Below are 57671 nucleotides of genomic sequence, written 5' to 3'. Positions count from 1 at the left end.
TGGACAAGCCGGCCCTGGGGTGCGGTAAAACCCGCCTTTTTGGCCATTTTGAGGCTCCATTAGAAGAGAGGGGTGGAATATCCCCTTTATGGGCAGATGATAACAATGAGCATATCGGAAATGTACTGAGAACACAAACAGGTATTAACCCTGTGTTTGTTTCTGTAGGGCATAAGATCTCTTTAACAACAGCAAGTGATATCGTTTTAAAAATGTGTGCAGAATTCAGATTACCGGAAACCACAAGAAAGGCTGATCAATATGCGAGAGAGGCATTGTTGAATTACAAAAATTTAAACGAATAAATGAAGCACTTTCTATGAATAATATTTAACGATCTTTAGATCTGATACAGGCTTAATTATTTTCCCTACCATTTATGAGATATGTTTCCACTTTTATTGAGAACTAAACATGGATAGCGCTGCAACACAAGATATATTATTAGCAAAAGTGGCTGCTGGTGATGAAGGAGCTTTCCGGGAACTGTTCGACAGGCACCGTAATAAACTCTATGCTTATATGCTTCGTTTATCAAATGAACGTGTTGTGGCAGAAGACATTGTGCAGGAGGTTTTTCTTAAAATCTGGATAGGAAGGGAGCAACTGGCAGGCATCAGGAATTTCGATGCTTATCTCTTTACTATCGCCCGTAACCATGCATTTAATCTGTCTAAACAAATTATTTACCGCAAAGCATTACTCTGCGAAATCACTTCCGGACAACCACAATCTGATATTTCCACTGAAAACGACGTAGACTACAAGAACCTGCAATCACTCCTGGCCAGAGAACTTAGCAAACTTCCTCCCCAGCAAAGAAAGATTTTTACACTCAGCCGCTTCGAAGGCCTCTCTAATGAGGATATCGCCCGCGAACAGTCCATTGCTGTGGGTACAGTCAAAAAACATCTTAGCCTGGCTACACAGACCTTAAAAGCCGCTCTGAAAGACAATATGCAAACAATGGTCATCCTTGGTATTATGGTAAGGAATATATGGCAGTAATTTTTTTTAACCTGACTACTCCAATTTACCCGGCTGTTTGTCATTATAATAAATAAGGTAAGGTAAACATGTCTACATCCACATTAAAGACACTCTTGGAGAAGTATTTTAATGGAACTGTAACAGCGGAAGAAAAGACCGTATTACAGGATCTACTGGCACAGTCAGCACATAATGCTGACCTGGACGCCGCATTAAAAGACCTCTGGGATAACTTTACACCGGATACCAGTATATTACCTGAAAGAGCAGATGAACTGTTTGCTACTATAGTAGAAAAGAAATCCGTACCAATGCGACAGCGCGTATGGTGGCCGGCTGCTGCAATCATCACTATTCTATTAATGGCAGGTGGCGCAAAACTATTATTTCAGAAGTCCGGCCCCTCAATCGAAACTGCCACTTATAAAAACGACGTTCCCCCGGGTGGTAATCATGCAGTACTCACCCTTGCAGATGGTAAAAAGATCACCCTGGACAGCGCAGGGAATGGTGCTCTGGGAAAACAGGGTAATACTGTTATACTAAAACTGAATAATGGACAACTGGCTTACCAGGCAGAAAGGGATGCTCCAAAACAGATGTCCTATAATATGATCAGTACTCCACGCGGTGGACAGTTCCAGGTTGTATTGCCAGACGGTACCAAAGTATGGATGAATGCAGCATCCTCACTACGCTTCCCTACAGCATTCATTGGTAATAACCGCCAGGTGGAACTATCCGGCGAAGCCTATTTTGAAGTAACAAAAGATGAAACGAAACCATTTATTGTAAATGTAAACCGGATGAAAGTCGCGGTGCTGGGCACACACTTTAATATCATGAGTTACCCGGATGAGAAGAATATTGAAACCACGTTACTGGAAGGTGCTGTAAATGTATCCGGAAATGGATACTCCCAACAACTTAAACCAGGACAGCAAACACAATTATCCCCCAATGGAAATCTTAAACTGTTAACAGACCCGGATATCGAAAGTGCACTCGCATGGAAGAACGGTTATTTTCAGTTTAATAAAGCCGATTTACAAAGCGTAATGCGGCAACTGGCACGCTGGTATGATGTTGAAGTCATATATAAAGATCAGGTGCCTGATTTTATGTTTGTGGGCCAGTTAGATAAGAACGAGAACCTATCCGTAATACTTCGGATTCTGGAACGCAGTCAGGTACATTTTAACATAGACGGAAAAAAGATTACCGTAATGCCATAACACGTATGTAAAACTATTTAACCAAAATCTATACACAATGATCAGAATCTGCTTAACAGGTTAAGGCCGCTTTAGTATTGCCTGTACCTATGCATTTAACGAGAAACGACAACAAAATCGTAAACACCACTATTTAATTACCCAAAAACTCATTAGAAGTATGAACATACCCATGCACGGTAAGATCATGCGGTTTACTGCTGTTTTATTGCTTGTTTGCAGCCTGCAGATTAATGCAAGAAGCTACTCGCAGAACATCACCTACACCGGTAAACATGTATCTCTCGAAAAAGTATTTGCCGCTATTAAACAACAAACAGGATACCTGTTCTGGTACGACTACAAACTCCTTAAAAATGTACAGCCGGTTGATATTGCTGTAAAAGATGCAACCATTGATCAGGTAATGAGCCTGTGCTTGAAAGATCAGTTACTCACTTATGCGATAGAGGGTAAAACCATTATCGTAAGTGCTAAACCTGCAACAGAACCCGTACAGATGAGAGCAACTACTCCCCAGGAAAAAGTATCAGGTATTGTACGGGATGAAAATGGAAATGCCCTCCCCGGTGTTTCTGTACGTGTAAAAGGTGCCCTAAAAGGAACTTCCACCGCGGGAGACGGATCTTTTTCACTGGATGCTCCTGTTGGTGCAATACTTGTATTCACCTTTGTAGGTATGGAAGCTAAAGAAGTACCGGCAACCGCTACCTCCATGAATATACGATTACAATCCAAAGCTGGTGCATTATCCGAAGTAGTGGTAACAGGTTTCGGTGAAAGCCGCAAATCACGTACCCTGGGATATGCTGTGACACAGGTTTCCGGTACAGATATTAAACGTGCCAACCCTATCAATCCTATTGCTGCATTGCAGGGTATGGTGCCAGGGTTGCAGGTACAGTCCGGCGTTGGCGGTCCGCAGGCAAGTGCTCGTTTCCTGATTCGTGGTAGCTCCTCCCTGGACCCTTATGGTAACCAGCCCCTGATAGTACTGGATGATATCGTTATGGACCAGAATGTAGTTACGCCCAACAAAGCGAGCGATCAGGACTTTGGTAATATCCTGAAAGATATCAATCCCGATGATATAGAATCTATCAGCGTATTGAAAGGTGGTGCGGTTACGGCATTATATGGTAGTCGTGCATCCAATGGCGTTATCCTTATAAAAACTAAAAAAGGATATAGTCAGAAAGGTCTCGGCGTTAATTTCTCGGCCGACATATTATCTTCCAATCCTTACAAAACAGTGGATCTGCAGAACCAGTATGGCGCTGGTTTCGGATTGACTGACTTTATAAAGGATGCAGATGGTAATCTATCCATAAATCCTAGTACTTACCCCTATAATTTCGGTCCTGAAATGACAGGACAGAAAGTAACTGATATTACAGGCAAGGTAATAGAAAATAATCCACGTCCGAAAAATATGCTGGATGCTTTCCGTAATGGTGTCACAAGGAATTATAACGTAGCACTTTCCGGAGCCACTGAACGGGGTACTTACCGTCTTGCTTATTCAAATCTTTACTCACAGGGAGTTACTCCCAATAATGACCTGAAAAGAAATAACCTTACTTTCCGAGCCACACAACGGCTTGCCAATGTATTGTTGGTAGATGCGAATGCAACTTATGTACAGAGTAATGCCTTAAACCCTGCTAATGTAGGCGGGAATGGTACCATGAGAAACTTTGTGTACGGAGGTGCAAGAAACTATGATACCAAATACTGGATGTCTCACTATATAAATGAATCAGCAGGTGGTGTGAATACAAGTGACCCTTCCGAATTGACATATGTATTCTTCAATCTTTTCCAGAACAATAACAGGCAGATAGAAAACAACTTCAGAGGTAGTGTGGATCTGAAAGCAACATTGCTGAAAGGACTTGACTGGCAGGGTAATGTAAGTGTAAATTACATTGGCATTAATTGGGAAAATAAAAAAAGAGGAAAGGATGCCGGTTTTAACAGCCCTGGTTATGAAACAAGTACATCTAATACAAGAGTAGAACGTTATAGAACTAACCTGAATTATAATACAGTCTTTAATAAAGACTTCTCCATGTTATTACAGGCCGGTGGTGAAATCGTAACAGGTATTTCAAAAGGTAACTACGCTTCTATGGCCGGATTTGTATTACCTGATATCTATCGTTTATCCAATTCATCCGGAGTGCCAGTAGTAAGAGAGAATTCTCCCAACCAGTCACAATCATCTTCTGCATTTGGTCAGGGTAGCGTTACTTTCCGGGATTATCTCACATTAAACCTCTATGCCAGGAATGATTGGAATTCTACACTTATATATAATGATGGTCACGGTGACTATTCATATTTTTATCCTGGAGCAGATATTGCCTTTGTATTTACCGATGCCTTCAAAATGCCTAAAGCATTTGACTACGGTAAACTGCGTTTATCCTATGCCAGCGTAGGTGGTGGTACTAGTACCTATACTGCCAATACTGGTGCTTATACTGCCAATAGCCCTTACAATAGTCCTGCCGGAGGCAATGGTGTTGTAAACTATCAGTATAACTCCCGTACATTACCTAATCAGTCACTCTCTCCAACCAGTACCACCAAACTGGAAGCTGGTCTCGAAATGAAATGGTTTGGAAACAGATTAGGTGCCGATATCACATACTACTCACAAGACAGCAAAAGTCAGATTATCAAATTTTCTGTTCCTATCGAATCCGGCGTAGAAGCCACATTGATCAATGGCGGTAAAGTACGCAACCAGGGTTGGGAAATCCGTTTGACTGCGACTCCAATTAAAACAAAAGACTTTAGTTGGGATACTTACTTTAACTACACACGTAACAGGAACAAAGTATTATCACTTCCTTACAACCTCAATTTCGTAGAATTAGGCAGCGGAGACGGTTATCAGGTAATCGCTGAGAAAGGTGGTAACTATGGTACTGTAACTGCTACTTATGGCTATGCATATTACAAAAGCACAGACGGAACTCATCCTGAATCTAATGGTAAGCGTGTACTGAATATTACAAATGCAAAAGGATCTTCTGTGTATGTAAGAGCACAGAATTATACACAAGGTGTATCTCAGCAGCCGGTTGTAGGACAGATCGCCCCCGACTTTCTGGGTAACTGGCGCAATAATTTCACTTATAAAAACTGGCAACTGGGTATTGTGATGGATAGCAAGTTTGGAGGTATGGTATATTCTACTACCCATGATCTGGGTTCCTGGTTGGGTAGCATAAAAAGCACCTTGCCTTACAGAACAAATCAGACTGGGGGGCTTAATTATACAAACAGTGCAGGTGTTGCACAACAAAATGGTGTAATCATGGATGGTGTATACAAACAGGGAACTGTGATCATGGGATTGGATGGTAACACACACGATCTTTCCGGTATAAGTATGAAAGAAGCATATGATAATGGTTGGATTAATCCTACCAGTGCTTACTCTATGTATCAGAATACACATAGCTGGGCTAATGGTATCAGAGAATCCTCTATGTTCACCTCTTCATGGATCTCTTTACAACAGGTAACACTCACATATGATCTGTCATCTAAAGTAGCCAACAAGTTCAAACTAAATGGTCTGAGAGTATCACTGGTAGGTAATAACCTGACGTATCTGTACAATAGTGCAAAAGATCATATCAATCCGGAAAACCTGAACAGTACAGGATCTGATGCAATGACGGAAGGGTCTGCAATGCCATACATCCGCAGCTTTGGATTTTCCATCAATGGCAGTTTCTAGTGTACACCTTTAAAAACAAAAATTATGCGCATTGTTGATCGCTTTAAATATATAACCGTAATACTGCTGCTGGCCGTATTATATACTTCATGCAGCCGTGATAAATTTGCGGAAATGAATACCAATCCGGATGATGTACTCGCTATCAAACCGGAATATGAGTTCACCGCCGGCTTACTGGATATCAATGGTAATGCCCGCGAATACTATTATGATTACAACAGGGCCATGTACTACTGGACACAAAGTTATACTACACGCACAGGTAACTCTGCAATGGTATATAACGGTTCCGGAAACCTGAATCAGCGCTACGGTACTTTCTACAATAATGTAGGTGCGAAACTGATAGATGTACAGCACATGATAGATGTCCTGCCGGAGGCTGAAAAACAGAAATACGTTTATTTACGTGCTATCACCGGCATCCCACTGGCATACTATGCATTTTATGTGTCCGATGTACAGGGAAGTATTGCTTATACCGAAGCTTTCAAAGCAAGGTATACCGGACTGCTTACACCCACCTATAATACACAGTCTGCTTTATATGATACACTGGAAAATCAGTTATCGGCTATTGTAGCTGTGTTGAAAACAACGCCGGCTGTAGGGCAGACAAATATCTCTTCTGCCGATATCTTTTATGCAGGTAAAGTTGAAAACTGGATAAAAGCTGCCAACAGTCTACGCTTAAGAATCGCTATGAGATTGCTGAAAAGAGATCCTGAAAAGATGAAAACACTGGCAATAAAAATCCTGGCGGATGATGGTGGTCTGATCAGTACTATTGATGAAGACTGGAAGATGGTGGGTGGCGCTAAGTATGGCTCAAATGGTGATTACAATCCACAAAGTAACAGCGAGGTATCCGGTGCAAAGAACCTGGTGGATTTTATGTGGAATACCGGAGATCCCCGCATCAGAACTTTATTTCAGAAGGCATCTATGACCAGGGATATGTTCGACTCTGCAAAAGCACAGCACATGCTCCCTGCTACACTCGCATGGGACGGACAATTGTATCGTGGACAGTTTGCTAATCCGGGTGCATCATCAGATTCTGCTAATGCTTACTATTTCAGAGATATTACTTTCAGTTATAAAGGTATTGATACAACACTAAGATATCCTTCCTTTATTCAGCTTAATATGTATTATAACCCGGATCTCAAAAACATGATCACTTATCCCATTATTACATATGCGGATGTGTGTTTCATGAGGGCAGAACTGGCTGCCAGAGGTGTTACCACTGAAAGTGCAGAAACATGGTATTACAATGGAATAGATGCCTCTCTGGCCATCTATGATAAGATGGGGGCACTGGCCAATGTGGTAGATTATACGCCTTTAACTGCAACGGAAGTAGCTAACTATAAAACACAACCAGGTGTTGTATACAACGCTGCCACAGCACTTGAACAGATTAGTGTACAGGCATATCTTAACAGTTACAAAAATCAGAACGAAGCCTGGGCTACTATTAAAAGAACGGGCTTCCCTTCTGTAGATGGTACAATTCTTAAACTGGAAAAAGTAGAAGTAGATAATGTGGAATCAACTATGCCGCGTCGCTTTATAGTAAGTTATCCATCTATCACTAGTTTGAATTACCAGAATGTACTGGATGCCATTACGGAAATGCAAAAGGATCCCGGGTTTAAAACACCCGACGATATCACTGGTAGAGTATGGTGGGATAAACTCGAAAACTAAAAATGAATTACCTTGCAATAAACAGAAAGCTCCATAAGGGGCTTTCTGTTTATTATAATAACATGATATGAGAACATGTTTTCTGCTGATATTTTTAATCTTCTTTGTACATATTTCATTTGGGCAGACCTATGCCGAAGTACAACCCATCATCACCGCTAAATGTGTAACCTGCCATCGTAATGGAGGAGATGCTCCCTTTTCACTGGAAACATACCTGAGCCTGAAGAAAAGAACTTCTTTCATTAAACAGGTGATTGAAACCAACTATATGCCCCCTTGGAGAGCCGATTCACACTACAGGGATTTTGCTAATAACAGATCATTGACCACGCAGGAAAAAGAAACTATATTAAGCTGGATAGCGAATAATGCCCCCGAAGGAAAACCTGCAAAGAAGATAAATAACGAGATATTTAGCCGTACACCAGATCTCATACTGAAAATAAACGCTCCTTTTCAGGTGAAAGGAATGAATGAAGAAAAGTTTGTGGTGTTTAAGATCCCATTTGAAATAGCAGATACACAGAACATTGAAGGAATAGAATTATACGCCAATAACAAAAAAATCATTCATCATTTAAATTATGGCTTTTATGCAGTACCGGATAAAACTGTGGATCTTAAAAGCGGTCCTGCAGTAATTGATACCGATATAGATACTGCTGGTCTGGAAGCCAGATACTACGGCCCATTCAAAAAATCAATGATATACTATTCCGGTTGGATTCCAGGTACTACAAATGAATTCTATCCTAAACAATTCGGATGGGTATTGCCAAAGAGGGGAGTACTCATTATGACCGTACATTATTCTGCCATCGGGGCTCCTGAAGAATCAATGTTAGGTGTAAAGTTGTTTTTCAAGAAACAAGCTGTTGAAAGGAATGTACGTATCATCAGTCTGGGTTCCGGCGGGATAGGAGAACGGGATATCACTCCTAAGTTTCTCATCTTTCCAAAACAGCTCAGTACTTTCAGACTGAAAGTGAAAACACAGGAAACACAGTCCATCATGTGCGTATGGCCACATATGCATTATCTGGGAAAAGAGTTTTATGCATATGCGGTAACTCCGGATAATGATACCATCAATCTCGTTCATATCCCTGAATGGGATTTCAGATGGCAGGAGCTATACCGGATGAAAAAACTGATTAGAATTCCAGCAGGATCTGTTATCAATATGATTGGGGTATATGATAATACAGCCGATAATCCCTCCAATCCTAATAATCCTCCCAAAATAGTATTCTCTACGGGGAATATGCGTGCTTCAGATGAAATGTTCACATTACTGATGATCTATTTGCCTTATCAGGAAGGGGATGAAAATATTAGTCTAAATTAATGGCACTTCTCATTGCAATGATAGATATATTCAGGGGCTGAGTAAGAAAAAAACAGGGGTTATAAGTAAGAGAGAAATCAGGGGTTATGAATAAGAAAAATTACGGGTATTAAATACTTTACCTTCAGTTCTTTTTAGGTAAGTTTACAGAAGCCCGTCTAAAAGGAACCCATTCTTCGATTCTTTCAATGCTATCTTCTATAGATTCCAGACGGGTATCAATAACAACTAACTTGTTATTAACCACGAAGAAACTCTGGTCTATAGATTCAAATCTATGGTCGTTCTGCTGCTCCATGGCAACGAACTTCATGTCCATAGCATCAAATCTCCGATCCATAGCATCAAATCTCCGATCCATAGCATCAAACCTTTGATCCATAGCATCAAACCTCAGGTCCATAGCATCAAGCCTCTGGTCGATAGCATCGAATCTCCGATCCATAGCATCAAGCCTCTCGTCAATAGCATCGAATCTCCGATCCATAGCATCAAGCCTCTCGTCAATAGCATCGAATCTCCGATCCATAGCATCAAGCCTCTGGTCGATAGCATCAAACCTCCGATCCATAGCATCAAGCCTCTCATCAATTGCATCGAACCTTCGATCTATAGCATCAAACCTCTCATCAATGGAATCAAACTTCAGTAAAATTTGCCTTCCAAAAGATTCAAAATTTCGTTCGAAGGACTCGAACATTGTTAAAACTTGTCTCAATTCATTACTCATAAAAAATGTTTGTTTTCTCTAAAATAAAGAGAATTTTAGTAATGATAAAATTTTTCTCCTGATGATTTTGTTGAATAATTCAGCCAGTTAAAGTTTTTAACGGGATTGGTTAAAATGAGTACCAGCTTACTTCTCAAAAGGATTAAATGACAATCAAATATTGAAATATCTGGCTGGACCCGGAGTGACTCTGAATAAATAGTCGCCGGCTGAAGTACTCATAAATTTGGGCGCCTGAGATTTAAGGACGCAAAAGAGCAGAATAATTATCAGGATAATCTGTCTTCGATGGAGAATTAATTTGTATTTTTATCTGGCTATGAAAAAATTATTGCAATATATCCCTCTGACCATTCTATTGCTCATAAGTATATTAAGTATTTTTTTAGCGGCAATGGACTATGCTGTTTTACATAATACGCACTACTTTGGATTTGCTCTTGTATTGGCAAGCTTGATAGCCGTATTAATAAACGCAAAATTAGGGAGAATTGTAACCCTGATTACATTGTTCTTAGGGACACTGAATTTAGTTCGATTTAATACAAATTATTATATAACAGAATCTTTCATTTTTGAGAATCAGACCTTTTCTTTTTATGTTGAGTTTCAGATTCAGATCTTTTCTTTTTGTTTACTCGTAATATTTTTAATTATAAACAGGAAGGCGGTAGGAAGAGTGCTGCTTGAAATATTCAGGGTAAAAGATACCCCAACCTGAAAATTTCATAAAAACGGTTATCTTTGTACCCTTAATTAAAATTGCAAACCTTGCGCCATGTAATATCACAGGCATATTAATCTTTCTCAACGCCACCCGCATCTGTGGGTATGGCCTGTGATTCTTTTGTTTTAATTATAACAACATGGCTATTTCAGAAAAGTATAGCCGCACGTATCACTATCCATTCTCTCCCGGTACAACAAGTGACGACCGTATTCAACATGAATACTGGAAATGCCTGTCTGCTATTCCGCAGCTTGTACACACGGAAAAACTGGATGGAGAAAATAACTGCTTGTCAAAGTACGGTGTGTTTGCGCGCTCTCATGTAGCGCCCACTACATCTCCCTGGACAGAAAGTATACGGCGGTATTGGCAAAGTATAAAACACGATCTCGGCAACCTGGAAATATTCCTGGAGAACTTATATGCTGTGCATTCAATCGCTTACAGTAACCTGGAGCATCATTTCTATGTATTTGCAATACGTGAGAATGACCGATGGCTCAGTTGGGAAGAAACCTGTTTCTATGCAGCAATGCTGGATCTTCCCGTGGTCCCACAAATAAAGTTTTTTGATACGCCACTGGTACAGGCAGATTTTGAAAAAGAAGTATTAAGCATAGTAAAGGGAACTGGTGCTTTGAACGCGCACGATGCAGCAACAGGAGAACAGGTGACAATGGAAGGCATTGTTACCAGGAATGCAGAGGGGTTTCCAGTGGATACATTTGCAAAGAATGTATTCAAATATGTAAGAAAGGGGCACGTAAAGACCAGTGAACATTGGACAAAACAATGGAAACGTGCCCGGTTAAAAAATGAAGGAGGTAAATATGTGGACTATTAGTAAAAATAAAACATGGGAGCAGTTGGAAACTGACTTCGAATGGGTCCGGGTGATGAAGGATGTTCCGCAGGATGCAAAACATCATGCAGAAGGTAACGTGGCAGTGCATACGCAGATGGTGCTTGCTGCACTGGAACAATTACCAGCCTGGAATGAACTGAATCCGGAAGATAAAGAAATTCTCTGGGCAGCAGCACTGTTGCATGATGTGGAGAAATACAGTACTACTGTTATAGAGCCGGACGGAAGTATTACCTCCGCTGGGCATGCCCGCAAAGGAGAGATGAAGGCAAGGCAGATCCTGTATATGGATCTGGCGGTGCCATTTTACATTCGGGAGCAAATCGCGAAACTAGTGCGGTTTCATGGATTACCATTGTGGTTGTTTGAACGGACGGACCCTTTACGAACCCTGGCGGTAGCTAGTTTACAGGTCAATACACAGCACCTTGCCCTGCTTGCCAGGGCAGATATGCTTGGACGTATTTGTGAGGATCAGGCGGAAATGCTGTATAAGATAGATTGTTTTGAAGAATTTTGCCGCGAACAGGAATGCTGGGGTATTCCAAAGTCGTTTGCTACCGCGAATGCACGTATGAATTATTTGCAGAAGGAGGGAATCATGCCTGACTATATTCCTTATTCACAACCTGAAACAGCCGTAGTGATAATGAGTGGGCTACCAGGTGCCGGTAAGGATACCTATGTGCGCCGCAAGTATGCCGACTGGCGAATAATTTCCCTGGATGATATCCGTGTGGCAATGAAAATCAGTGCTTCAGATAAGAGTGGTAATGGTCGTGTAATTCAGGCTGCCAAAGAACAGGCAAGGGGATATCTGCGGAATAAGCAGCCTTTTGTATGGAATGCAACTAACATTACCCGCCAGATGAGGGAACAACTGATTGCACTTTGTTTACAATACAAAGCACATGTTACAGTCGTATATGTAGAAGTTCCCGGCAGGGAATTATTTCGGCAAAACGTTGCCCGGGAGGCTATAGTACCCGCAGCTGTGATGCACCGGCTCATTAATAAGCTGGAAATTCCTGATCTGACAGAAGCACATGAAGTGATCTATCATGTCTGATTAAAGAAGGTGAGCGCAGAAAAAAAATCCACACTGCCTCTACAAACAGCATAATTCCCCTGCAAAATACCAGCAGTGTAATAAATATAAAAAAATACACTATTTCTTTATATTTTTATTTAAACACTATCTGACTTGATGTTATTCGAGGGGGACCGGCAGTTGTTGCGGGCCAGGACCTGGACAACTGCCATTATTTTAAAACATTGCCATAACAGTTAGGGTAACTCAACCAAAATTCATGAAGCAAAGACTCCTGTCACTTGATTTTTTTCGTGGTCTTACCGTTGCCGGTATGATCCTGGTGAATAACCCCGGCGATTGGGGGCATGTCTATTCACCACTGGAACATTCCAAATGGAACGGTTGTACACCTACAGACCTGGTATTCCCGTTTTTCCTGTTCATGGTAGGGGTATCCGTTACCTTTGCGCTCAGTAGCAGGATAGCAGATACTTCCGGGCACAAAAAACTGATCGTCCATATTATAAGACGTGCATTAATCATTTTTGTTATTGGGATGCTATTTCGCCTCATTCCTCACTTCGACTTCTATAATGTCAGGATTCCCGGGGTGCTTCCCCGTATAGCGGTGGTTTACCTGGTAATCTCTCTCTTGTATCTTAAAACAGGGCCTAAAACACGCACCTGGCTATGTTTTGGTTTTCTAATAGCCTATTATCTTTTGCTGACGTTTGTACCTGTGCCTGGTATCGGACCTGCTAATCTTGAGCCGGAAACTAATCTTGGAGCGTGGTTAGATCGTACCCTCTTGGGAGAGCGCCATTTATGGAGCCATGCTAAAACATGGGATCCTGAAGGGATTTTAAGCACCCTGCCTGCATTTTCTACAGGATTGCTGGGTATTATGGTGGGCGACTGGATCCGGCGTAAAGACAAGCAGGATGCCGAAAAGGTAGCCTGGATGTTTGTTGCAGGATTCCTTTCAGTACTGGTGGGGCTGATCTGGGATAGTTTTTTCCCTATTAATAAGTCATTGTGGACCAGCTCTTTTGTGTTATATACCGCCGGACTGGCATCTATGGGGCTCGCGCTTTGTTATTGGCTCATAGATGTACAGGGATATAAAAGCTGGACACCTCCCTTTGTTGCATTCGGAAGGAACGCTATTACAGCATATGTGCTTTCCGGAGTGATACCGCAAATGTTCCCGCATCTGTTTGGAGGAGGGGCTTTATCTTCACTTTTTATATCTTTCCTTTCGCCGTTAAATGTTTCACTGGCAGCAGCCATTACACTGGTATTGCTGATGTTCATTCCAGTATGGATTATGTATAAAAGGAATATCATTGTCAAAATCTGATTATCTGTTCTCATTATCAGTAATCTTAATGAAAAGCAACAATTTACAGGCCGTTCCCGTAAATACTGCTTTACTATAAGATATACAGCCCCTTAACATCCTGAGTGTCAGATCATGGCCCCGGCAGACATCTGCTGTTGGGCTTTTGTGCGTCTGATTTCCCCAAAAATGTTACAATAACACGTAATTTTTTTGTATTATTATCAATCGTCTTCCAAAACTAATTGCCAATGCAATCTGAGAGTCACGTGTTATGGTGGAATGCGTTTAAACAGGGAGATTGGGATGCGTTTACCGCGCTTTATGGAGAGTTTTACGAACTGTTGAACAATTATGGCCGCAAATTTACAAGAGATGCCGATCTGATCCAGGATGTTGTGCATGATCTCTTCGTAAGGTTGTGGACTACACGCACGAGGCTGGGCAATCCGCCTTCAGTAAAGAATTACTTGTACAAAGCAATGCGTTCTACGCTTTTTAGAAAAATACAGTCCTTATCTAAATTTGTTGAACTGGATAATGAAGGTGGATTTGAAGTCAACTTCATCCCCGATGCCTCCTTCAGGCAGGAAGAACAGGAATTACGTAAACAAGTCATCGCATTGGTAAACACACTGCCCGCAAGGCAGCAGGAGATTATCTTTCTCCGTTTTTATGAAGGAATGTCCTACGAAGAGATTGCCGTTATTATGGACATTAATATGAGCTCCACTTATAAATTACTTTATAAAGCTCTCGATAATTTGCAAAAGGTATCAGATAAACGCTTTTTAACCATCTTTTGCTGCATTTTCCTCCTTTTTAAAAATTTACCAAAAAATAATCTGGTTTCGGAGGGATAATTTAGGTACTGTCATGTCTAATAGGATTAAATAGGGGATAAGGTGATGAATAATGACAAATATTTACAATACTCACTACAAGATTTCCTGGAGGATGATGCCTTCATAAAATGGGTATCAGGGAAAGAACAGGATGTTGCTACTGCACAATTCTGGAGTGACTTCTCATCATTATATCCGTCTGCAGCTACTAATTTTGATTTTGCTGTTAATGTAATTCGTACTTATCGCGCACAGGAGTTTTGGGACAATAAAAATAATAAAGCACATCTTCTTGAAAGGATCTCTGCTACTATAGAAGAGAAAAACAGCCATCAGCCGGTACGTTTGCGCTGGTTAAATTCCTGGCTGAAAGCGGCTGTTATTGCATTACTGATAACAGTAGGTGGATACTATCTCATTAACCAGTTTGCAAAGTCTGCACAGGAAATTGTAGCTACTGGTTATGGAGAAAAAAGAACGATCACATTGCCAGATCATTCAGTAGTAACTTTAAATGCGGCATCTTCTGTTACATATAACAGAGAATGGAACACAACAGAACCAAGGGAAGTATGGGTAGAAGGAGAAGCGCTCTTTGATGTAAAACATCTGAATAAAGATACCAGTCATATCACTGCCGGACAAAAATTTATTGTACATACTAATGGTATCACTGTCGAGGTGCTGGGTACCACTTTTAATATAAGAAGCCGTCACGGAAAAACGAATGTAGGACTGATCACAGGTAAGATCAAAGTTGGCTACAATGAAGGTGCCGCTGCGAAACCACACACTGTGGTAATGTTACCTGGTGATTATATTGAATACGCAGATAACCAGTTGCTGCTTACAAAAAAACTGGACAAGCCGGAAAAAATAAAACGCTGGACACAAACACAGCTGGCTTTCACAGATGCTACACTTGAAGAGATAATAGAAACATTGCAGGACAATTATGGCTATGTTATCAAAGTAAAGGAACAATCACTAAGGAAGTTAAAGATAGAGGGTGATATAAACGTAACCAACGTAGAGGAACTATTGACTGTCATTACCACGACGCTTAACGTTAAAATTAATCAACCTTCAGACAAGGAGTTGGTCATCTCTTCTGTAAAGTAACAATAGCGGGAAAACGCGGAATCGCGGAAAAACTAGGACACGTAAAAAAAAACTATGAACATTTTCAACCAAAATCTCGTTTTGGGGCTGCTCTCTTGTGCCCTGATCCCTGGTGCAACTATGCCGTCAAGCGCACAATCGCCTGTCATGTATGCTATGCGGCAATCAGAAACGATCCCTGTAAAACATGCGTACGCAACCATCGGGCTAAAAGAAGCACTGCTGAGACTGAAAAAGTTTCAGAATGTTCGTATCGCCTATAAAGAAGGCTTGCTGGATGGAAAAACAATCCCGGCTAACCTACTCGATAAAGCAGAAAATATGGAAACAGAAGCTGCTTTAAAACTTTTGCTGTCCGATTTTGGCCTTGCTTACATGCGTATCAATAAAACACAATATTCAATATATAATGCACAGGCGAATGCTGGTTTGTTTAATTCAAACAGCATCCTGGTAGATAAACTGAAAGGTAAGGTTGTTGGACCAGACGGTACTCCTGTTCCAGGAGCTACTGTATCAGTTAAAGGCAGCGCGACTATAGCTACTGTGGCTGGTGGCGACGGTGCATTTGAATTAGATCTGAAAGGTGCTACAACACCGATAGTCCTGGTTATTACCTCCGTAGGATTCGAGAGACTGGAAGTAGCAGTTAGCGATCCTTCCGCTCCACTCAATGTGAAACTGGAAGAATCTAACAAATCACTGACCGAAGTAGTAGTAACAGCACTGGGTGTAAAGAAAGAAAAGAAAGCGCTGGTATACGGTGTTACGGAAGTGAAAGGAAGCGACTTTACTCAGGCTCGTGAAGTAAACATTGCAAACTCCCTGAGTGGTAAAGTGGCCGGTGTGAATGCTACCAGTCTTGCCAGCGGACCAGGCGGTTCCAGCCGTGTGATAATCCGTGGTAATACTTCCCTGGCAGGCGATAACCAGCCTCTCTATGTAGTGAACGGAATGCCTATCGATAATACCACACCAGGTGGAAGTCCTACTACCGGTGGTGGCGGACAAAATGTAGATAGAGGTGATGGTATCGGTGGTATTAACCCTGATGATATTGAAACCCTCACGGTGCTTAAAGGAGGTACCGCTGCTGCATTATATGGTTCCCGTGCAGCCAATGGTGTTATCCTGATCACTACCAAGAAGGGACGCGCCCGCAAAGGTATTGGTATAGACTATAACACCACTTTCACTGCAGAAACACCCGCAGTACACCCGGATTATCAATATGTGTACGGACAGGGTGACCTGGCCAGAAAACCACTCACTAAGGACGAGGCCGTTTCCTGGGGCCGTCGCTCATGGGGTGTAAAGATGGATGGGTTACCTTATATCCAGTTTGACGGAAAGGAACATCCTTATTCTCCTCAGAAAAATAACATCAAAAATTTCTACCGTACAGGTTCTACCTATACAAACACCGTAGCATTTAACGGTGGTTCTGAAGCACTGAATTTCCGCTTCTCGCTCTCTAATACCAGCAGTAAAAGCATCGTTCCTAATTCCGAGTTCAATAAAAAGATCGCGAACCTGAACCTGAATGCTAAACTGGGTAAGAGAACATCAATAGAAGCTGTAGCGCAATACAATGTCGAGAATGCCAACAATCGCTCCAGTTCAGGGGATGCTCCCGGCAACCCTAACTGGGGCGTTTATATGGTTGCAAACACAGTGGACATCCGCTCTCTGAATCCAGGTTATGATGCAACAGGCCGTGAAACGCAATGGAATGAAACTCCATATGCTTCAAATCCTTATTTTGTAATCAACAGATTCAAAAATAATGATACCAAGAACCGTTTCATTGGTCAGGCAAGTGTGAAGTATGATCTGTTAAAGAACCTGTATGTAAAAGGAACCGTAAGCCGTGACTTCTTTAACTACGATTACGTAGGTATCATTCCTACAGGAACTGTATATACAACAGGTGGAACGGGTGAGTATTCCTCTATTAAAACTTATGTAGCAGAAACAAACTCCATGATCACGGCTAATTATAATACGAAGCTGTGGACTAACATAGGACTGAATGTATTTGCAGGTACCAATGCACGCAGATACAAATCAAATTTAACAACTGTAACAGGTACACAGTTCATTATACCTTTCTTCTATAGTTTAACGAACCTTACAACATCAGCAACAACACCTACAAGGAATAATGTTGCTACTAATTCAATCTTCGGATCAGTAGATCTGGATTATAAATCTATCGTGTTCCTGACTTTCACCAGTCGCCAGGAATGGTTCTCTACACTGAGCCCTAAGAATAATAACATTCTTTATCCTGCAGTAGGTACCAGTGTGATACTGTCAGATGCCTTCAGGCTGCCTAAAGCATTTAGTTTTGCAAAGGTACGTGCTTCATGGGCACAGGTAGGTGGGGCTACTCCTGATCCCTATATCCTGAACCAGACTTATAGTATTGTACAAGGTGGTAACATGGGTACACCTGTACAGGAAGTTACACAAGTACAACCAGATAAAATAAACCTGGTTACCAATTCAAATCTGAAACCACTTACTGCCACTACTTTCGAAGTAGGTGCGGAAGCTCAGTTCTTTAATAACCGCCTGGGTTTTGACGTGACTTACTATAGCAAACAAACTACAAACGATATTGTGAAAACAGCAGTTTCTACCGCTTCCGGTTATAATCAGGCGTTGCTGAACGTTGGTAAAGTATCGAATAAAGGTATAGAAGTATTATTAACAGGCACACCAATAAAATCTAAAAACTTCACCTGGAATGTTAGCTATAACGTAGCTTATAACAAAAGCGAAATAATCCAGCTGGCTGCAGGTCTGAATACTTTACAGATGGCAACAAGTGTGGGTAGCTGGGCCTTTATTCACAATACTGTAGGACAATCTTATGGTACTATAAAAGGTTATGTTGCAGTGAAAGATGCTAAAGGACAAAATGTATATAATTCCTCTACTGGTTACGAACAGAAAAGTGATCTGATGGATCTGGGACGTGGTGTACCTCCGCTTACAATGGGTCTCACCAATACCTTTAACTACAAACGCTTTTCACTGGATGTTCTTGTAGATGGTAAGTTTGGTAATAAAGTGTTCTCTGGTTCTGATGTATATGCTACACGTTTTGGTTTGCATAAGAAAACACTGGTAGGCAGAGAGAATGGTATCGAACTGAAAGGAGTGGATCAAACAGGTGCTGCTTTTGACAAAACTATTCCTACCACAGGACTACGGTTGTATTATGACAATACTAAAAACTATACTGACCACTTTCTGTTCGATGGTAGCTTCGTGAAATTACGTCAGGTAGTATTAGGGTATCAGATCCCTGTAAAGGGCCAGAATGTAATCCAGAGTGCTTCTGTCTCTTTTGTAGCACGTAACCTGTTCATACTGTATAAGAAAACAGACAACTTTGATCCTGAATCAAGTTACACGAATGGTAATGCTCAGGGCTTTGAAGCTTTCGGTATTCCTCGTACAAGAAGTTTTGGAGTAAACCTGATGGTGAAATTCTAATCAGTGGTGATCTAAATTGTTCATGCTAACACACTTTATTATGAAAATGCGATTAAATTATCTGATATATACGGCTGTCACTGCAATGCTTGCTTTTCAGTCCTGCGATAAGGGGTTTGAAGAAATGAATGTAAACCCGGACGCGTCAGCAACTGCTACCCCCGAATATGTATTCAGTAAAGCATTGCTGGATGTATGGGATAATAGCTACTTTGGCACACAAACGCTGGCTTGTGGTGGTTCTATGCAGCATTATGCTACCTATAAGGATGTACCGGGTATTGGTGATAAATATTATTTCCAGCAGGGAACCTATCCATATGATTATTTTACTACAGGATATCCTAAAGCAATAAATGAGATCGCTACAGTCATCAATGCTGTGGACAGCTCAGTAAATAAACTTTCTATCACCCGTATCTTACGTGCATATGCAATGTCCCGTATGACAGATCTGTATGGTGATATACCTTACTCAGAAGCAGCTAAGGGATATACAACCAATAACTTCACTCCCAAATATGACGCACAGGCTGATATATATGCTGATCTGTTAAAAGAACTGGATGAGTCTGCACAGGCACTCGATGCTGCTAAGCCAACTTTTGGTGTAGGTGATTATATCTATGGCGGGGATGTGACTAAATGGAAAAAATTTGCCTACTCTCTGATGTTACGCTTAGGCATGCGTTTAACAAAAGTAGATGCTACGATGGCACAAACATGGGTAACTAAAGCTATTGCTGGTGGCGTAATCACCACAGATGCTGATATTGCAACCATGAAATATACTGGTACTGCTACCACCAACAGGAATCCTGCTGCTGATGAAATGTTATCGAACGATTATGCAGTGGCAGATGGTGTTAGTAATACAGAAGGAGGAAAATTAGCAAAAACATTCATCGACACACTCAGAGCCTATAATGACCCCCGTCTGAACGTAATTGCCGTGGTATGGAATGGCGGTAAAGCAGATACAACTACTGCCCTGCAGAAAGGTATGCCTAATGGTCTGCTGCTTAAGCCATCTGATTTTGCTACTTATTCAGAGCCTAATCCGATTATCCTGCAATACACTGCACCTTTAATAGTGATGAGTGCTGCGGAAACCAACCTGTTGCTGGCAGAAGCTGCTGTGAGAGGCTGGTATGCAGGAGATGCTGCTGCTACCTTCTCCAGTGCAATTACTTCTTCTATGCATAACTGGGCATTGTTTGGTAGTGCAGGAGTGATCGCAGAAAACAGGATCACTCAATATGTAGCTGAAAATCCACTTTCAGGTACTACAGATGAAAAACTGGAGCAGATAGGTACACAGATGTGGATCGCTTTGTATCTGGATGAGCAGGAAATACATGCTAACTGGCGCCGTACGGGTTACCCGAAACTTACTCCGGTGAACATCACCGGTAACATTACCGGCGGTACTATTCCCCGCCGCCTGCTCTATCCACCTTCTGAAGAAAGTGTGAACAGTGCAAGTCTGCAGGAAGCTGTAAACAGGCAGGGACCGAACGTAATGACTACCCATGTATGGTGGGATAAATAAATATTGCTGTAAACAGGACGTTCCCGATAGAACGGATCATACAGATCTTCCATCAGCTACGTCCTGTTTATAACAAAAAATGTTATATTACATAGGTAAGCTCCATTAGCAACATCCTGTTTATAACAAGAATAATATGTTACATAAGGGCTCCATCAGGGGCCATCTCTTTGTAGCAAAATGTATCCTGATATTTTATTCAACTCCATCCGGAGTTTCCTGTTAAATTTTTAACCCATAATTATAAACATTCTCAATCATGCAAAATCAAAGAAGATCCGTACTGAAAAAAATGATGGCTGCTGTAGCAGGTATTACAGGTATTAACGCAGTAGCAAAAGCTGCCGGTGCCCACCTGCCAGAAACAACCGTGAAGGGAAATGTGATATATGAACAGGATGTGCCGTTATTTTCCAGCTTTAAGATCCACGGTAATACGGTATACATTGCCGGTATAGGTGCGCACGTTGAAGGTGATATAAAATCACATACAGAGATTGTGCTTAAAGAAATGGAAGTACAGTTGAAGAAGGCAGGTTCTTCTATGGATAAAGTACTTAAAGTAAGTGTATTCCTGCACGATCTGAATGATTACAAAGGAATGAATGAAGTATATAAAGGTCGTTTCGGCAGTAATCCTCCGGTGCGCACAACTGTTGCCGTATACGGTGGCGTACCGGGAAATTCACTGGTAGAGATGGATTGCATTGCAGCTTTGTAATGACCAATTTTATTTACGATTTACACTTTTATTATGAATCGCAGAGACTTATTAAAGAATATGTCTGCATTACCCGTACTGGGTGCATTTGCAGGTACAGCTAAGCTATTGCCTTTATCTGAAGAATCTGATAAAGCTCCACTCGCAGGAAAAGATCTTTTTAAAGATCTGGGTGTCCGCACCTTTATCAATGCTGCCGGTACTTACACCTTTATGACCGGCTCGCTGATGCTTCCGGAAGTTTTGAGTGCTATCCAGTATGCTTCCAAAGAATACGTGATGCTTGATGAATTGCAGGATAAGGTAGGACAGCGCATTGCTGACCTGTTGCATTGTGAATATGCAACGGTTACCTCAGGTGCTGCATCTGCAATCACATTGGCTTCTGCGGGAATACTGACAGGTATGGATGAAAAGAAAGTGTCGCAGTTACCCTTCCTTGAAAGTAATGGTATGAAAACGGAAGCGATCATGCAGAACGCTCACCGTATCGATTATGCTCATGCTATCCAGAACACCGGTCTTAAAATTATATACATCGATACAAAAGAGGAACTGGAAAATGCAATCAGCGAAAAAACAGCCCTGATGTATTTTTTGAATGCAAATAATTTCGATGGAAAGATCCAGGTAGAAGAATTCCAGCAGATAGCGAAGAAACATAACATTCCCACTATCATCGATTGTGCAGCAGATGTTCCTCCTGTAGACAATCTGTTCAGATACACAAAGATGGGTTATGACATCGTATGTTTTTCTGGTGGTAAAGGATTGCGCGGACCACAAAGCGCAGGTCTCATGCTTGGTAATAAAAAGATCATTCAGGCTGCAAGATTAAGTGCTCCGCCAAGAGGTAACACCATTGGAAGGGGATACAAAGTAAACAAAGAAGAAGTACTGGGAATGTTGGTAGCGCTGGAAATTTATCTGAACGCAGACCACGATAAAGAATGGAAAGCCTGGGAAGCGCAGATCAAACTGATAGGTGATGCGGCCAAGTCTGTAAGTGGTGTTGTAACGGAAGTAAAAGTACCGGCTATCGCTAACCATATTCCTACATTACACATTTCGTGGGATCCTAAAAAGATTCCGGCAACAGCAGCCGATGTAAAAGAAAAATTACGGAGCGGTACGCCGTCTATTGAAGTAGCTGGTGGCTCTAATGAACATGAAATCAGCATAACTACCTGGATGCTGGTACCGGGACAGGAAAAGATTGTGGCCACACAATTAAAAAAGGTCCTGACAGAAAAAGCATTATCCGAATCGCATGGTTGATATATGGTGTGTTTATGCACAACCAGCAGGGCTTAACAGGGCTGGCAGTGGGATGAAGCTGCCGGTCCCTTCCTGTTATTTCTAAGTATTTCCCGCTTCCACCAGCATACGAAGACCGCAGGTATATAGCTCTATTTGTGTGTTTTCCGTATCCCGCCTGCTGGCGGGAGCGGGAGTCCTTGAATTTCATTGCAATTTATATAGGTCTCAATTAAAAATATCAGTAATGAGAAAGATTTTTAAGTGTGTGTTATTTCTCATAGCGTTTATACATCTTGCATGCATCATTTCAAAAGCACAACAATATAGTTTACTCATAAAAGGTGGTCACGTAATAGATTCGAAAAATAATATTGATGCGGTAATGGATGTTGCAGTAGCTGGTGATAGTATTGCTAAAGTGGATGAGAATATCGACCCAGCTACAGCTTTGAGAGTGATTAATGCTACCGGTTTGTATGTCACTCCGGGGTTAATAGACATTCATACACATAATTTTATTGGTACTATTCCAAACCGTTATCTTAACAATAGTTATGATGCTGTGGCGCCAGATGGTTTCACCTTTCGTTGTGGCGTGACAACGGTAGTAGATGCAGGAAGTTCCGGCTGGCGTAATTTTGAAACGTTCATGAATCAGACAATCCAACATTCTAAAACAAGAGTGCTGGCGTTCATTAATATTGTAGGTGGTGGTATGCGTGGGGGGGCTTATGAACAGGACATCAATGATATGGATTCAAAGATGACAGCCCTCACAGTAAATCAGTACAGGAATCTGATTGTAGGTATTAAAGTGGCACATTACGAAGGTGCTGAGTGGGCGCCGGTGGATCGTGCTGTTGCTGCCGGTAAACTGACAGACAAGCCAGTAATGGTTGATTTTGGTGGCAGTAATCCGCCGCTGTCACTGGAAGAGTTGTTCATGAATCATCTTCGCCCTGGCGATATCTACACCCACGCGTATGCACAGATAAAAAGAAGAATGGGTATTGTTGATGAGAATGGCAAACTGCGTCCTTTTATAATGGATGCACGCAAAAAGGGGATCTTGTTTGATGTAGGCCATGGAGGTACCAGCTTTAGCTATACACAGGCTATACCAGCCTTAAAAGCAGGTTTCTTTCCTAATACAATCAGTACTGATATCCATACAGGTAGTATGAATGGTGCCATGAAAGACCAGCTTAATGTAATGTCTAAATTTCTGAATATGGGAATGAGTATACCGGCATTAATTAAAGCAACAACTTCAGAAGCAGCATTTGCTATCAAACATGAAGAGTTGGGTAATCTGTCTGTTAAAGGTGTGGCAGACATTGCTATCCTGAGTATTGAAAAAGGAAAGTTCGGATTTACTGATGCTGTGGGTACCAGGCTGGAAGGTAGTCAGAAACTGGTATGTGAAGTGACGATCCGTGCCGGTAAAGTAGTGTACGATTTGAATGGGATTGCGAATGGTGCAAAGTAAAACTTAAAAAGTATAGGACTGCTAATAAAGTATGATTACTATTGATCTATAAATACACCAGAAAAACTATCATCCATTCTATAAATTGCACCACATGAAATTTTTGTATATCCTTCCTCTCACCTTGTTGTTTATTTCAAAACTACGGGCGCAGACCATACCAAAGGAAGAATTGATCTTCCTCACTTCCGAATGGCAGGGAGAGCGTTTCCCGGATGGAAGACCTAAGATCCCTGATGCCCTGATTGCACAAGCCCGAGAAGTGAATATCGACGATGTATGGACGATCCTGGAAGGAGAGGGGTACCATTGTCAGTTTGACGGAGGATGGAAAATGATCCATCCCGACAAGCCTATTGTGGGCCGCGCCGTAACTGCGATGTTCATGCCAGCCAGACCAGATGTGGAACAGCATATTAAGGAAAGAGGTGCGGAAAAAGGGTTTAAGGGAAACACAAATTCCTGGCCTATTCAGCAGTTGAGTAAAGGAGATGTTTATGTGGCAGATGGTTTTGGAAAGATCTCGGAGGGTACTTTGATCGGTTCTAATCTGGGCAACGCAATTTTTGCACGTTCAGGCAATGGCGTTATATTCAACGCTTCTGCCCGCGATCTCGAAGGACTGGAACAGATAGAAGGGTTTAATGCCTTTGTGAGGGACTGGGATCCCTCTTACCTGAAGAATGTAATGCTCACAGGATTGAATACACCTATTCGCATAGGTCATGCTATTGTATTACCGGGCGATCTCGTACTCTCTTCTAAAGAAGGAGTTGTATTTATCCCGGCACACCTTGCAGAAAAGGTAATCCGCATTGCTGCATTCATCATTGTAAAAGACCAGTTTGGATTTGAGATGTTAAAGTCGGGGCGTTATACTCCCGGCGAAATTGATAACAACTGGACGGATGCCATCCGGAATGCATTTATCGAATGGCAACACAAACAAACCGGTAAAACACCTATGACACGCCAGGAACTTGACAAAATGCTTGAAAAAAGAACCTGGTAAACCGAATACAAATTCCATTGATATGAACACATTACTCCCCTCTGCGGGTCCTTTTATTATCGCATGCTGGATTATCCTGGCCGTTATATTTTCGAGGAAACCACAAACACGTGGGTTTGTATACACTTTGATGATCTTTGCTGCTGTTACTACTTCTTTGTATTATCCGCAGTATTTCACACATGTTGGTAGTTGGGAGTCTTCAAAGCTGATTACTCCATTATTGATGATCATTATGTTTGGAATGGGTACTTCCATGAGCCTGCATGATTTCTATGGTGTAATAAAAATGCCGCAGGGCGTATTCACCGGGGTAATCTGCCATTTTACCATTATGCCGTTTATTGGCTGGGGATTGGCACACCTGTTCAACTTCCCACCGGAAATTGCTGCTGGGGTAATACTGATAGGGACTGTTCCCTGCGGCATGGCTTCTAACGTTATTTCCTATCTGGCAAAGGCCAATCTGGCTTTATCAGTAACACTGACAGCCGTTTCCACCATGCTGGCGCCATTAGTAACTCCTTTCCTGATGCGCTGGCTGGCAGGCAGTTATATCAATATTAGTGTGACGACCATGATGTGGGATATCACAAAAATGGTGATCCTGCCTGTAGCTGCCGGATTGCTTTTCAATCACTTCCTGAAAGGCCGTTTAAAATGGCTGGATAATATCATGCCGAAAGTATCGATGACTGCCATTGCTTTCATCATTGTAATCATTACCGCACACGGCCGTGATAGCCTGTTGCAGGTAGGAATGCTGCTGATACTTTCCTCTCTCATTCATAACCTGTCCGGTTACGGATTGGGTTACGGACTGGCTAAACTGATTCGCATGAAAGAACAGGACTGCCGTACCATTGCTATCGAGGTGGGTATGCAGAATGGCGGATTGGCATCTGCCATCGCAAAGAGTATGGGAAAGATCGCTACCGTAGGACTGGCACCCGCTGTGTTTGGGCCTTTAATGAATGTGACCGGTTCCCTGCTGGCCTCCTGGTGGCACCGGCATCCGCCTAAAGATTAATAACCAGTCACTATCCATTGAATAACAATTTAAAGCCGTACCGGACAAATTTCCAGTGCGGCTTTTTCTTACCTTTGTATGGCAAACACGTTAAGCTTAACCCGGAAACATACACCAAATGAACATAAATGATCGTAATTACAATACTATCAGCCCTTCTGCCAGATCATTGCTGCTAATGAAGGGAATGACCCCAATTCCTTATGCCAGACAGGCCGCAGAACTCATGGCATATCCTGAGAAATATATTCCTGATTACAACCGTACAGAATTCGGTTTCTGGGCAAGACTGGCCCATTTTGAAAACAGGTACTGGAGTATCGATCAACTGCTTACAGAACTGTCTGCAAAGAATATCCTGGAATTATCTTCCGGCTTTTCATTCCGTGGTCTTAATGCAGTAAAAGAACATGATGTTCATTACATAGATACTGATCTGCCAGATCTGATCGCAACGAAAATCAACTTTGTAACAACCTTGCAACAAGATGGCTCTGAAACAAAGGGCAAACTGGAAACATTACCCCTCAATGCGCTGGATGAAGAACAGTTCATGAATATTGTTAGCCGGTTCTCTCCGGGTGAGATCGTTATAGTGAATGAAGGATTACTAATGTATCTGGGAGATGAAGAAAAAGAAAAACTGCTCAGCATCATTCATAAAGTACTGAAAAAACATGGTGGCTACTGGATTACAGCGGATATCTATATTAAGAACATGAGCGACAGCCGTAACCTGGGTTTTGATGATAAACTGCAGCAATTCTTTGCTGCACATCATATTGAAGAAAATAAGTTTGAAAGTTTTGAAGCAGCAGAAGCATTATTCAAAAAGGCAGGTTTTATCATTGACAAAAAAGCAGTGACCGATTATTCAAAAACGATTGCATTGGAATACCTGTTTAAGAACGCTACTCCGGAACAATTGGAACTGGGGCGCAAGAATGGAAAGGTCAATGCTACCTGGCGTTTAAAAGTTGCTGAATAAGTAGCCTTAAAGTATTCTTGAAAACTTCCCTTTTACCTTATTTCTTAAATAAGATTTAATGCTTTAATTTTATAAGGCCATTGAAACTCTGAACGGATAAGCTGGTCTGGCATTGAATCCACTTTATGCAAAAACAAGTATTACCCACATCTCTTAAGGTTTCTGCTTTGTTGCTGTCTGTGCTGGGAAAACCTTTCCCCGGCTTGGCCGCAAGTTTATTCCTACGGCTTTATTCCACTCCTCCCAAAAGAAAATTCCGGTCCACGCATATGGAGGTAAAGAATGAAGCTAAAGTTGGTGAGATGCAACTCAGCATATATCCTTTTCGGGGAGATCAAATTAGATTGGCTACTTACAGCTGGGGGCAATCGGATAAAAAAGTATTGCTCTTACATGGTTGGGGTGGTTCTCCTCTCGATTTCAAACATATGATCACTGCTTTGGTGAGCAGTGGATATGAGGTAATATCATTCGATGCTCCGGCACATGGTTTCTCTGCAGGGAAAAGGACGAACCTGATACAGTGGATGCACGTTATGCACCAGGTATTGCAACAGGCAGGTCCGGTACATGCGATTATAGGACATTCACTTGGAGGACTGAATGCCGCACTCACATTGGTTCGTCAGGAGGTAACCGTACCTCGCCTCGTGATGATAAGTGCTGCCGTAAGTGCGCCTTCCTTTTTTAAAGAAACGTATGATCTGTTCCGTATCCCTCCGGTAGTGGTTGAAAAAGTAGAGCAACAGATTTTAAAACAACTGCACCAGGATCTGAAAGAGTTAGATCTTTTCCTTTACCCACAGCAGATAAAGGCAGAGAAAATCCTGGTAGTATATGATGAGAATGATACGGTAGCTAAACCGGAAGAGATCAATATGTTTCTGCAACAATATTCCTCCATCTCAGCGCTTCGTATAAACGGGGATGGTCATTTCAGGATCATGAAAGATAAAGTAGTGATTGAAAAAGTGTTGGATTTCCTAAATTGATGATACCCGGAATTAGAAAAGCCGTACCGGAACAAGTCCTGATACGGCTTTAGTTATCACATATGATGTTACTTGCGTACATCAGGGTGGAATTATAAAATAAAGACAAACGGGGATTTAGAAGTTTTAAGGTATAAATAAAATGTGAAAAAACTATGCTTTTGGGATAATTTTTTACATTTTTATTAGAACCACATACTCCTTTCCACTATAAATTGTATATTTTAATATTAATCCGCATTAAAACCACGTATAATGAACAATCCTAAGCAACGCAGGGAATTTCTGAGACAAATGGCTTTATATACAATGGGAGCAGGTATGTTGCCATCTATATTAGCGGCCTGTAATAGTGGTTCATCCACAAAAGGAAGCAAAGACAGTACAGCTGCTACTGCCCTGCCCGGTAGTACGGAGGAGAAACCACTTTTCTTTAAGATCTCCCTGGCAGAATGGTCTTTTCACCAGGCATTATTCTCCAATAAGATGTCGCACCTGGATTTCCCGGGGAAGGCTAAAAAGGATTTTGGTATTGAAGCGGTAGAGTACGTTAATCAGTTCTTTAAAGATAAAGCAAACGATAAAGCCTACCTGGCAGACCTGAAAAAGCGTTGTAGTGATAATGGGGTACGCAGTGTACTGATAATGTGTGATGGAGAAGGTGAAATGGGGGATTCCGATGCTAAAAAGAGACTTAAAGCGGTAGAGAATCATTATAAGTGGGTAGAAGCAGCAGAATACCTGGGCTGTCACGCCATTCGCGTAAATGCGGCAGGCGATGGGAAGCCGGAAGAAGTTGCCAAAGCAGTAGAAGAGTCTCTCGCTAAACTGGCCGAATTTGGCAGTACACATAATATTAATGTCATCGTTGAAAATCATGGCGGCAACTCATCCAATGGTAAATGGTTATCCAGTGTGATGAAAGCTGTCAACAGGCCTAACTGTGGTACATTACCTGATTTTGGTAATTTCTGCCTGAACCGTACCAAACCGGAAAATGATACACCGGAAGCATGGGCTAAAACAAAGTGCCTGGAAGAATATGATCGTTATGAGGGAGTAACAGAACTCATGCCTTTCGCAAAAGGTGTAAGTGCTAAAACACATGATTTCGATGCCGATGGCAATTGTATAGAAACAGACTACCGTAAAATAATGAAGATTGTGAAAGATGCTGGTTATACCGGTCATGTAGGGATAGAATATGAAGGTACACAGCTCTCCGAAGATGAAGGTGTTCGCAAAACACTGGAACTGTTGAAAAAAGTTGGAGCAGAATTAAGCTGAAGTAATCATTGCATAAAATGAAAAAAGAGGGTGTATTTTGCACCCTCTTTTTTCATTTTACCATCTTCCATTTCGTCATTGTCCTCAGAATTTAATCTCTACCTGTTCGGGCTTAATCTTGTATTTAAAATCAGCTTGTTTCTTAATCTTATCCATTACCTCACTCAGTGTCGCATGGTCAAAGCTGGCTGTTATAGGGGGTAATTCGCCGCCATTCCCATCAACATAAATCTCTGTACCATACCAGTCTTCTAATTTATGCATCACATTCATGAACGGTTCTTTCTCGAATGTTATTTTCTCAGCCAGCCATTCCTGCATTTCCAGCGGTACATAAGTTTCCTTCTCCATCAGGTCTATTTCCTTATTAGCGAGGATCATATTTCCATCTCCCAATATCTCTGGTTGGTTATCGGTGGTAGAATGGTAGGATTTGGTCACCTGCACCTTTCCCCGCACTAAATAGCCGGTAGCACCCTGTTGTTGCTCAAAACACCGGATTTTGAAAGCAGCAGACGGCTGCGTGGTCATCACCAGTATATTGGTCTTCACTGTTAAAGCAGCCGGAGCATCAAAATAAGCCTCCCCATCCAGTAATACGGAGTGCTTAGACGCAAAATCATCAGGTACCATCAACCGGGAGTTGCCATTTAAAATTACAACTGTACCATCTGCCAGTGAGAACTGCTTACGTTCTCCCGGTGTGCCGGTATAAGTAGTATATCCCTGTTGTTTATCACGAAACTGCTGTAATGCTGGTTGTTTTTTGTACTGACGATAGTACCAGGCAGCAATAGTGGTTGCTGATAATAAGATGACAATTGCCAGATATAACCATTTGCTCTGGACGATTTTATTCTGTTTATTAGAAGTAGGCACTGGGAGCATTCATTTTGGTGAAGATATAAAAATACGGAAAAACTGTATCAGGTTTAAAATAAAGGCTGGCTCATTAGTAATTTAATTAATGAAAGACAGGCTTACTTGGATATTATCTAATTTTTGCGGAAAGGAAGAGGGATACTAACTTTGCGCCCCATGGATAAGCAGCTATCATTATCATTTGACAATACAGCCATCGCCTTCGAATCAAAAACTAACCGGGCATTAAAAAAAGCTGACTTCCTGTTTAGCAGTATGGGCAAGCCATGGTTGGTAAAGCTGGGAGGGGCATTGACGCCGCTGGCTTTTAAACTGAAGCTGCCTATTAAAGGCCTGATAAGGAATACCATTTTCAGTCAGTTCTGTGGAGGTGAAAGTCTGGAAGAAGCAGCACAGACTGCACAGGCATTAGTGAAATACCATGTAGGGGTAGCATTGGATTATGGGGTAGAGGCAATGGAGGGAGAGGAGAACTATGATAAAGCTGTTCCAGAGTTTATAAAGGCTATTGGGTACGCTGCCAGTAAACCGGGAATCCCGTTTATCGCAATTAAAGTGACCGGTTTTGCGCGTTTTTCGCTGCTTGAAAAACTGCATGAAGGCGCTCCTTTGAGTCCTCAGGAAAGGGAAGAGTTTACCCGTGTACAGAACCGCATTTCAGCTATCGCCGAAGCTGCGGCAAAGCACAAAATCGGATTGCTGATAGATGCCGAAGAATCATGGATCCAGCAACCGGTAGACGATCTGGCAGATGATCTCATGGCCCGCTTCAATAAAGAACATGTCATTATTTATAATACTTTTCAGCTTTACCGTCACGACAGGCTGAGTTACCTGCAGAAGTCATTCGACAAAGCCCAGAAAGGTGGATATTTGCTGGGGGCTAAACTGGTACGTGGTGCGTACATGGAAAAGGAACGTAAACGTGCACTGGAAATGGGATATCCTTCTCCTATCCAACCGAATAAAGAGGCCACCGACCACGATTATGATGCAGCTGTACGCTTCTGTATGGAGAGGCTGGACAGACTGGGGGTATTTATCGGTACACATAATGAAGACAGTTCCATGCTGGCGGCCAGTCTGATGGACAAACAAAAAACACCACATCAACATCCTCACGTCAATTTCTCTCAGCTTTTTGGCATGAGTGATAATATCACATTCAACCTGGCACATGCCGGCTATCATGTTTCTAAATATTTACCTTATGGTCCGGTAAAGGATGTAATGCCTTATCTGTTGCGCCGTGCCCAGGAGAATACATCTATTTCAGGACAAGTAGGCAGAGAGTTGGGGTTGATTCGCCGCGAACTAAAAAGAAGAGCACTGTAACTTTCTTCAGAGAGTACCCGTTTCAATATAAATCCAGACAACCTATATGAAACGTGTACTGTACCTGTTACCTGTTGCATTAATGTTATTGTTTGCCTGCACTAAGAATAAGAACAAAGGACAGGATCCTAATATTACAATATGTCCTTGTCCTGTAAACCCTCTTTCTCTGGAAGGTCCGTGGCAATTAAGTGCTTCCTGGAACTCTCCTGGTGCTGGTCCTGTGATCTGGCGTCCTGCTACTGAAAATGAAACTATTTCTTTCACAACCAGTGGCCTGTTCAGCAGTAATAAAAAAGATTATGATCATTTTACTATTATTCCCTCCAATAATTTCGAATACCCAGATACTATTCTGAAATTGTATAAACAAGGAGGTAAGGATACCTCTTCTTTCATCGTAAAAGTTAATACAGATACTCTTTATTTATATTACATAGGATGTATTGAAGGTTGTGCAAGTAAATATGCAAGGCCTAAGCTAGGTACCTTCTAACGTATTGCGTAGAATCTTCAAACAGTCATCCCGTAACGAAAAAAGCTGCTAATTACAGACTCTGTAATTAGCAGCTTTTTTCGTTACTTTGCCCCATGGAACAATATCTTCATTTGCTGCAACATATTATGGATCAAGGCGTAGTGAAAACTGACCGGACCGGTACAGGTACAACTAGCTGTTTCGGTAATCAGTTGCGGTTTAATCTGCAGGATGGCTTTCCAATGGTAACTACCAAGAAGCTCCACCTGAAATCCATTATTTATGAGTTGTTGTGGTTCCTGAACGGTGATACCAACATTCAATACCTGAAAGAACATGGCGTAAAGATCTGGGACGAATGGGCTGACGAAAACGGTGACCTTGGTCCCGTATACGGCAAACAGTGGCGTAGCTGGGAAACCAGGGATGGTGGTGTAATAGACCAGATCAGTGAAGTCATTAATACTTTGAAAAACAATCCGGACTCCCGTCGTATCATTGTAAATGCCTGGAATGTGGGCGATCTTCCTAAAATGGCTTTAAGCCCCTGTCATTGCCTATTCCAGTTTTATGTGGCCAACGGACGCTTAAGTTGCCAGTTATACCAGCGTAGTGCAGACGTGTTCCTGGGAGTGCCTTTTAACATTGCCTCTTATGCACTTCTCACCATGATGATAGCACAGGTCTGTGGGCTGGAGCCAGGTGAATTTATTCACACTTTTGGAGATGTACATCTTTACAGCAATCATATAGAACAAGCAAAACTGCAACTGAGCCGTAAGCCATTCGAATTGCCGGTGATGAAAATAAACCCTGCAGTAAAAGACATCTTCAGCTTTAAATATGAAGATTTTGAACTGGTAAATTATCAGTATCATCCGCATATTAAAGCACCAGTAGCAGTTTAATGTATACATTCGCACTCACCAATTAATACTTTGCATGCTCTCTATCATTGTCGCTGCTTCAGAAAATAATGTAATCGGAATCCATAATCATCTTCCCTGGCACCTGCCTGTGGATATGAGATATTTTAAGCAAACTACTATTGGTAAGCCTATCATCATGGGTCGCAAATCATTTGATGAACTGGGACGTGTACTGCCGGGCAGGCCAAATATTGTTATCTCCCGTCAGCCTGATTTCAAAAGAGAAGGATTGACTGTAGTACCTTCTCTTGAAGCCGGTATTGAAGAAGCAAAGAAGTATAACACAGAAGAAATCTTCGTTACCGGTGGTGGTGAAATATTCAAAATAGCATTACCGATAGTAGACAGGGTATATATTACCCGTGTACATGATGATAAGGTAGTAGTAGGAGATACTTACTTTCCTGACTTTGAACCTGAAGACAAACCTGATGAATGGGAGCTTATAAAAAATGAGCGTCATGAAAAGGATGAAAAGCATCAATATGCTTTAACATTCCAGGTGTGGGAGAGAAAGAAATAATATAGTCCACCTATCTGAAGATAACCGTTCCTAATCCTTGTGTAAGTTCTGTTTCCAGTTGCTTCAGATGCTTATGCATTTCTATGCATCTGATTTGTTCTTCAAAAATGGAAGACTTTTCCATCTCCTGCTGGTTCTCAGTCATCATCTTCCTTATCTTTCGTAGTATCAGGTAATTGGTGGTAGAGATAGTATCCTGGAGGTAGGCATTATCACCATAGATAGTTTCAATTTCATAGCGATCTTTCCAGTTCGCACTTAATTCCGCTTCTTTATCTTCCATGATATGCACTACAACTGCCGCTATTTCAGGATCTGAATGATAAAGGAACCATTTCTTGTCGGGCAGGTTATCATCATCATACATCTTCTTGTATTCCCGCAATATTCTCTTTACAATCTCACTGTCTGTCAGGGATTCAAAATCATAAGGAAGATGGAAGATGTAATCCGCCACAGTATTTTTATCTTCTTCACTGAAAGGACGGTCTCCGAATCGCAGTAATATCTTTACCAGTTCTTTCTCCTGTTTCTCATCCGGGTTAAAATAGTTGACAGCACCACCTTCACCGCCTTCCATGGCTTCCATCGCAGCAATTGCTTCCGGAGAGAGGTCATCATCCGGAGAAGGGGAGTTGGCATTATCCCTGGACTGTTGCTGTTCCTTTTTCTGAAAGCGTTCACGAATGAACTTATTCACCAGGTTAATCAGTCCCTGTTCGTCTATCTTTAATACCTGGCTGCACTGACGGATATAGTCCTGCTGCTTGGTAAAGTCTTCTGTTTTGTCAATCTTGGAAATGGTTTCCGCAATCTCATTTACCAGCTGCGACTTCCTCGTACTGTCATTACCCGCATCCTGCATGGTAATCTGCAGTTTGAATAGGATAAAGTCCTGCTTGTTGGTCGCTATAAACTCCCGGAATGCCTGTGCACCAATCTTTTGTACATAGCTGTCCGGGTCTTCCTTATCGGGTATCAGTACAAGTTTTACGTTCAGGCCCTCTTCAATCGCCATGTCGAGGCCGCGTAAAGCAGCCTTCACACCGGCATTATCCCCGTCAAACAGGATGGTAAGGTTGTTAGTATATTTTTTGATCAGGCGAAGCTGGTGCTGAGTCAGGGAAGTACCGCTGGATGCCACCACATTTTCTATACCTGCCTGATGCAGGGAGATCACATCCGTATATCCTTCTACCAGCAAACACTCGTTCAGCTTGTCAATCGCATGACGTGCAAAATAAGTACCGTACAGGATCCGGTTCTTTATATAGATCTCGTTCTCAGGGGAGTTGATGTATTTGGGTGCACGGTCGTTCTTTACCAGGATACGGGCACCAAAGCCGAGCACTTTACCGCTCTGGTTATGAATGGGGAAGATCACCCTTCCACGGTAGTTATCTCCCGGCTGTTCATTGCGGATAGTGACCAGGCCCGTCTTTTGGAGATAATCTAAGTTGTATCCTTTCGCCAGCGCAGCTTTCGTAAAAGCATCCCATACATTCAAACTATAACCAAGTTGGAATTTACGGATGGTTTCCTGTGTAAATCCCCTTTCCTCGAAATAACTAAGCCCTACATTCTGGCCTTCTTCTGAGTTCAGCAGGGTATCTGCAAAATATTCCCGGGCAAAGTTGTTGATAATATAAAGACTGTCAGCCAGTTGCTGCTGCTGCTTTACCTCCGGACTCATTTCCGTTTCCTCAACCGCCACATCGTACTTCTGTGCCAGCCAGCGAAGAGCTTCCACATAGGAGTACTTCTCATGCTCCATCAGGAACTTGATACCATTACCACTGGCGCCACACCCAAAGCATTTATAGATTTCTTTGCTGGGCGTAACAGTAAAAGAAGGAGACTTCTCATTATGAAAAGGGCATAGTCCAAGGTAGTTGGCCCCCCTTTTCTTCAATTTCACGAAATTGCCTACAATCTCCACAATATCAATGCGGGCAAGGATCTGCTGTATAGTGTTTTGAGAAATCAATGTTTGTTTGCTGGTCTAAGTTGCAAACTTACTCATTTTTGAGGTTTAAGCCCATATGTTTAAAACGGGTGGTTATTTAGATATATATTTGCGTCACAACATATAATCCCTATAAATAATGAATAGACTTTTACTATTGTTTCTTTTTGTTAGCTCTTCGTTTTCATTGTCAGCCCAAACTACTCTTGTAAACTTTGAAGTGGACACTGCGTACGGTTGTGGACCATTAACGGTTCATTTTAGAGATATGACTATGGGCACTTACCCTGTTGTCTATAGGCAATGGAGTTTTGGGGATGGGACCTACTCGAATGAAGAGGCTCCCGCACATACATACACTCAAAGAGGACGTTATCAGGTTGAACTGAAGGTCAAGGATAGCAATGGGGGCTGGTATTTTTCCGAAGCCATGCCTGGTAATGAATCTCATGCTATAAATGTATACCCGGCCCTGAATCCCCGTTATCATCAATATCAGTTATGCAGTGATTCTATCCTGTTGAAAAGCAACGAAGATTTTTTCCGGAATGATACGCAAACATATTTATGGTCTACTGGTCAGACAACACCCGATATAAAAGTGAAGTCAGCAGGTAAATTTACAGTAAGTGTAAATAGTTGTGGACAAACTATAACTGATTCCATAATTGTTACTTCCGGAACAGCCTCACTTGCACCTTTATATACAGGTAGTAACTGGGCTATGGATACATTCACCATGATAATGAAACTGAACGTACCTTATCCTTACAATGCATACAGTAAAGTACATTGGACATGGGGAGACTCGACAAGATATTTGCGGGATCGTAATTATGAGGAATACCATTGGTATCAAAAACCGGGGAGCTATAAAGTAATCGCCAGTGTAACATTGCGTCCTGATATATCTTCAATATGTAGCGATACAATGGCTACATATGATTTTAACATACGTGAACCATACGTTCATCATAATAGTTGGAATAACCGCGATACAAGCTTAATACAGGGGGATGTCTTAAGGATGTTTGATACGGAAAACCCTGGTGCTGATTATTTCTGGTATGGTACCAATGATAATACATCCTCAAATAATGGATTAGCTATTTCATCTCCCGGTACTTATTATGTATCGATTAGCAAAAATGGAGATTATATTCAGGATACGATCAATGTAAAACTGGATACAACCTCATTACATGCTAAAATATCGATAGATGGTAAGAACTGTAATACTGTTACATTTACAGATAGTTCCTTCTCTACCAACTCCAATGGAATTAATTATGCAATATGGTCTTTTGGTGATGGAAGTAAAGATTCTTCTGGTGCATATCATCTCACACATACCTATACGCAGAACGGTAATTACACAGTAAGTCTGATCGTAAGTAACGTAATAGGTACACTCGATACAGCTTATCAGACGGTAACGATCGATTCAAAACCACAGATAGATCTGATACAGGATACAACTATTTTATCAGGTAGCCCACTTACATTGAAAGATCTGTTGCACAACGTAAATTCTAAATACAGATACCGGTGGTCTACAGGCGATACTGCTGTTCTGCATGTGACCACAGAAGGAGTATACACATTATCTGCTACTTATTGCGGAAACATCACCTCGGATTCCATATATATCCGCGTAGCAACAGACACGCCTCATGTTAACTTTACTTACGTTTCAGCACCCTGCGATCCACGTCATATCACTTTTAGGGATATCACACCTGCACTTGCATCTCCGCTGGATTCGGTAGTAACTTATAGTTGGGATTTCGGTAATCAGAAAACAGCATTCACTAAGATTGCATCCACAGATTATCAGACAGGGACTTACAATGTTGTTCTTAAAGTAACCACGCTGTCAGGTCTTACGGCTACTATTTCCAAACCAATAGTTGTTGCAGATACCTGGAAAATCAATGCAGAGATAGATGAGCTAAGAACAGGTTGGGGTTGTATGGATACGGCTGAAGTGGTTGCAACTGCTGTGGGTACTGATGCACCCTATACCATTTCCTGGAATAAACAGCTAACTAATGGTAATATGGTCTTTAATCCCGGACAGTACATTGCCTATCTGAAAGATTCCTGCGGGAATATACGTGCAGCGGATACTCTGAACATTACTATTAACGATCCGCTGAGTCTTAGTCTTAATAAGGTAAGAGACACACTATACGGATCACTCAGTAATTTCACTTACTATCCTAATCACGTTGTTGTCTACACCTGGAAATGGTATAGGAATGATACATTACTGACAGGAGAAACACAGCCTTACATCATTCCTTCAATAAGCGGAACTTATAAGGCGGTTGTGCAAAGTAATGCTGCTTGTACTCTATCTTCAGCGCCTTTCATATATACTGCCCCTCCGGCTAAACTGACCGTCGATTATACTTATATAGTATCACTCTGCAATCCACAGGAGATTAGGTTTGATGGTATTGTGAACGGACAGGATTCTATTGTTGCTTATACATGGAGTATTGGTACAGGTGCAATATGGCTCACTAAAAATACCAGTATCAGATTTACCGCAGGTACCTACAATGTAACATTTAGTGTAACTACGGCTTCCGGTGATACGGCTAATATTACCAAATCAATAGTTGTTGCAGATGACTGGAAAGTTCATGCAGAGATTATTAACCTTAGTGTGGGTGTAAGCTGCAGGGATACAGCTACTATCGATGCAAGGGCAGAAGGTGTCAGTGGTCATTATTCTATTACATGGAATAAACCGCTTATAAATAAGTACTGGGCATTGAATTCAGGTACATACATCGCCTATCTGAAAGATAGCTGTGGAAATGTCCGCGCAACAGATTCTCTTAACATCGTACTGAATGATCCATTAACAGTAAGCATTCATCAGAACAATGATACATTGTACGGATCACTCAGTAAATTTACTTCACCATATAATCCTACCTATACCTGGAAATGGTACAGGAACGATACCTTGCTGAGCGGGCAAACCTTTGCTTACATCATTCCTGCAAAAAGCGGAATGTATAAAGCCGTTGTAACAAGCAGCCTTGGTTGTACCGCAACTGCCGATCCTGTACCATATATATATACCACTGTACCTCAACCGACATCTGTTGATTTCACTTATCAGGTATCTCCCTGTAACCGGCAGATACTAACATTTACAGGCATCGTAAACAGTAGGGATTCTATTGTTAAGTACGAGTGGATCATCAATAATCAAGTATGGTATACAAAGAATTTTACTGATAACTTCACCCCCGATGTTTACCTTGTAAGATTCAGGGTAACTGATATTAATGGTGATACTACCAGCATATTTCAACAGATTATGGTACTGGCAACGCTTCCATGGGTTGCAAGAATTGCGAATGAAACACTGGTATGTGCAGATACCGCAACACTTACAGCTAACGTCTTCCCATATTCCGGCGGTTATCTCTGGAGTAATGGCGATACTGCACGTACCATAAGGGTAACTACACAAGGACGATATTCCTTATTGGTAAAAGACAGTTGTAATACAATCCGTGCAACGGATTCCATTGACGTAGTCCTTGATCCGCCGGCTAAAGCATCGATCAGGCTGGCACGTAACTACAGCGATACGCTTATCGCATCGGAGGGAATTTATTACTACTGGTATAAAGACAATATAGAGCTGGGCATGGAGCATCAGAAATTGTTATTTCCAACAGCCAGCGGTAGTTACACGGTAAATGTGATAAGTCCAAACGGTTGTGGAAGAACATCTGTTCCTTTCATCTATACTTTACCTGTTCCGGATACAATTACTACTAATGTAGGTACAATAACAGACAGTACCCTCAGGGTAACAACTACCTTTAATCATGACTTCAACGCAGACAACATCTTTACCGCGGAACTGATGCTGGATGATAATGGTGGTCGTACAACAGGATTACAACCACAGGAAGTAATTTCTCTGGGTAGTGTTAAAAGTAGTAGCAGAAACATTGCTATAAATATAATAATCCCTGATAGTCTGGCTTGCGCAGATAATTATGTAATTCGCATTAAAGCCAGTTCACCTGCTGATACTACTACCTGGTCTAAACAATTTGCTATCACCAATCAGCCGGCACAACCTGTAATCACTCAACGTGGAGATAGTCTGTTCACATCGGGTATCTATAACTGGCAATGGTATAAAAATAATACTGCTATTGAAGGTGCAACGAATGCAAAGTATCGTGCAAGTGCTAATGGAACTTATAAAGTAGAATCTAAAAATGGCACAGGATGTAGCAGTATGTCTTCAGAAATTGCTGTGGTAATAACTGCGGTGGGAGAAGTAACTCTTGGCAGCAATACTGTAAAGGCTTATCCTAATCCTTCCGAAGGTCTGGTACATTTGCAATTTTCCAAACCATTGCTGAAAATGGTAACCGTTAAGGTACACAGTTTACAGGGTCGTTTAGTTTATAGTACTACTACACAGCAACAGCTCCTGCAACTTGATCTTACACATTTGCCAAAAGGTTATTACCTGATAGAAGTAGCTGGTTATGGAACGCAGAAAACATTGACTGTTGTACTGCAATAAAATACATTGATTGTTTAAAAAAAACTGCCGGTCCTTAACAAAGGGACGGCAGTTTTTTTATTCAATATATGACCCCCTGAATATTATACTTTATTATTTTATGTATTATATTTGTACCCGCAATACCCTGAGTAACAATCAGCAACCTACATACGTTTCACTCAATAAATGTCACATGAATAGATTTTTACTTTGCCTCTGTACTTTCTTTTTCTTAGCAAATTTATCTTATGGTCAGCGTTCAAGGTTCCCTAAAGAAGGACAATTTCCCCGGAAACCAGGTCTGATAGTGTCTACAAATGTTGTTAGCCTTTTTGAACCGGAAGCTGGTCCAACTTTGGGACTGGAATACCGCTTTGCATTACATTGGGCTTTAGCTGTAGATGGTACCTGGATGTTGTACACAATGCCCGAGTTATATAAGGATGATGGTCGTCATACCGGTTATCGTATACAACCACAGATTAAATATTATTTCGCAGGACGTCACCGCAGTTTTAATGGCTACATCAGCTTAATGGCTACTTACAAAGATATGAAGTATACTAAAATGTCCGATGGTGGCCAATATTACAATGGTACACAGACCGTCTATATAGATCCTGCAGAATATACTCAAGAGAAGAAAATAATAGCTGGTTCCGCCAATGTAGGTATCCAGAAATTCCTTGATGAAGATCGCCATTTCCTGATTGAGTTTTATGGTGGGGTAGGTTTAAGATATAAAGAACGTAAAAATAAGGGTCTGATGGATGGAGTTGACTATTATAATGATGATGATTTCTTCAGTTTTGAAGATGGTGTTTATCCTCACTTGTCACTCGGTATTAAGTTCGGTTACCGTTTCTGATTTTCCGTTATATTTGGAGGATACCAAATCAATCTTAACAGGCAAGGGTTATCCTACCTACAAAAGTATTACGGATGAAAGAAGTATTTATAGTTTCAGCAATACGCACTCCTATTGGATCTTTTAACGGTGCACTGGCATCATTACCTGCTACACAGTTAGGTGCACTGGCGATTAAAACTGCGCTGGAAAGAGCAGGAGTAGCTGCCTCAGAAGTAAATGAAGTGTACATGGGTAATGTTCTGGGGGCCAACCTCGGACAGGCTCCTGCCAATCAGGCAAGTATTTATGCAGGGGTTCCTGTTAATGTACCTTGTACAACAGTCAATAAAGTGTGCGCTTCCGGTATGAAGGCTATTATGCTGGCCGCACAAAGCATCTTATTGGGCGATAACGAGGTAGTAGTGGCAGGAGGTATGGAAAGCATGAGTAACGTGCCATATTACCTGGATAAGGCCCGTAATGGTTATCGTTTGGGACATGGTGCTGTAACCGATGGTGTTATCCGCGATGGCCTCTGGGATCCTTACAAGGATTTCCATATGGGGAATGCCGCCGAGATCTGCGCTGCTGAATATAAAATATCCCGGCAGGAACAGGATGAATATGCTATCCGGAGTTACCGTCGTGCAGCAACTGCTACAGAAAGTGGCTACTTTAAAAATGAGATCATCCCTGTAGAAGTACCGGGAAAGCAGGTAGTGACCGTTATCGAAGATGAAGATTACAAAAAAGTGAACTTCGATAAGATCCCTACTCTGAAACCGACTTTCCAGAAAGATGGTACTATAACAGCGGCCAATGCCTCCAATTTGAATGATGGCGCTGCCGCCGTAGTACTGGTAAGCGGAGAAAAACTGAAAGAACTGGGATTAAAGCCACTGGCTAAGATTATCAGTTTTGCAGATGCCTCTCAGGCACCGGAGTGGTTTACTACCACACCCGTAAAAGCTATTAATAACGCTCTGGCAAAAGCGAAACTGACAATAGCAGATATGGATTTTGCAGAAATCAATGAAGCATTCTCCTGCGTTCCAATTGCTAATGAACGTGATCTTGGTCTGGAACCTGGTAAAGTGAATGTATGGGGTGGAGCTGTAGCAATGGGCCATCCTATTGGTTGCAGTGGTGCCCGTATCGTTGTTACATTGAATTCTATATTACATCACCACAATGCCCGTTATGGTGTTGCCGGTATCTGTAATGGCGGTGGTGGTGCCAGCGCTATTATTATTGAAAGAGTATAAAAAGTAAAATAGAGACGTTAAGGGTTGTGTAAAAGCTGTAGAGGCTCCATAGAGGATCCTTTTCAGGCAATTCCCATTAAACCTTAATATTAGAAAGATTCTATTACTGATGCAGGCTTATGGTGGTATCAATACGACTCCCCATTTTGCCTGCATCTCCCATTAACCTGAGTTGCAGACGAAGACTGTCATTTCCTGTTTTCTCCATTTTAAGCGCCTGCAAACGACTGGCAGGAGAAACAACATTCGAAGTGATCTTCTCAAATAAGAAGTATTTATCTTCCACCAGACTATAATCAGGAACCCTGTTTAATACCTCTACAGTTTTAGCCTGCAGCGAAAAGTCATCATCAATCGGGTAACGTTCAGTATTCCCGTCAGACAATAGTCCTAATCCTAGCACGACCGTAAGAATACGCAGGGGAGGCAGCAGTAATCCAAACATTAACAGGAAGGGGAAACCGAAAAAGAGGCACAAATAGGCGTACTTCCCGGATGTATCCTGTTGTGTTAATCCATATAATAAGATCCCGGAACCTGCATAAAAGGTAAAAAATACCCGTTCCGTATAAATTCCCTTAAAACCGTAACCTGAGATCAGCAACAATAGGCACAAGGCCGAAAAAAAGAGGAATACCAGGTGAATATACCAGATCAGATCTGTGACCATGGGCGCTTTCACCTTTTTTATTCTGCAGGAAATGGCTGCCAGAAAACAACCTGAAAGTACGGTAATGGTAAACATAGGAATAGGGCATTGGCTTATAAATGGGCACAATGACTGCTAATATATATAATATTTAAAATATATCATATAAAATAAGCCGAAACCTTGAATAATACCTATTGTAATTACAACGGTAAGTTTTCCTTTGCTTTTTCATCAACAAACGATAATTTTGCCCCTGCCTTTATAGAATTAAGGGTTTTTAAAACTTTCAAACTTTAAGAGTAACAGCATGCGTCAGATAGCTTTCAGACAAGCATTACGAGAAGCCCTGCAGGAAGAAATGCGCCGTGACGAGCGGGTTTTCCTGATGGGAGAGGAAGTAGCCGAATACAATGGGGCCTATAAAGTTAGCCAGGGAATGCTGGACGAGTTTGGGGCCAAAAGAGTAATAGATACACCTATTGCCGAGTTAGGTTTCACTGCTATTGGTGTGGGTGCCGCTCAGAACGGTCTTCGCCCGGTACTGGAATTCATGACCTGGAACTTTGCTGTACTGGCACTTGATCAGATCCTGAATACGGCTTCTAAAATGCTGGCAATGAGTGGTGGACAGGTAGGTTGCCCTATCGTTTTCCGCGGACCAAACGGTTCTGCTGGTCAGTTGGGAGCACAGCACTCTACCGCTTTTGAAAGCTATTATGCTAATATCCCCGGTTTAAAAGTAATATCAGTTTCCAATCCATACGATGCCAAAGGTTTGCTGAAATCAGCTATCCGCGATAACGATCCGGTTGTTTTCATGGAAAGTGAGCAGATGTACGGTGAATTAGGTGATGTTCCTGAAGAAGAGTACATTATTCCTATTGGTAAGGCTGATATCAAACGTGCCGGTAAAGATGTAACCATCGTTTCTTTCAACAAAATGATGAAAGTAGCCCTGGGTGCAGCAGAAGAACTGGCTAAGGAAGGTATTGAGGCAGAAGTAATCGACCTCCGTACTATCCGTCCGCTGGACTGGTTCACCATTCTGGAATCTGTAAAGAAAACCAACCGTCTGGTGATCGTTGAAGAACAATGGCCATTTGCCAGCATCTCTTCAGAGATCTCTTACCGTATCCAGAAAGAAGGTTTTGACTACCTGGATGCTCCAATCCGCCGTATCACCGCTGTAGATGCTCCTATGCACTACGCACCTAACCTGGTAAAACTGTACCTGCCCGATATCGAGCGTACTGTGAAACTGGTAAAGGAAGTGATGTACATGAAGAAATAATACAACTTCTCTATAAAAAGAAATGGCCCGCTTAATCAAGCGGGCCATTTCTTTTTATATCATCTCCCATTTTATTCTCTTTCCTTTTATTAAAAACCAGAATTGACTAAAAGTAATGCACGTAGATGTGCCGATAGCGTGTGATTGGCGTAGTGTATTTATGATCATTACCAATCTATATAGACCCCTTATTTAAAAAAAGAAAGGCCTCAATTATCTTGAGACCTATTCTAAAGTATCCTTAATTCCGTAGTTCACCCGTGTTTCTCCCTGCTCTTCTGTATGGATGAAGCATAGATACAGTATGGTGTCAACCCGATTGACTATATCATCCAAACAGATCGGACGATAAATATCTATCCCCACGGTCGCAGATAATACATACTATCACACCATGTTCCAGTTCCCGGGATAACCTTTGTGCAGCTGATACTGCACCACCGCTACTCATCCCACAGAACACCCCTTCTTCACGTGCCAGCCGGCGGGTCATATCTCGTGCCTCTGTTTCTGAAATATCCATAGTCCGGTCTACCCGGGTTTTATCAAAGATCTTTGGCAGATAAGCTTCCGGCCATTTACGAATCCCCGGAATTTTAGCACCTTCAGTAGGCTGACAGCCCACTATCTGTACCTTCTCACTTTGCTCTTTCAGGAATTTGGATACCCCCATAATAGTGCCGGTAGTCCCCATTGCACTCACAAAATGTGTTATAGTACCTTTTGTATCCCGCCATATCTCCGGTCCGGTAGTCTTATAGTGCATGTTATAGTTATCCGGATTGGCAAACTGGTTCAGCATCAGGTAACCACCTTTTGCCACCTGCTCATTGGCATAATCAATAGAACCTTCCATAGATGCCTCTTTGGGAGTCAGTATCACTTTAGCACCAAAGGCCTCCATTGTCAGTACCCGTTCGCGGGTAGCATCTTCCGGCATTACCAGTTCTATCTCTACACCAAACAGGCTGGCTATCATGGCCAGTGCTATTCCTGTATTACCGCTGGTAGCTTCTATCAGTTTGATGCCCGGTTTAATCTCTCCACGATCCAGCGCCCCTTTGATCATCCCATACGCAGCTCTGTCTTTCACGCTGCCGCCAGGATTATTTCCTTCAAGTTTGGCGTAAATAGTGACGCCTGGATTTGCGCTGATATGTTTCAGTGCTACCATGGGCGTGTTGCCCACAAGATCTAATATCGACTGCATTATCTGTTAATAACTGTTTTCAATAAAATTCATACTGCTGTCAGCCTTGTAATATACACGGCTGAATGGTGCTGTGCTTTTAACCAGCCATACATTACCACCTATAATACTGTGGTGACCAACTACTGTATTTCCACCCAATATGGTAGCCCCTGCGTAGATGACTACATTATCTTCTATGGTAGGGTGGCGTTTACTGCGAGCCATGTCTTTATCAACACTCAATGCTCCCAGCGTCACGCCCTGGTAGATCTTTACATGTGCCCCGATGATGGTGGTTTCTCCTATTACAATTCCCGTTCCATGGTCCATGCAGAAATAGGGTGCTATTACTGCTGCAGGATGAATGTCGATACCAGTACGGCTATGCGCCTGTTCGGTAATCATGCGGGGCAGTAAAGGAATATGTAGTTTGTGAAGTGTATGGGCAATACGGTAAAAGGCGATAGCTACAAAGCCGGGATAAGCACGAATCACCTCATACAGGCAGGTAGCAGCAGGATCCCCCTGATACAGCGCCTCCGCATCTTTAGTGAGGGCGTCGTAAATAGCCGGAGCATGCGACATAAATTCCTGGCTGAGATGTACCGCATCTGATGGTAACTGCTTTTGCATGGGTTCCAGCAGGTGTTGCAATTCTATCTGCAGCATATGTGCATATTCTTCTACCAGTACTATATCGGGCATTACTTTGCCCATATATTCGGGAAATAACCAGTTGAGAAAGTTGTTCGCAAATTCGTTCACCGATGCAGTAGGAGGGTATGCTGTAGCCATTGCAAGCTGATGCCTCCTCTTTAATTCTTCTAAAAGTTGTTGCATATGCAAGAAATTACAGGATATCTTCTTCTTTCAAACACTGAAATTACGGATTAACCTTGATAAAGCGGCTTTAGTTCATCAGTTTAATAGAATATACAACATTAGGAGGTTAACCTTTATACCTGATGAAACTAAATCAACTAAATCTACTAAATTTGCCTGTTGCTTACTAAAATAAAGATATGGCCAACATTCTGATTATCGATGATGAGAAAAGCATTCGTAAAACTTTATCCGAAATCCTTAGCTACGAAGGTTATAAGGTAGATGAGGCGGCAGACGGGGCAGAAGGTTTTAAAATGTTTAAGGAAAAACAGTATGATGCTATTTTGTGCGATATAAAGATGCCCAAAATGGATGGGCTGGAATTTCTTGAAAAAGCAAAAGAAACAAACCCGGATATTCCTATTATCATGGTATCCGGCCACGGTAATATTGATACAGCTGTTGATGCAGTAAAGAAAGGAGCGTACGATTATATTTCCAAACCTCCTGATCTGAACCGCTTGCTCATCACATTGCGTAACGCAATGGATAAGAGCACGCTGGTAACAGAAACCAAAACTCTGCGCCGCAAGGTGAATAAAACGCAGGAAATGATAGGGGGCTCTGCACCTATCCTCAAAATAAAAGAAACAATAGAAAAAGTAGCACCTACGGATGCACGAGTACTGGTAACCGGGGAGAATGGAGTAGGTAAGGAACTGGTAGCCCGCTGGCTTCATGAACGCAGCAGCCGTGCTTCTGGCCCTATTATAGAAGTAAACTGTGCCGCTATTCCAAGTGAACTGATTGAAAGTGAATTGTTCGGACATGAAAAAGGCTCCTTCACTTCTGCTGTAAAGCAACGTATCGGTAAATTTGAACAGGCAAGTGGTGGTACATTATTCCTGGACGAAATCGGTGATATGAGCCTGAGTGCACAGGCTAAAGTACTCAGAGCTTTGCAGGAAGGTAAGATCACCCGGGTGGGAGGTGATAAGGAGATCAATGTGGATGTACGTGTAGTGGCGGCCACAAATAAAGATCTGCTGAAAGAAGTAGAGGAAAAGAACTTTCGTCTTGACTTATACCACCGTCTGAGCGTGATCCTGATCCACGTTCCTTCCCTGAATGATCGCCGGGATGATATTCCCCTGCTGGTAGAACATTTTCTTGAAAGCACCTGCCAGGAGTATGGCATGGCGAGAAAGACCATCGATAAAGAAGCAATGAAAGTGCTGCAGCAACATAACTGGTCCGGAAATATCCGTGAGTTGAGCAATGTGGTAGCCAGACTTGTGATCTTGTCCGGCAAAACTATCATGGCAGAAGATATATACGATTATGTGATTCCTGTGAGAGAAAAGAAAGGTGTGAATGCATAATAATGACTAAGCACATTTATCTGATAAGTGGAATGGGAGCGGATGAACGCATCTTTAAATACCTGCGTTTTCCTGAAGGGTATACAGCACATTTCCTGCACTGGTTACCTACCATTCCCACTGAAACGTTTGCAGACTATGCCGCCAGAATGGCACAATGCATTGAACATGAAAATGTTACATTGCTTGGTGTTTCATTTGGCGGCATGCTGAGCCTGGAAATTGCCCGCAAGCGACAAATTGAGAAAGTCATTCTCGTAAGCAGTTTAAAACATACACACGAAAAGCCCGCTTACTTCAGGTGGGTAAAGAAAACAGGACTGCTTCGGCTGCTCGACCTGCCCGACTATATCATAAAGCGTAAAAAATACTTTGTAAAGCATTTCCTGCGTGGAGAAACGGAAGAAGAGAAGCAACTGCTGAACGACTACATGCAAAAGACTTCCTTTGACTATCTCCGCTGGGCTATTCCGGTTGTCCTAAACTGGGAGAATGAATTTACCCCCTCTTCCCTGGTCCATATTCACGGAGGCAAAGACTTTACACTTCCTATCCGTTATGTAAAGCCTACTTACACCATTGCCAGCGGTGGCCACCTCATGGTTTTTAACCGCGCAGCAGAAATTAACGAAATATTAAGTAGAGAACTGTAATAATCGTTATCCAACGGCTCCCTAACCCTTATCTGTTCTACAGTAGTAACCAGTAAGCCCTTTCCAATTTCAGGGAGTATGCACTATGCTTCTTAAAGGCTCCGGTTGCCGGTAATGTTCACAATAGTTCAAATCAAGCGCCTGCAGTCTAAATAATGTTTGAACTTTTGATTATCATAATGATAATTATATTAATAATTGTTTTATGTGTTAATAATTAACCTTAATTTAGTTAAAGTGAAATTACAAACGTTGTTAACCATCAAAACCTATACTATGAGAGTAATTAACTTCCGGTTGGGAAACAGAGGTGTATCCATTAAAAAAAACAGCAAAGACCGGGTAATTGTCCGGTTGAAGAATGATCAGATACCATTCATCCTTAAAGAAGGTGAAGCAGAACCTGTTACAGTGCCCCCTTCACTGGATAACCAGCTCCTTACACACCTCAAATGGGCCATTACTCACTATTTTGGATGCAAAAAAAATGACTAAATCAATATAATCCTCTTATTTTAGCAAAACTTTTGCAAGCGATGGAAGAGCTTGTAGACAACAGAATATTATATTTGTTCTTTTAAAATATCTTAAACAAATCTTAATGAACCTGGCTTTTTGGAAAAGAAATAAAGAGGGTCAGCCAAAGAAGAAATCTGCTGTAAGAGAGTGGTTTGATGCTGCAATATTCGCAATCATCGCAGCTACCTTGATACGCACTTTTATTTTTGAGGCGTACACAATTCCTACCCCGTCTATGGAAAAAACATTGCTGGTGAACGATTTTCTGTTCGTTAGCAAGATCAGTTACGGTCCCCGTATTCCTATGACACCCCTGGCAGTACCTTTTACACATCACACCCTGCCTTTTACCAAATACACAAAAGCCTATTCAGAAGCTGTAAAATGGAAATATCGCCGTTTACCCGGTTTTTCAGATGTACAACGCTATGATGTAGTGGTGTTCAATTTCCCGGAAGGCGATACCGTAGCCCTGGAACAACAGGAACAAAGCTACTACCAGCTAATTCGTTACCAGACCAGGGAAACCGTTTGGGAACAGAACCATGTAGTATCCCGCCCCGTAGATAAAAGGGAAAATTATATCAAACGTTGCATGGCCATTGCAGGAGATACCCTGAGTATCAAGGATGGTGTTGTATATATTGATGGCAAACAGGCGCCGATCCCTGTGGAAAGTGAGCGCAAATATTACGTAAAGACCAATGGCGATCAGTTAAATCCTTCAAGATTGGATGAATTGGATATTGATCCTACCCCGGATGGTACATACGATTCCAGTAAGTTCAAATATAACCTGACCGCTTCTGCAGCTACCACCCTGAAATCATGGCCGGTTGTTACAGATCTCAGACCTTTCGTAAATCCGTCAACCCAGGAAGTAAATGTTTTCCCGCACGATACGGCTCATTACAAATGGACAGAACACAACTTTGGTCCTCTCTGGATTCCTAAAAAAGGTGTTACTGTAAAACTCGATAGCAGCAATGTTGCTATTTACGATCGCATTATCCGTGTGTACGAAGGCAATACACTCGAAGCTAAGAACGGACAATTCTACATCAATAATAAACCGGCAGATTCATACACCTTCAAAATGAATTACTACTGGATGATGGGGGATAACCGCGATAATTCACTGGACTCCCGTTACTGGGGCTTTGTTCCTGAAGATCATGTAGTAGGTAAAGCCTGGCTGATCTGGATGAGCTATGGTAAAGGTAGCATCCGCTGGAGCCGGCTGTTTAAAGCAATTAAATAAGAATACTCAACAATATTAACTACGGATTACATATGAGGAATCATTTGTAATCCGTATTTTTATATATGGATTTTAGTAAACAATCTTCTTTCGAATATCTTTCTCACCCGGATAGTTCATCCCTCTCTCCGGAAGATCTGCAATTATTACAGGAAGCACGCACTGTTACCGCACAGGCATATGCTCCCTACTCAAAATTTAATGTAGGCGCGGCTATCCTTCTGGAAAATGGTGCCCTGGTAAGGGGAACCAATCAGGAGAATGCATCCTTTCCTGCCGGTATCTGTGCTGAACGAGTTGCTTTATCTGCATCTTCTTCCCTGCACCCGGGAGTAGCTGTTAATACCATTGCCGTTAGTTATCATAACCTGAACGGAAGCAGCGATGCCCCCATTTCTCCATGTGGTATTTGCCGGCAAACCCTTTCCGAATATGAAAACAGGCAACAACAACCCATTCGTCTTATCTTGTCCGGACAAACAGGTAAAGTGTTTATAATACAGACAGCCAGGCACTTACTCCCTATGGTTTTCTCTGCTGAAGATATGAAGTAGAACTATTATACATATGATGTAAAATTTTACTACATTGTGTTTGTTTTAGAACCCGCTAATGGTAAAAGTCCCTATCGTGTGTCTGCTATTTCAGGCATTTTTCTTTACAGCATCTGCAATTGCTTTTCCCGGCAGTAAGGCCAAAGCCCTGTACAAAGAAGGAGTGTTTTGTATAAAGTCCGGTCAGCTGATGGCTGCACAACAATATTTTAGTGCTGCTATCAGTGTGGATAGCGGATTTACAGCTGCTTATCTGCAACTGGGTAATGTATATGTATTGATGCATGATCTGCCATCAGCCCAAAAGCAATTCAGAAAGGTATTGCAGCAGGAACCCGCCAATACAGAAGCATTGGAAACAATGGCCAATATCTTCTTTGAACAGAATGATTATGAAAGCGCACTTAATTACATAGAACAGGCAGAGTTGTCAGGAGCAGATCTGTTGAACCGGCTGAAAGGATTATGCTATTATAAACAGGGACTGTATGATAAGGCAATCGTTGTATTGCTGGATGCACAAAAGGAAACTCCTGCAGACGCTGATATCTGTTATACACTGGCGGGTATTTATTTCAACATTAAGGATTTCCCTAAAGCAGTAGCAGCTTTTGAACAGGCAAGGATAAATGGACATCCAACTGATGCCGATTTTTACCTGAACATAGGCACTGCCTGTTTACAAACAAAACAAACGGATAAAGGTATTGATTACCTGGAAGCTTGTCTTAGCCGGCGCCCCGGCGATCCAAAGGCTTTACAGGCACTGGCGCATACCCATTATACCAGCGGCAATTACAGTAAGGCCATCGTACAGTGGAATAAACTGCTGTTTTTACAACCTGGTAATGCTTTTGCCCGTTTCATGCTGGGGAAAGCATACATAGGAAACGGAGAGATTGCTAAGGGTGAAGCATTGTGCGATAAGGCAACAGAAATAACTAACTGATGAACGTATCTATAATCAAAAGGCTGTATCGTATTTTCGATACAGCCTTTTGATTATAGTATGATTTAGCTCCATCAGGAGCCATATGTAGTAAAGTGATCTTACATTTTTTCCGGAACATCAATCCCCAGCAATTTCATACTCCGCGCAATAGTACGTGCAGTCAGCATACCAATCTGTGTACGTAATTTCATTTTCTCCGGAGTCTCCGCATCCCTGATAGAATATGTGTATTTACCCGCTACTTTTTCTGCGTAGAAAGAGTTGAACAGTTGTGCAAGCTGGAATGCGTAATTCGCAATAACAGATGGGCTCATCTCTTTCTGTGCATCTTCCAGTACTGTATCAAACTGTTCATTTAAAATGATCAGTTCCTTCTCCAGTGGCAGCAGGCTGCCCTTATGACAGAATCCTTCCAGCTTGTCTGTATCAGGGGTTACTTCCCTTAATATTGATTTAATACGTGCATGTGCATACTGTACAAAAACGCTGGTAAAACCATGCAGCTCAATCGACTCTTTAGGATCAAATACCATTCTCTTCTTAGGATCTACCCTGAGTAGGAAGAACTTCATCGCCCCTATACCTACCATATTGTACAGCTCCTGTAATTCATCTTCGGCGAAATCTTTAAATTTCCCTGATTCCTGTGCCTGTTCTTCAGAAGCTTTGATCATCTCATCAACCAGATCATCTGCATCTACAACTGTTCCTTCACGGCTCTTCATTTTTCCTTCTGGTAATTCTACCATTCCATAAGAAAGATGGAAGATTCCTTCTGCACTGGGTTCCTGCAACTTCTTCATGATCAGTTGCAGCACTTTAAAGTGATAATTCTGTTCATCCGCTACCACATAAATACTCTGATCCATCTTATAATCATCGTATTTAAGACGGGCTGTACCCAGATCCTGTGTCATATATACAGAAGTTCCATCGCCACGAAGAAGGAGTTTCTCATCCAATCCTTCTGCTGTCAGATCTATCCATACTGAGTTATCTTCTTTCTTAAATAATACACCTTTGCGCAATCCTTCTTCTACCAGGTCTTTACCCAGCAGATAGGTATTGCTTTCATAGTACATTTTATCAAAATTGATTCCCAGCCGGTTATAAGTTTGTTCAAAACCCTCATATACCCAGCTGTTCATCGTGGCCCATAATGCTCTCACTTCCGGATTACCAGCTTCCCACTGTTGCAGCATGATCTTTGCCTGTTGCATGATCTCTGTATTCTTGCGGGCCAGCTCCTTGATCTCATCTAAGATTTTGGTACTCTTTTCTTTATCCTGTTGTACTTCTGGTTTATGATAGGTGTTCACCAGTTTTTCCATCTTTAACAGGTCGGCCGCGTCAATATCCTTAAAGTCACTTTTAAGTACACGATCTAAAACAGGTTCCGCCTGTTCTTTCAGGATTCCTTCAAACTTCACATAGTAATCACCTACCAGGTGGTCACCTTTAATACCAGTTGATTTTGGCGTATCGCCATGTGAAAATAACTGCCATGCCAGCATGGATTTACAGATATGGATACCCCGGTCATTTACCAGGTTAGCTTTAATCACTTCGTAACCATTGGCTTTCAGGATCTCTGAGATAGAAAAGCCCAGGAAGTTATTACGTAGGTGGCCCAGGTGTAATGGTTTGTTGGTATTGGGAGATGAGTATTCCACCATTACCTTTTTACCATTGGCTGGTTTTTTACCAATATTGCGGTTATTAAAATGCTGTTGTAAATATTGTGCCCAATACTGTTCGCGGATGTGCAGGTTAAGAAATCCTTTGATCACATTGAATCCGGCCACCAGGTCAGGGTAATGTGCTGTAAGGTAGGTTCCCAGCTGTTCTCCGGTTTCTTCCGGTTTCAGTTTGCTGAACTTTGTAAAAGGGAATACCAGAATAGTATACTCTCCTTCAAATTCGGGTTTTGTAGTATTGATTGCAATGTCCTTTGCTGGTATTGCCTGTTCGTAAAGCGCCTTAATAGCTGCGGCTGCAGCCGTTTTGATGGTTTGTACAACACTCATGCTGAATAACTGTTAATGGGAAAAGTAACCGCAAAGGTATAAAAATTCCGGCGGGCAGAAGTGGGGAAATTAAGTGGAAGATGAATTGATAGGTCAAATTGTCATTTACATCGGGAGTGACACTGCTTTTTAGTCACCTTAGCTATTCTCAGCTATATTTTTTAGTGATGTTAGAATTGGCATAAGATTTCCTCCTCCGGTAAAAGAATTGGGTCTGTTATCCTCCTGAATGATTTCAATATTGGTTTGATCGTTATTGTTTGTCAGAATATAACTTGTTACACAATAATTTTCTTTCCTGTCTTCAAGATCAGGTCTTGGTGTAAACAAATTGTATTTTATCAATTCGTTGGTTCGCATCTCCAGGATCGTTCCCCATTGTTCCAATACCTTTCCTTCATATTCAGTGCTGAATCTGATTTCACTCCCGGTTTTCCAATCCGTGCTTAATACCTTTCCGAATTGCCAGAGTTTTACAAGTTCAGGTTTTGTCAACACCTCAAAAACTTTTTGAGGTGTTGCTGTAGTAGTAATTGTAGAAGTATATGTTGCCATCTATTTATGATTAAAGGTGTAAAACACACCGATCTGCGCTACAGAGTTCTTTCTTTTCAGATTTTCATCTTCAGAAACTTTGGTCAGGCCAAACATGTACCGGCCGCCAATACCGAATCCATTGGAAAACTGGTAACCAACACCGAAGCCCAGGCCAAAATCCACTGTTTTGCAATCATCTTTAATATCAACAGTTACTTTGCCGCTTTTTGTTTTGGCACTTGCCAGGAACCCAAGCTGAGGACCAGCTTCCAGGTAAAACTCAGGTACAATGCGGTATTGAACCATTACAGGTATATTAATATATCCCAGTTTGTTTGTAAAATCAGTATTAAGGACTTCATACTTATTGCCCTGTCCGGAATACAGCAATTCTGGTTGTACAGATAAGTTTTCGTTAAATGCAAAGTTGGCATAACCTCCGGCAAAAATGGAAGCGCGAACTTTTGAGTTGTCATAATCTGTCAGTTTTGCAATGTTCAGACCACCCTTAACACCGAAGCTGATTTTTTGTGCGTTGGCAGTGAATGTGGCGCAGGCAGCAACCACCAGGATTAAAAAGGATTTTTTCATGATAGGATTAGAATTTGCCTGTATGCACAAATACTATGCCGGTATAACAAACTTTTATCATGTGAAAATGAAAGAAGGCGACTGACCAACACAATCCATCAGGATGTTGCAGGTCAGCCGCCCTCTTACTATCTACATGGCAATCAATAATCAATACAACGTAAATTCCACACGCCTGTTCTTCTGCCGTCCTGCCGCCGTTTTATTGCTGTTAATCGGCTGACCGGCACCATATCCTACCGCTTCTATTTTAGATGGATTGGCTCCCTGGTCGGAAAGGTATTGTTTAACAGATTCTGCCCGGTCTTTAGACAAGATCATGTTGCGTTCTGCCTTACCTACATTATCAGTATGGCCACCCAACTTCAGACTGAAACCTTTTGTACTGAGTAGTTTAGCCACCCTGTTAAGGGAAGGGTAGGAAGATGGTTTGATACTGGCCTTCCCGAATTCGAATTCAAGATTATGAATGGCTTCACGTACCAGTCGTCTGTCGTCTTCTGTTATCACCTGAGTGATCTGTTGTATTGGTGCAGGTATCGTGATTTTGGGTAGTTCACAGCCGGAACCATCTACTTTCGCTCCGGGAGCAGTGTCCAGGCATTTATCAAAATAATCAGACACGCCATCTCCATCTGTATCTTTAAGAAGTTTGTCTACATCGGCAGTCAGCCTGGTATTGGTGGCATTCATTGTTTCCAGATTCTGGGTCAGCTTTGTCCGTTGTGCCTCCAGCTCGTCATACATCACCTTTGCAGGGTTCTGCCAGGCCAGTTGGGGCTTGCTGCGTTTACCCAGGCTGAATTCCAGACCGGCATAACCATAGGAAAACTTATCCTTATTGGGTCCATAATTAAAGCCATCCAGGTTATCACCGTCCACAAAATGCATAGTATAGCCAAGATCAAGGTTCACGACCTGCGATAGCTTAAACTTAAGGCCTGTACCTATTGGTACAAAAAACTCCTGAATGTTCTTTTTCTTATCACCTAACTTATACTTAGTGATCCCGGTTCTACTTGTGATTTGTGGGCTATAGCCTGCAAGGCCGCCACCGGCAGACACATAGATTTGTACAAAATTCTTACGGTACAGCCAGTTAATGGTAGCCACATTTACTACCGCACTCAGACTGGCTGCCCATTTCAATCTGGTTTCAAAAGAGTTGTACTTCCGGTTGGCGATACTTCCGTTTCCCAGCTTCCAGTCATTATTACCTGCCAGCTTGCCACCCAGATAGTCGGCGCGAATACCTAAAGCATGGAATAACTGCCACTTTATGTAGCCACCGTAACCTTCAGAAACTTTCCATTTTGTAAAATCATTACTACCGCCAGTGGGTGCTATGGGTGCTAAAACACCTCCGTTAATGCCGATAGACCATCTGCGGTAACCTGGTCCATCTGTGAAAATACGGCCATTGCCGGCAGTCTGGGCCATACTGTGGAATGGTATAAAAAGGGCCAGCAGAAAGATTGTGTGGAACATTGAGGGCTTTCTCATAATAATTGGGGTTCGTGCCGTGTTTACGATTATCGGCATAACTATAACCCTCATAAACACGAATTGTTCACACTCTTACGAACTGTCAGCCATAACTGACATATTTGCATAGTCGCCCCGTTGGCATAATCATTGACATTTGGACCAAAGAAGATAAATCTATCTACAACTACAATCGAGAATATTAATAATTATGGGAAAAATAATAGGCATTGACTTAGGAACTACCAACTCATGCGTATCCGTTATGGAGGGCAATGAACCGGTAGTAATCGCAAATGACGAAGGTCGTAGAACTACACCTTCCGTAGTGGCGTTCTTAAAGAACGGGGAAAGAAAAGTAGGTGATCCTGCAAAAAGACAGGCTATCACTAACCCTGTTAACACTATTATGTCTGTGAAACGTTTCATGGGTCGTCATTTTGACGAAGTATCCTCTGAAGTGTCTCATGTGAGCTATAAAGTGGTACGGGGAGATAATAATACAACCCGTGTGGACATTGATGGCAGGTTATATACACCGCAGGAAATTTCTGCGATGATCCTGCAGAAAATGAAAAAAACAGCTGAAGATTACCTGGGCCAGGAAGTGACCGAAGCAGTTATCACTGTACCGGCTTACTTTAATGACGCTCAGCGTCAGGCTACTAAAGAAGCTGGTGAGATCGCTGGTCTGACTGTACGCCGTATCATTAACGAGCCTACTGCTGCTGCACTGGCTTATGGATTGGATAAAAAACATCACGATAGCAAAATAGCTGTGTTTGACTTAGGTGGAGGTACATTTGATATCTCTATCCTGGAACTCGGAGAAGGCGTATTTGAAGTAAAATCTACCAATGGTGATACTCACTTAGGTGGTGATGACTTCGATAAAGTGATCATGGATTGGTTAGCAGATGACTTTAAGAAAGATGAGGCGGTTGACCTGCATAAAGACCCAATGTCATGGCAGCGTTTGAAAGAAGCAGCTGAAAAAGCAAAAGTTGAACTGTCTTCTTCTATGGAAACAGAAATCAACCTGCCTTACATCACTGCTGTGGACGGTGTTCCTAAACACTTAGTGAAGAAACTGACCCGTGCTAAATTCGAACAACTGAGCGACAAGCTGGTTGAAAGAACCCTGGAGCCTTGTAAAAAAGCGCTGAAGGATGCCGGCTTGAATACTTCTGATATAGATGAAGTGATCCTGGTAGGTGGTTCTACCCGTATCCCTAAGATCCAGGAAGTAGTTGAAAAGTTCTTCGGTAAAAAAGCAAACAGAAGCGTAAATCCTGATGAAGTAGTAGCTGTTGGTGCTGCAATTCAGGGTGGTGTATTGACAGGTGAAGTGAAAGACGTACTGTTACTGGACGTTACACCATTATCTCTTGGTATCGAAACCATGGGTGG

At 42.0% G+C, this 57671-nt stretch carries 46 protein-coding genes (2 of these 46 cut by a window edge); 36 read left to right on the top strand and 10 right to left on the bottom strand.

The window, feature by feature from the left end:
- From nfi to BM176_RS17940, 6 genes are all read left to right on the top strand, one after another.
- Positions 1–305 carry the 3' end of a deoxyribonuclease V gene (gene nfi, locus BM176_RS17965; RefSeq protein ID WP_090105565.1) on the top strand. 367 nt of this gene lie to the left of the window's left edge, so 305 of the gene's 672 nt are visible here — the last part of the coding sequence; its start codon lies beyond the left edge, outside the window; it ends in the stop codon at positions 303–305.
- 109 nt (positions 306–414) lie between these two features.
- Entirely contained in the window at positions 415–1008 is a 594-nt protein-coding gene (locus BM176_RS17960) for an RNA polymerase sigma factor (RefSeq protein WP_090105563.1), read from the top strand.
- A gap of 68 nt (positions 1009–1076) precedes the next feature.
- Positions 1077–2225 carry a FecR family protein gene (locus BM176_RS17955; RefSeq protein ID WP_090105561.1) on the top strand — a complete coding sequence of 383 codons (1149 nt, stop codon included), beginning with the start codon at positions 1077–1079 and terminating at the stop codon, positions 2223–2225.
- A 160-nt stretch (positions 2226–2385) separates the two neighbouring features.
- The gene (locus BM176_RS17950; RefSeq protein ID WP_218162232.1) at positions 2386–5982 is read left to right on the top strand and encodes a SusC/RagA family TonB-linked outer membrane protein; all 3597 of its coding nucleotides are present in this window, start codon (positions 2386–2388) and stop codon (positions 5980–5982) included.
- Between the two features lie 24 nt (positions 5983–6006).
- Positions 6007–7701 carry a SusD/RagB family nutrient-binding outer membrane lipoprotein gene (locus BM176_RS17945; RefSeq protein WP_218162231.1) on the top strand — a complete coding sequence of 565 codons (1695 nt, stop codon included), beginning with the start codon at positions 6007–6009 and terminating at the stop codon, positions 7699–7701.
- 67 nt (positions 7702–7768) lie between these two features.
- On the top strand, positions 7769–9052 hold the full coding sequence (locus BM176_RS17940) for a calcium-binding protein (RefSeq protein WP_090105558.1): 1284 nt from the start codon (positions 7769–7771) through the stop codon (positions 9050–9052).
- 124 nt (positions 9053–9176) lie between these two features.
- On the opposite strand, the gene BM176_RS17935 is transcribed toward BM176_RS17940, so the two are convergent.
- Complete coding sequence (locus tag BM176_RS17935) at positions 9177–9782, bottom strand: hypothetical protein (RefSeq protein ID WP_090105556.1); 606 nt, start codon at positions 9780–9782, stop codon at positions 9177–9179.
- 866 nt (positions 9783–10648) lie between these two features.
- Here BM176_RS17935 and BM176_RS17925 point away from each other — a divergent pair.
- From BM176_RS17925 to BM176_RS17855, 15 genes are all read left to right on the top strand, one after another.
- Positions 10649–11356 carry an RNA ligase family protein gene (locus BM176_RS17925; RefSeq protein WP_090105552.1) on the top strand — a complete coding sequence of 236 codons (708 nt, stop codon included), beginning with the start codon at positions 10649–10651 and terminating at the stop codon, positions 11354–11356.
- Complete coding sequence (locus BM176_RS17920; protein WP_255373539.1) at positions 11328–12446, top strand: AAA family ATPase; 1119 nt, start codon at positions 11328–11330, stop codon at positions 12444–12446. Before BM176_RS17925 ends, BM176_RS17920 begins: the two co-directional genes overlap by 29 nt.
- 241 nt (positions 12447–12687) lie before the next feature.
- A complete protein-coding gene (locus BM176_RS17915) occupies positions 12688–13770 on the top strand; it encodes an acyltransferase family protein (RefSeq protein WP_090105550.1) in 1083 nt (360 codons plus the stop codon).
- Positions 13771–14000: 230 nt separating this feature from the next.
- Positions 14001–14612: an RNA polymerase sigma factor gene (locus BM176_RS17910; RefSeq protein ID WP_090105548.1), complete on the top strand. Its 612-nt coding sequence runs from the start codon at positions 14001–14003 to the stop codon at positions 14610–14612.
- Between the two features lie 45 nt (positions 14613–14657).
- Entirely contained in the window at positions 14658–15716 is a 1059-nt protein-coding gene (locus BM176_RS17905; protein ID WP_090105546.1) for a FecR family protein, read from the top strand.
- Positions 15717–15770: 54 nt separating this feature from the next.
- Positions 15771–19223, top strand: coding sequence for a SusC/RagA family TonB-linked outer membrane protein (locus tag BM176_RS17900; protein WP_090105536.1), 3453 nt, complete (start codon positions 15771–15773; stop codon positions 19221–19223).
- A gap of 40 nt (positions 19224–19263) precedes the next feature.
- Positions 19264–20775: a SusD/RagB family nutrient-binding outer membrane lipoprotein gene (locus BM176_RS17895; RefSeq protein ID WP_090105534.1), complete on the top strand. Its 1512-nt coding sequence runs from the start codon at positions 19264–19266 to the stop codon at positions 20773–20775.
- Between the two features lie 259 nt (positions 20776–21034).
- Positions 21035–21496: a RidA family protein gene (locus BM176_RS17890; protein WP_090105532.1), complete on the top strand. Its 462-nt coding sequence runs from the start codon at positions 21035–21037 to the stop codon at positions 21494–21496.
- A gap of 33 nt (positions 21497–21529) precedes the next feature.
- A complete protein-coding gene (locus BM176_RS17885; protein WP_090105531.1) occupies positions 21530–22774 on the top strand; it encodes an aminotransferase class V-fold PLP-dependent enzyme in 1245 nt (414 codons plus the stop codon).
- 226 nt (positions 22775–23000) lie between these two features.
- Positions 23001–24245: an amidohydrolase/deacetylase family metallohydrolase gene (locus BM176_RS17880; RefSeq protein ID WP_090105529.1), complete on the top strand. Its 1245-nt coding sequence runs from the start codon at positions 23001–23003 to the stop codon at positions 24243–24245.
- Between the two features lie 94 nt (positions 24246–24339).
- A complete protein-coding gene (locus BM176_RS17875) occupies positions 24340–25257 on the top strand; it encodes an RraA family protein (RefSeq protein ID WP_090105528.1) in 918 nt (305 codons plus the stop codon).
- Positions 25258–25279: 22 nt separating this feature from the next.
- The gene (locus BM176_RS17870) at positions 25280–26287 is read left to right on the top strand and encodes a bile acid:sodium symporter family protein (RefSeq protein ID WP_090106117.1); all 1008 of its coding nucleotides are present in this window, start codon (positions 25280–25282) and stop codon (positions 26285–26287) included.
- Positions 26288–26405: 118 nt separating this feature from the next.
- Complete coding sequence (locus tag BM176_RS17865) at positions 26406–27275, top strand: hypothetical protein (protein WP_090105526.1); 870 nt, start codon at positions 26406–26408, stop codon at positions 27273–27275.
- Positions 27276–27400: 125 nt separating this feature from the next.
- A complete protein-coding gene (locus BM176_RS17860; RefSeq protein ID WP_090105524.1) occupies positions 27401–28267 on the top strand; it encodes an alpha/beta hydrolase in 867 nt (288 codons plus the stop codon).
- 255 nt (positions 28268–28522) lie between these two features.
- Complete coding sequence (locus BM176_RS17855) at positions 28523–29554, top strand: sugar phosphate isomerase/epimerase family protein (RefSeq protein ID WP_090105522.1); 1032 nt, start codon at positions 28523–28525, stop codon at positions 29552–29554.
- 84 nt (positions 29555–29638) lie between these two features.
- Here the strand turns inward: BM176_RS17855 and BM176_RS17850 are convergent, their stop codons facing one another.
- The gene (locus tag BM176_RS17850; RefSeq protein ID WP_177230443.1) at positions 29639–30433 is read right to left on the bottom strand and encodes a FecR family protein; all 795 of its coding nucleotides are present in this window, start codon (positions 30431–30433) and stop codon (positions 29639–29641) included.
- A gap of 159 nt (positions 30434–30592) precedes the next feature.
- Between BM176_RS17850 and BM176_RS17845 the strand changes: the two genes are divergently transcribed.
- The 4 genes from BM176_RS17845 to BM176_RS17830 all read left to right on the top strand — a co-directional run bounded on the left by BM176_RS17845 (position 30593) and on the right by BM176_RS17830 (position 33701).
- Complete coding sequence (locus BM176_RS17845; RefSeq protein WP_090105518.1) at positions 30593–31771, top strand: proline dehydrogenase family protein; 1179 nt, start codon at positions 30593–30595, stop codon at positions 31769–31771.
- 46 nt (positions 31772–31817) lie between these two features.
- Positions 31818–32267 (top strand): hypothetical protein, encoded by a 450-nt coding sequence (locus tag BM176_RS17840; RefSeq protein ID WP_090105516.1) that lies wholly within the window; start codon positions 31818–31820, stop codon positions 32265–32267.
- 95 nt (positions 32268–32362) lie between these two features.
- Positions 32363–33157, top strand: a complete 795-nt coding sequence (locus tag BM176_RS17835; RefSeq protein WP_090105514.1) for a thymidylate synthase — start codon at positions 32363–32365, stop codon at positions 33155–33157.
- A 34-nt stretch (positions 33158–33191) separates the two neighbouring features.
- Complete coding sequence (locus tag BM176_RS17830; RefSeq protein WP_090105513.1) at positions 33192–33701, top strand: dihydrofolate reductase; 510 nt, start codon at positions 33192–33194, stop codon at positions 33699–33701.
- Positions 33702–33711: 10 nt separating this feature from the next.
- On the opposite strand, the gene dnaG is transcribed toward BM176_RS17830, so the two are convergent.
- Positions 33712–35688, bottom strand: a complete 1977-nt coding sequence (gene dnaG, locus BM176_RS17825; RefSeq protein WP_090105511.1) for a DNA primase — start codon at positions 35686–35688, stop codon at positions 33712–33714.
- 118 nt (positions 35689–35806) lie between these two features.
- Here dnaG and BM176_RS17820 point away from each other — a divergent pair, with 118 nt between their 5' ends.
- The 3 genes from BM176_RS17820 to BM176_RS17810 all read left to right on the top strand — a co-directional run bounded on the left by BM176_RS17820 (position 35807) and on the right by BM176_RS17810 (position 42340).
- Positions 35807–40243, top strand: coding sequence for a PKD domain-containing protein (locus BM176_RS17820; RefSeq protein WP_090105509.1), 4437 nt, complete (start codon positions 35807–35809; stop codon positions 40241–40243).
- 175 nt (positions 40244–40418) lie between these two features.
- Positions 40419–41093, top strand: a complete 675-nt coding sequence (locus BM176_RS17815) for a DUF3575 domain-containing protein (RefSeq protein ID WP_177230442.1) — start codon at positions 40419–40421, stop codon at positions 41091–41093.
- Between the two features lie 74 nt (positions 41094–41167).
- Positions 41168–42340, top strand: coding sequence for an acetyl-CoA C-acyltransferase (locus tag BM176_RS17810; RefSeq protein WP_090105505.1), 1173 nt, complete (start codon positions 41168–41170; stop codon positions 42338–42340).
- Between the two features lie 103 nt (positions 42341–42443).
- Here BM176_RS17810 and BM176_RS17805 read toward each other — a convergent pair whose 3' ends face one another.
- Positions 42444–43085, bottom strand: coding sequence for a hypothetical protein (locus BM176_RS17805; protein ID WP_090105503.1), 642 nt, complete (start codon positions 43083–43085; stop codon positions 42444–42446).
- A 214-nt stretch (positions 43086–43299) separates the two neighbouring features.
- Here BM176_RS17805 and BM176_RS17800 point away from each other — a divergent pair, with 214 nt between their 5' ends.
- Positions 43300–44283 carry a pyruvate dehydrogenase complex E1 component subunit beta gene (locus tag BM176_RS17800; protein WP_090105501.1) on the top strand — a complete coding sequence of 328 codons (984 nt, stop codon included), beginning with the start codon at positions 43300–43302 and terminating at the stop codon, positions 44281–44283.
- Between the two features lie 328 nt (positions 44284–44611).
- On the opposite strand, the gene cysM is transcribed toward BM176_RS17800, so the two are convergent.
- Together cysM and BM176_RS17790 are read right to left on the bottom strand one after the other, a co-directional pair.
- Complete coding sequence (gene cysM, locus BM176_RS17795; protein ID WP_090105498.1) at positions 44612–45493, bottom strand: cysteine synthase CysM; 882 nt, start codon at positions 45491–45493, stop codon at positions 44612–44614.
- Between the two features lie 6 nt (positions 45494–45499).
- Positions 45500–46315, bottom strand: coding sequence for a serine O-acetyltransferase (locus BM176_RS17790; protein WP_090105496.1), 816 nt, complete (start codon positions 46313–46315; stop codon positions 45500–45502).
- A gap of 182 nt (positions 46316–46497) precedes the next feature.
- Here BM176_RS17790 and BM176_RS17785 point away from each other — a divergent pair, with 182 nt between their 5' ends.
- The 6 genes from BM176_RS17785 to BM176_RS17760 all read left to right on the top strand — a co-directional run bounded on the left by BM176_RS17785 (position 46498) and on the right by BM176_RS17760 (position 51618).
- Positions 46498–47682: a sigma-54-dependent transcriptional regulator gene (locus BM176_RS17785; RefSeq protein ID WP_090105494.1), complete on the top strand. Its 1185-nt coding sequence runs from the start codon at positions 46498–46500 to the stop codon at positions 47680–47682.
- Between the two features lie 2 nt (positions 47683–47684).
- Positions 47685–48335 carry an alpha/beta fold hydrolase gene (locus BM176_RS17780; protein WP_143097847.1) on the top strand — a complete coding sequence of 217 codons (651 nt, stop codon included), beginning with the start codon at positions 47685–47687 and terminating at the stop codon, positions 48333–48335.
- A 276-nt stretch (positions 48336–48611) separates the two neighbouring features.
- Positions 48612–48830 carry a hypothetical protein gene (locus BM176_RS17775; protein WP_090105490.1) on the top strand — a complete coding sequence of 73 codons (219 nt, stop codon included), beginning with the start codon at positions 48612–48614 and terminating at the stop codon, positions 48828–48830.
- Positions 48831–48936: 106 nt separating this feature from the next.
- Positions 48937–50115 (top strand): signal peptidase I, encoded by a 1179-nt coding sequence (gene lepB, locus BM176_RS17770; RefSeq protein ID WP_090105488.1) that lies wholly within the window; start codon positions 48937–48939, stop codon positions 50113–50115.
- A 65-nt stretch (positions 50116–50180) separates the two neighbouring features.
- Complete coding sequence (locus BM176_RS17765) at positions 50181–50669, top strand: cytidine deaminase (protein ID WP_090105487.1); 489 nt, start codon at positions 50181–50183, stop codon at positions 50667–50669.
- Positions 50670–50745: 76 nt separating this feature from the next.
- Positions 50746–51618 carry a tetratricopeptide repeat protein gene (locus tag BM176_RS17760; protein ID WP_177230441.1) on the top strand — a complete coding sequence of 291 codons (873 nt, stop codon included), beginning with the start codon at positions 50746–50748 and terminating at the stop codon, positions 51616–51618.
- Between the two features lie 101 nt (positions 51619–51719).
- On the opposite strand, the gene BM176_RS17755 is transcribed toward BM176_RS17760, so the two are convergent.
- From BM176_RS17755 to BM176_RS17740, 4 genes are all read right to left on the bottom strand, one after another.
- Positions 51720–53648, bottom strand: a complete 1929-nt coding sequence (locus BM176_RS17755; protein ID WP_090105483.1) for an arginine--tRNA ligase — start codon at positions 53646–53648, stop codon at positions 51720–51722.
- Between the two features lie 138 nt (positions 53649–53786).
- Positions 53787–54203 carry an SRPBCC domain-containing protein gene (locus BM176_RS17750; RefSeq protein ID WP_090105481.1) on the bottom strand — a complete coding sequence of 139 codons (417 nt, stop codon included), beginning with the start codon at positions 54201–54203 and terminating at the stop codon, positions 53787–53789.
- Positions 54204–54776 (bottom strand): porin family protein, encoded by a 573-nt coding sequence (locus BM176_RS17745; protein WP_090105479.1) that lies wholly within the window; start codon positions 54774–54776, stop codon positions 54204–54206.
- A 150-nt stretch (positions 54777–54926) separates the two neighbouring features.
- Positions 54927–56279 carry an OmpA family protein gene (locus BM176_RS17740; RefSeq protein ID WP_090105476.1) on the bottom strand — a complete coding sequence of 451 codons (1353 nt, stop codon included), beginning with the start codon at positions 56277–56279 and terminating at the stop codon, positions 54927–54929.
- Between the two features lie 193 nt (positions 56280–56472).
- Between BM176_RS17740 and dnaK the strand changes: the two genes are divergently transcribed.
- Positions 56473–57671 carry the 5' portion of a molecular chaperone DnaK gene (gene dnaK, locus BM176_RS17735; protein ID WP_090105474.1) on the top strand. It continues 703 nt past the right edge of the window, so only the first 1199 of its 1902 coding nucleotides appear in the window; its start codon is at positions 56473–56475; the stop codon falls past the right edge of the window.

This window comes from Chitinophaga sp. CF118, assembly GCF_900112615.1.
In the GTDB taxonomy this organism is placed as follows: domain Bacteria; phylum Bacteroidota; class Bacteroidia; order Chitinophagales; family Chitinophagaceae; genus Chitinophaga.
This window is presented reverse-complemented; position numbering and strand designations above follow the sequence as displayed.

What these genes read in the sequence shown, in the direction of transcription:
- BM176_RS17960 (WP_090105563.1), top strand. Translation starts at nt 415, where the DNA reads ATGGATAGCGCTGCAACACAAGATATATTATTAGCAAAAGTGGCTGCT.
- BM176_RS17955 (WP_090105561.1), top strand. Translation starts at nt 1,077, where the DNA reads ATGTCTACATCCACATTAAAGACACTCTTGGAGAAGTATTTTAATGGA.
- BM176_RS17950 (WP_218162232.1), top strand. Translation starts at nt 2,386, where the DNA reads ATGAACATACCCATGCACGGTAAGATCATGCGGTTTACTGCTGTTTTA.
- BM176_RS17945 (WP_218162231.1), top strand. Translation starts at nt 6,007, where the DNA reads ATGCGCATTGTTGATCGCTTTAAATATATAACCGTAATACTGCTGCTG.
- BM176_RS17940 (WP_090105558.1), top strand. Translation starts at nt 7,769, where the DNA reads ATGAGAACATGTTTTCTGCTGATATTTTTAATCTTCTTTGTACATATT.
- BM176_RS17935 (WP_090105556.1), bottom strand. Translation starts at nt 9,782, where the DNA reads ATGAGTAATGAATTGAGACAAGTTTTAACAATGTTCGAGTCCTTCGAA.
- BM176_RS17925 (WP_090105552.1), top strand. Translation starts at nt 10,649, where the DNA reads ATGGCTATTTCAGAAAAGTATAGCCGCACGTATCACTATCCATTCTCT.
- BM176_RS17920 (WP_255373539.1), top strand. Translation starts at nt 11,328, where the DNA reads ATGAAGGAGGTAAATATGTGGACTATTAGTAAAAATAAAACATGGGAG.
- BM176_RS17915 (WP_090105550.1), top strand. Translation starts at nt 12,688, where the DNA reads ATGAAGCAAAGACTCCTGTCACTTGATTTTTTTCGTGGTCTTACCGTT.
- BM176_RS17910 (WP_090105548.1), top strand. Translation starts at nt 14,001, where the DNA reads ATGCAATCTGAGAGTCACGTGTTATGGTGGAATGCGTTTAAACAGGGA.
- BM176_RS17905 (WP_090105546.1), top strand. Translation starts at nt 14,658, where the DNA reads ATGAATAATGACAAATATTTACAATACTCACTACAAGATTTCCTGGAG.
- BM176_RS17900 (WP_090105536.1), top strand. Translation starts at nt 15,771, where the DNA reads ATGAACATTTTCAACCAAAATCTCGTTTTGGGGCTGCTCTCTTGTGCC.
- BM176_RS17895 (WP_090105534.1), top strand. Translation starts at nt 19,264, where the DNA reads ATGAAAATGCGATTAAATTATCTGATATATACGGCTGTCACTGCAATG.
- BM176_RS17890 (WP_090105532.1), top strand. Translation starts at nt 21,035, where the DNA reads ATGCAAAATCAAAGAAGATCCGTACTGAAAAAAATGATGGCTGCTGTA.
- BM176_RS17885 (WP_090105531.1), top strand. Translation starts at nt 21,530, where the DNA reads ATGAATCGCAGAGACTTATTAAAGAATATGTCTGCATTACCCGTACTG.
- BM176_RS17880 (WP_090105529.1), top strand. Translation starts at nt 23,001, where the DNA reads ATGAGAAAGATTTTTAAGTGTGTGTTATTTCTCATAGCGTTTATACAT.
- BM176_RS17875 (WP_090105528.1), top strand. Translation starts at nt 24,340, where the DNA reads ATGAAATTTTTGTATATCCTTCCTCTCACCTTGTTGTTTATTTCAAAA.
- BM176_RS17870 (WP_090106117.1), top strand. Translation starts at nt 25,280, where the DNA reads ATGAACACATTACTCCCCTCTGCGGGTCCTTTTATTATCGCATGCTGG.
- BM176_RS17865 (WP_090105526.1), top strand. Translation starts at nt 26,406, where the DNA reads ATGAACATAAATGATCGTAATTACAATACTATCAGCCCTTCTGCCAGA.
- BM176_RS17860 (WP_090105524.1), top strand. Translation starts at nt 27,401, where the DNA reads ATGCAAAAACAAGTATTACCCACATCTCTTAAGGTTTCTGCTTTGTTG.
- BM176_RS17855 (WP_090105522.1), top strand. Translation starts at nt 28,523, where the DNA reads ATGAACAATCCTAAGCAACGCAGGGAATTTCTGAGACAAATGGCTTTA.
- BM176_RS17845 (WP_090105518.1), top strand. Translation starts at nt 30,593, where the DNA reads ATGGATAAGCAGCTATCATTATCATTTGACAATACAGCCATCGCCTTC.
- BM176_RS17840 (WP_090105516.1), top strand. Translation starts at nt 31,818, where the DNA reads ATGAAACGTGTACTGTACCTGTTACCTGTTGCATTAATGTTATTGTTT.
- BM176_RS17835 (WP_090105514.1), top strand. Translation starts at nt 32,363, where the DNA reads ATGGAACAATATCTTCATTTGCTGCAACATATTATGGATCAAGGCGTA.
- BM176_RS17830 (WP_090105513.1), top strand. Translation starts at nt 33,192, where the DNA reads ATGCTCTCTATCATTGTCGCTGCTTCAGAAAATAATGTAATCGGAATC.
- BM176_RS17820 (WP_090105509.1), top strand. Translation starts at nt 35,807, where the DNA reads ATGAATAGACTTTTACTATTGTTTCTTTTTGTTAGCTCTTCGTTTTCA.
- BM176_RS17815 (WP_177230442.1), top strand. Translation starts at nt 40,419, where the DNA reads ATGAATAGATTTTTACTTTGCCTCTGTACTTTCTTTTTCTTAGCAAAT.
- BM176_RS17810 (WP_090105505.1), top strand. Translation starts at nt 41,168, where the DNA reads ATGAAAGAAGTATTTATAGTTTCAGCAATACGCACTCCTATTGGATCT.
- BM176_RS17805 (WP_090105503.1), bottom strand. Translation starts at nt 43,085, where the DNA reads ATGTTTACCATTACCGTACTTTCAGGTTGTTTTCTGGCAGCCATTTCC.
- BM176_RS17800 (WP_090105501.1), top strand. Translation starts at nt 43,300, where the DNA reads ATGCGTCAGATAGCTTTCAGACAAGCATTACGAGAAGCCCTGCAGGAA.
- cysM (WP_090105498.1), bottom strand. Translation starts at nt 45,493, where the DNA reads ATGCAGTCGATATTAGATCTTGTGGGCAACACGCCCATGGTAGCACTG.
- BM176_RS17790 (WP_090105496.1), bottom strand. Translation starts at nt 46,315, where the DNA reads ATGCAACAACTTTTAGAAGAATTAAAGAGGAGGCATCAGCTTGCAATG.
- BM176_RS17785 (WP_090105494.1), top strand. Translation starts at nt 46,498, where the DNA reads ATGGCCAACATTCTGATTATCGATGATGAGAAAAGCATTCGTAAAACT.
- BM176_RS17780 (WP_143097847.1), top strand. Translation starts at nt 47,685, where the DNA reads ATGACTAAGCACATTTATCTGATAAGTGGAATGGGAGCGGATGAACGC.
- BM176_RS17775 (WP_090105490.1), top strand. Translation starts at nt 48,612, where the DNA reads ATGAGAGTAATTAACTTCCGGTTGGGAAACAGAGGTGTATCCATTAAA.
- lepB (WP_090105488.1), top strand. Translation starts at nt 48,937, where the DNA reads ATGAACCTGGCTTTTTGGAAAAGAAATAAAGAGGGTCAGCCAAAGAAG.
- BM176_RS17765 (WP_090105487.1), top strand. Translation starts at nt 50,181, where the DNA reads ATGGATTTTAGTAAACAATCTTCTTTCGAATATCTTTCTCACCCGGAT.
- BM176_RS17755 (WP_090105483.1), bottom strand. Translation starts at nt 53,648, where the DNA reads ATGAGTGTTGTACAAACCATCAAAACGGCTGCAGCCGCAGCTATTAAG.
- BM176_RS17750 (WP_090105481.1), bottom strand. Translation starts at nt 54,203, where the DNA reads ATGGCAACATATACTTCTACAATTACTACTACAGCAACACCTCAAAAA.
- BM176_RS17745 (WP_090105479.1), bottom strand. Translation starts at nt 54,776, where the DNA reads ATGAAAAAATCCTTTTTAATCCTGGTGGTTGCTGCCTGCGCCACATTC.
- BM176_RS17740 (WP_090105476.1), bottom strand. Translation starts at nt 56,279, where the DNA reads ATGAGAAAGCCCTCAATGTTCCACACAATCTTTCTGCTGGCCCTTTTT.